The organism is Virgibacillus proomii (assembly GCF_018916875.1).
GTDB lineage: Bacteria > Bacillota > Bacilli > Bacillales > Amphibacillaceae > Virgibacillus > Virgibacillus proomii_B.
On the sequence record NZ_JAHLNO010000010.1, the window covers coordinates 1 to 54154 of the forward strand.

The 54154-nt window shown below is 36.3% G+C and carries 45 protein-coding genes and 1 pseudogene; 31 read left to right on the forward strand and 15 right to left on the reverse strand.

Annotation, left to right across the window (positions count from 1 at the left end):
• Positions 1-156 precede the first annotated feature (156 nt).
• The 3 genes from KQI21_RS04805 to KQI21_RS04815 all read right to left on the reverse strand — a co-directional run bounded on the left by KQI21_RS04805 (position 157) and on the right by KQI21_RS04815 (position 1840).
• Positions 157-516, reverse strand: coding sequence for a YtxH domain-containing protein (locus KQI21_RS04805; protein ID WP_216482892.1), 360 nt, complete (start codon positions 514-516; stop codon positions 157-159).
• Positions 517-636: 120 nt separating this feature from the next.
• Entirely contained in the window at positions 637-1158 is a 522-nt protein-coding gene (locus KQI21_RS04810) for a tryptophan transporter (RefSeq protein WP_216482893.1), read from the reverse strand.
• 250 nt (positions 1159-1408) lie between these two features.
• Entirely contained in the window at positions 1409-1840 is a 432-nt protein-coding gene (locus KQI21_RS04815; protein WP_216482894.1) for an HIT family protein, read from the reverse strand.
• A 1829-nt stretch (positions 1841-3669) separates the two neighbouring features.
• On the opposite strand from KQI21_RS04815, the gene KQI21_RS04820 reads away from it, so the two are divergent.
• A complete protein-coding gene (locus KQI21_RS04820; RefSeq protein ID WP_216482895.1) occupies positions 3670-4416 on the forward strand; it encodes an ABC transporter ATP-binding protein in 747 nt (248 codons plus the stop codon).
• Positions 4409-5620, forward strand: coding sequence for an ABC transporter permease (locus tag KQI21_RS04825; protein WP_216482896.1), 1212 nt, complete (start codon positions 4409-4411; stop codon positions 5618-5620). The genes KQI21_RS04820 and KQI21_RS04825 overlap by 8 nt, the downstream gene beginning before the upstream one ends.
• Positions 5621-6194: 574 nt before the next feature.
• Here KQI21_RS04825 and KQI21_RS04830 read toward each other — a convergent pair.
• Entirely contained in the window at positions 6195-6629 is a 435-nt protein-coding gene (locus tag KQI21_RS04830) for a ferritin-like domain-containing protein (RefSeq protein ID WP_216482897.1), read from the reverse strand.
• Positions 6630-6734: 105 nt separating this feature from the next.
• Between KQI21_RS04830 and KQI21_RS04835 the strand changes: the two genes are divergently transcribed.
• From KQI21_RS04835 to KQI21_RS04870, 8 genes are all read left to right on the forward strand, one after another.
• A complete protein-coding gene (locus KQI21_RS04835; RefSeq protein WP_216482898.1) occupies positions 6735-7370 on the forward strand; it encodes a phosphatase PAP2 family protein in 636 nt (211 codons plus the stop codon).
• Positions 7371-7452: 82 nt separating this feature from the next.
• Positions 7453-8688, forward strand: a complete 1236-nt coding sequence (locus KQI21_RS04840; protein ID WP_216482899.1) for an MFS transporter — start codon at positions 7453-7455, stop codon at positions 8686-8688.
• A gap of 13 nt (positions 8689-8701) precedes the next feature.
• Positions 8702-9457 (forward strand): cell wall-active antibiotics response protein LiaF, encoded by a 756-nt coding sequence (gene liaF / locus KQI21_RS04845; RefSeq protein ID WP_216482900.1) that lies wholly within the window; start codon positions 8702-8704, stop codon positions 9455-9457.
• Between the two features lie 13 nt (positions 9458-9470).
• A complete protein-coding gene (locus KQI21_RS04850; RefSeq protein ID WP_216482901.1) occupies positions 9471-10502 on the forward strand; it encodes a sensor histidine kinase in 1032 nt (343 codons plus the stop codon).
• Positions 10503-10517: 15 nt separating this feature from the next.
• Positions 10518-11144, forward strand: coding sequence for a response regulator transcription factor (locus KQI21_RS04855; protein WP_216482902.1), 627 nt, complete (start codon positions 10518-10520; stop codon positions 11142-11144).
• Positions 11145-11826: 682 nt separating this feature from the next.
• Positions 11827-12258 (forward strand): disulfide oxidoreductase, encoded by a 432-nt coding sequence (locus tag KQI21_RS04860; protein WP_216482903.1) that lies wholly within the window; start codon positions 11827-11829, stop codon positions 12256-12258.
• 37 nt (positions 12259-12295) lie between these two features.
• Positions 12296-12775, forward strand: coding sequence for a thioredoxin family protein (locus tag KQI21_RS04865; protein WP_216482904.1), 480 nt, complete (start codon positions 12296-12298; stop codon positions 12773-12775).
• 249 nt (positions 12776-13024) lie between these two features.
• Entirely contained in the window at positions 13025-14236 is a 1212-nt protein-coding gene (locus tag KQI21_RS04870; protein WP_309245503.1) for an iron-containing alcohol dehydrogenase, read from the forward strand.
• A 93-nt stretch (positions 14237-14329) separates the two neighbouring features.
• On the opposite strand, the gene KQI21_RS04875 is transcribed toward KQI21_RS04870, so the two are convergent.
• A complete protein-coding gene (locus KQI21_RS04875) occupies positions 14330-14827 on the reverse strand; it encodes an antibiotic biosynthesis monooxygenase family protein (RefSeq protein WP_216482905.1) in 498 nt (165 codons plus the stop codon).
• A 1424-nt stretch (positions 14828-16251) separates the two neighbouring features.
• Between KQI21_RS04875 and KQI21_RS04880 the strand changes: the two genes are divergently transcribed.
• The 4 genes from KQI21_RS04880 (at position 16252) to hemY (ending at position 21965) form a co-directional block, all read left to right on the forward strand.
• Positions 16252-18417 (forward strand): transglycosylase domain-containing protein, encoded by a 2166-nt coding sequence (locus tag KQI21_RS04880; protein WP_216482906.1) that lies wholly within the window; start codon positions 16252-16254, stop codon positions 18415-18417.
• Positions 18418-18528: 111 nt separating this feature from the next.
• Positions 18529-19569, forward strand: coding sequence for a uroporphyrinogen decarboxylase (gene hemE / locus KQI21_RS04885; RefSeq protein ID WP_216482907.1), 1041 nt, complete (start codon positions 18529-18531; stop codon positions 19567-19569).
• Between the two features lie 37 nt (positions 19570-19606).
• The gene (gene hemH, locus KQI21_RS04890; RefSeq protein WP_216482944.1) at positions 19607-20554 is read left to right on the forward strand and encodes a ferrochelatase; all 948 of its coding nucleotides are present in this window, start codon (positions 19607-19609) and stop codon (positions 20552-20554) included.
• On the forward strand, positions 20547-21965 hold the full coding sequence (gene hemY, locus KQI21_RS04895) for a protoporphyrinogen oxidase (protein WP_216482908.1): 1419 nt from the start codon (positions 20547-20549) through the stop codon (positions 21963-21965). The genes hemH and hemY overlap by 8 nt, the downstream gene beginning before the upstream one ends.
• Before the next feature lie 883 nt (positions 21966-22848).
• On the opposite strand, the gene pepF is transcribed toward hemY, so the two are convergent.
• Together pepF and yhfH are read right to left on the reverse strand one after the other, a co-directional pair.
• Positions 22849-24657 (reverse strand): oligoendopeptidase F, encoded by a 1809-nt coding sequence (gene pepF, locus KQI21_RS04900; RefSeq protein ID WP_216482909.1) that lies wholly within the window; start codon positions 24655-24657, stop codon positions 22849-22851.
• A 238-nt stretch (positions 24658-24895) separates the two neighbouring features.
• Positions 24896-25024, reverse strand: a complete 129-nt coding sequence (yhfH, locus tag KQI21_RS04905; protein ID WP_216482910.1) for a protein YhfH — start codon at positions 25022-25024, stop codon at positions 24896-24898.
• A 738-nt stretch (positions 25025-25762) separates the two neighbouring features.
• Between yhfH and lplA the strand changes: the two genes are divergently transcribed.
• The 3 genes from lplA (at position 25763) to KQI21_RS04920 (ending at position 29430) form a co-directional block, all read left to right on the forward strand.
• The gene (gene lplA, locus KQI21_RS04910; protein WP_216482911.1) at positions 25763-26758 is read left to right on the forward strand and encodes a lipoate--protein ligase; all 996 of its coding nucleotides are present in this window, start codon (positions 25763-25765) and stop codon (positions 26756-26758) included.
• 309 nt (positions 26759-27067) lie between these two features.
• Positions 27068-28603, forward strand: coding sequence for a fatty acid--CoA ligase family protein (locus KQI21_RS04915; protein WP_373687627.1), 1536 nt, complete (start codon positions 27068-27070; stop codon positions 28601-28603).
• Between the two features lie 293 nt (positions 28604-28896).
• Entirely contained in the window at positions 28897-29430 is a 534-nt protein-coding gene (locus tag KQI21_RS04920; protein WP_216482913.1) for a competence protein ComK, read from the forward strand.
• Here the strand turns inward: KQI21_RS04920 and KQI21_RS04925 are convergent.
• The gene (locus KQI21_RS04925) at positions 29366-29755 is read right to left on the reverse strand and encodes a YhjD family protein (protein WP_309245504.1); all 390 of its coding nucleotides are present in this window, start codon (positions 29753-29755) and stop codon (positions 29366-29368) included. The two genes, KQI21_RS04920 and KQI21_RS04925, sit on opposite strands and share 65 nt — an antisense overlap.
• 415 nt (positions 29756-30170) lie before the next feature.
• Between KQI21_RS04925 and KQI21_RS04930 the strand changes: the two genes are divergently transcribed.
• The 4 genes from KQI21_RS04930 to addA all read left to right on the forward strand — a co-directional run bounded on the left by KQI21_RS04930 (position 30171) and on the right by addA (position 40323).
• Positions 30171-30827, forward strand: coding sequence for a TVP38/TMEM64 family protein (locus KQI21_RS04930; protein ID WP_216482914.1), 657 nt, complete (start codon positions 30171-30173; stop codon positions 30825-30827).
• Positions 30828-30883: 56 nt separating this feature from the next.
• Positions 30884-31435, forward strand: coding sequence for a signal peptidase I (gene lepB / locus KQI21_RS04935; RefSeq protein ID WP_216482915.1), 552 nt, complete (start codon positions 30884-30886; stop codon positions 31433-31435).
• A 1683-nt stretch (positions 31436-33118) separates the two neighbouring features.
• Positions 33119-36616 (forward strand): helicase-exonuclease AddAB subunit AddB, encoded by a 3498-nt coding sequence (gene addB, locus KQI21_RS04940; RefSeq protein ID WP_216482916.1) that lies wholly within the window; start codon positions 33119-33121, stop codon positions 36614-36616.
• The gene (gene addA / locus KQI21_RS04945) at positions 36610-40323 is read left to right on the forward strand and encodes a helicase-exonuclease AddAB subunit AddA (protein ID WP_216482917.1); all 3714 of its coding nucleotides are present in this window, start codon (positions 36610-36612) and stop codon (positions 40321-40323) included. The genes addB and addA overlap by 7 nt, the downstream gene beginning before the upstream one ends.
• A 328-nt stretch (positions 40324-40651) precedes the next feature.
• Here addA and KQI21_RS04950 read toward each other — a convergent pair whose 3' ends face one another.
• The 6 genes from KQI21_RS04950 to KQI21_RS04975 form a co-directional block, all read right to left on the reverse strand.
• Complete coding sequence (locus KQI21_RS04950; protein ID WP_216482922.1) at positions 40652-40870, reverse strand: spore germination protein; 219 nt, start codon at positions 40868-40870, stop codon at positions 40652-40654.
• Positions 40871-41100: 230 nt separating this feature from the next.
• A complete protein-coding gene (locus KQI21_RS04955; RefSeq protein ID WP_216482923.1) occupies positions 41101-41466 on the reverse strand; it encodes a spore germination protein GerPE in 366 nt (121 codons plus the stop codon).
• Between the two features lie 9 nt (positions 41467-41475).
• Positions 41476-41652 carry a spore germination protein GerPD gene (locus KQI21_RS04960; RefSeq protein ID WP_077317822.1) on the reverse strand — a complete coding sequence of 59 codons (177 nt, stop codon included), beginning with the start codon at positions 41650-41652 and terminating at the stop codon, positions 41476-41478.
• 2 nt (positions 41653-41654) lie between these two features.
• Positions 41655-42242: a spore germination protein GerPC gene (gerPC, locus tag KQI21_RS04965; protein ID WP_216482924.1), complete on the reverse strand. Its 588-nt coding sequence runs from the start codon at positions 42240-42242 to the stop codon at positions 41655-41657.
• A 72-nt stretch (positions 42243-42314) separates the two neighbouring features.
• Positions 42315-42518: a spore germination protein GerPB gene (locus KQI21_RS04970; RefSeq protein ID WP_216482926.1), complete on the reverse strand. Its 204-nt coding sequence runs from the start codon at positions 42516-42518 to the stop codon at positions 42315-42317.
• A gap of 19 nt (positions 42519-42537) precedes the next feature.
• Positions 42538-42750 carry a spore germination protein gene (locus KQI21_RS04975; protein WP_077317819.1) on the reverse strand — a complete coding sequence of 71 codons (213 nt, stop codon included), beginning with the start codon at positions 42748-42750 and terminating at the stop codon, positions 42538-42540.
• 303 nt (positions 42751-43053) lie between these two features.
• Here KQI21_RS04975 and KQI21_RS04980 point away from each other — a divergent pair, with 303 nt between their 5' ends.
• The 8 genes and pseudogenes from KQI21_RS04980 to KQI21_RS05015 form a co-directional block, all read left to right on the forward strand.
• On the forward strand, positions 43054-43236 hold the full coding sequence (locus KQI21_RS04980; RefSeq protein WP_216482928.1) for a hypothetical protein: 183 nt from the start codon (positions 43054-43056) through the stop codon (positions 43234-43236).
• A gap of 65 nt (positions 43237-43301) precedes the next feature.
• Positions 43302-43547: a DUF418 domain-containing protein gene (locus tag KQI21_RS04985; protein WP_216482930.1), complete on the forward strand. Its 246-nt coding sequence runs from the start codon at positions 43302-43304 to the stop codon at positions 43545-43547.
• A 289-nt stretch (positions 43548-43836) separates the two neighbouring features.
• Positions 43837-44538 carry a lantibiotic protection ABC transporter ATP-binding protein gene (locus tag KQI21_RS04990; RefSeq protein ID WP_216482931.1) on the forward strand — a complete coding sequence of 234 codons (702 nt, stop codon included), beginning with the start codon at positions 43837-43839 and terminating at the stop codon, positions 44536-44538.
• A gap of 14 nt (positions 44539-44552) precedes the next feature.
• Positions 44553-45311, forward strand: a complete 759-nt coding sequence (locus KQI21_RS04995) for a lantibiotic immunity ABC transporter MutE/EpiE family permease subunit (RefSeq protein WP_216482932.1) — start codon at positions 44553-44555, stop codon at positions 45309-45311.
• 2 nt (positions 45312-45313) lie between these two features.
• Complete coding sequence (locus tag KQI21_RS05000) at positions 45314-46078, forward strand: lantibiotic immunity ABC transporter MutG family permease subunit (protein WP_216482934.1); 765 nt, start codon at positions 45314-45316, stop codon at positions 46076-46078.
• 25 nt (positions 46079-46103) lie between these two features.
• Complete coding sequence (locus tag KQI21_RS05005; RefSeq protein ID WP_216482936.1) at positions 46104-46772, forward strand: response regulator transcription factor; 669 nt, start codon at positions 46104-46106, stop codon at positions 46770-46772.
• Positions 46763-48145: a sensor histidine kinase gene (locus KQI21_RS05010; protein WP_216482938.1), complete on the forward strand. Its 1383-nt coding sequence runs from the start codon at positions 46763-46765 to the stop codon at positions 48143-48145. Before KQI21_RS05005 ends, KQI21_RS05010 begins: the two co-directional genes overlap by 10 nt.
• A 295-nt stretch (positions 48146-48440) precedes the next feature.
• Positions 48441-48659: pseudogene (locus tag KQI21_RS05015) on the forward strand (recombinase family protein); the annotation flags it as partial.
• A 150-nt stretch (positions 48660-48809) separates the two neighbouring features.
• Here the strand turns inward: KQI21_RS05015 and KQI21_RS05020 are convergent.
• Positions 48810-50006: an ornithine--oxo-acid transaminase gene (locus KQI21_RS05020; protein WP_216482939.1), complete on the reverse strand. Its 1197-nt coding sequence runs from the start codon at positions 50004-50006 to the stop codon at positions 48810-48812.
• A gap of 1149 nt (positions 50007-51155) precedes the next feature.
• Between KQI21_RS05020 and KQI21_RS05025 the strand changes: the two genes are divergently transcribed.
• Both KQI21_RS05025 and KQI21_RS05030 read left to right on the forward strand, forming a co-directional pair.
• Positions 51156-51521: a YisL family protein gene (locus KQI21_RS05025; protein WP_216482940.1), complete on the forward strand. Its 366-nt coding sequence runs from the start codon at positions 51156-51158 to the stop codon at positions 51519-51521.
• Between the two features lie 869 nt (positions 51522-52390).
• The gene (locus KQI21_RS05030) at positions 52391-53878 is read left to right on the forward strand and encodes an alpha-amylase family glycosyl hydrolase (protein WP_216482941.1); all 1488 of its coding nucleotides are present in this window, start codon (positions 52391-52393) and stop codon (positions 53876-53878) included.
• The last annotated feature ends 276 nt before the right edge of the window (positions 53879-54154 follow it).

Below are 54154 nucleotides of genomic sequence, written 5' to 3' on the forward strand. Positions count from 1 at the left end.
TACAGTACGACATTCTTTTACCAAATCTTTAATGGTTTTGTCATGAAAAAAGTCTTGCATAAATGATCATCTCCTTATTGGAAAGTATATCCATTTACACAAAACTTTTTACACTCTCATTAAAAAGCTTTCCCAATTGAGAAAGCTTCCCATCTCTTATTGCTTTTTAACTTTATCTTCTAAATCCTTTAAACTTGATTCAATTTGTTCCAAATACTGATGAATGTTTTTTTGGTGGGGTTCGACAGTTTTTTTCCACTCTGTTACTGATTTCTTCATATCTTGAGTAAGCTCTTTAATTAATGCAACGCCTTCTTGAGAGGTTTCTTGAATTTGTTGTTTTAAGCGCAACCCATCCTGTTTTAAACTTAGAAGCATTTTTTTCAATTCTAAGGTTCTATCCTTCATTTGATTTCGAAATTTTTTTCCGGAAGAAGGGGTGCTAAGTAAAGTAACTGTCGCACTAACGACACCTCCAACTGCCATTCCCAAAAATAGAGATTTTGCATTAGCCATTTAAATTCGCTCCTTTCTTACTTATTATCATATACCTTTATAGCAAGTATTATTGATGGCGTGGCAACTGTATGACTGTAAAAAATCCTCCGACAAACTTTGTGCCAGAGGATTTTATCATCACGTACTAATTAGCTGTGGTGCTCTTTTTAAAATCCTTTGTGTAATAGGAAAGGCAACAGCTATAATAAGCGTGTTCAGCAGTGCAGCTGGTAATACAGCCATGCTAAACATAGCTAAGAATGAGCCATCCATAATGCCGATTAAAAATAAGACAACACTTAAAAAGATTGCTCCTGAAATCAATGTTCCGATTGTAGTTAGAACCGCGGCACGAATAGTAGGGCGCATTGTTTTCTTAATGATCATAGCTAAAATTAGAAAAAGCATTGCTGTAATCGGCTTATCAATAAGATTAGCTATTTGTCCTCCTGGAGCTGAAGTGGTTAAAGCCGATATGATACCAGTAGCAATAGAAAGTATTACTACATATTTCACTTTAGGAAATAAAAGAATTCCCAAAAACATCATCGAAAGCAGCATATCAGGTTTAACTCCAAATATGACCGGTGGTACAATAGCGTGCAACACAGCCCCAATTCCTACGAATAGCGACAAAATAACTAATACTCTTATATTCATTTGTATACTCTCCTCTACTCAAGCTTTTCTCAGGCTTATTCATCCCAACTGTACACTTGTTGTCAGTTGCAGATATATATTCTCATTATAACAAACATAGGTTTAAATAAAAAGTTTCATTTAAGAAAAGTTCAAAAAACTACGGTAAAATTGTCGACATTTCATTTAACTTCCCTATTCAAAATGAAACTGTTTTAACCCCTTTTTACTCTTTTTTAAACATAAACTTTAACTGGTTTTGTTTATTCTTTTAATTGCTGATCGCTTGGTTAATGGTACGTGCAATTTTTTGCAAATCTTCAGCAGTGTAGTCATCCGTATGAACTTTCCAATTGGAAGAAAAGCCGTCATTTTTCCCGTATCGTGGAAGCAGATGGATATGTAAGTGAAATACAGATTGATCTGCAGGCTTTTCGTTATTATTAAGTAGATTCATTCCAATCGGTTCGTAGGCTACTTTAATTGCATTTGCAATTTTAGGTATTCTTTCAAATAACGAGGCAGCAACTTCAGGCGGAGTTTCATAAATGTTTTTTACATGTGTTTTAGGGATAACTAACGTATGACCTTTCGTTACTTGACTAATATCTAAAAAAGCATATACGTGTTCATCCTCATACACTTTTGCTGAAGGAATTTCCTGATTAATAATTTTACAAAAAATGCAATCTTCATGACTCATAACCTTTCACCATTCCTCTCTTCAAGTTAGTTACTATTGTATCTATATTTAGCATGGATTGTAAAGGATTCTGAGATTATTATCAGAATTTTTATATTACGGCTAATGAAAGATTTAATTCTAATTATAGCCGGTCCCAGCCGAAACTTCTAGGTGAAAAGAACTAGTCATCTTTTATCCCGCATGTAAGGTTCCGTAAGACTCCCACTTCAAAACTTGAGTTGATACAAAAGGGTTTAAGTGGGATAAACGGCACCTAAATGCCCGATTCGTTCAACTAACATTCCGTGTAAAAAGCGTTCTACGGAATGAAGTTTCACTTTATCCCGCATGTAAGGTTCCGTAAGACTCCCACTTCAAGACTTGAGTTGATACAAAGGGTTTAAGTGGGATAAAACGGCATCTAAATGCCCGATTCGTTCAACTAACATTCCGTGTAAAATGCGTTCTACGGAATGAAGTTTCACTTTATCCCGCATGTAAGGTTCCGTAAGACTCCCACTTCAAAACTTGAGTTGATACAAAAGGGTTTAAGTGGGATAAACGGCACCTAAATGCCCGATTCGTTCAACTAACATTCCGTGTAAAAAGCGTTCTACGGAATGAAGTTTCACTTTATCCCGCATGTAAGGTTCCGTAAGACTCCCACTTCAAGACCTAAGTTGATACAAAAGGGTCTAAGTGGGATAAAACGGCACCTAAATGCCCGATTCGTTTAGGGTATAGGACAGGAAAAACGATTTTGTTTTTTAAAGTTGTCGATCTAGAAATTCGTTGCAAAGGATAAGAAAGACTTCCTGATTAAGGCTCGCATGCAGAAAAGTGTTTTTTCCTTTTTCAAAAATAAGAAAAAACTTCGACAGCAACGCATCGAGATTTTTTAACGACAACGAAAGCTAACCAACACATAGCAATTCAAAGTAACAAACATAAGGATCAGTCACTGATGATAAATTCATCACTTATTGCTTTTACTCTATTTCTAACAATTAATTCAGGTTGAAAACATATTTCCTTTTCTGTGCTAATAAATGTTTCAGTGATTTTTGTAATTACCATTCAGACCTATTTACATATAAATAGGAAGATGTTTTTAACACGCTTGTTTTCTTAACGTGTTAAGTGAAAAGAGCCAGCCCCATGTTATATGAAGCTAGCTCTTTCTGAAGGCTATTGGAATGCCATTCTAACGTGGGGACATTGTAAACATGTTCAATAGAGCATCACTGCTTGATTGAATCGTTTACAATAACCTTTGACAGTTTCCGTGAAAGGAAATGGTTGTAAGGTTAAAGCATTAGATTATCGTTCACCAACACTTCCATTTTTGTGCTTTTTACCAAAATGCAGTTTGTATTCATCACCAACACCTCATTTGTGCCTAAGTTAAACGAATCTTACTTCATTTTGAATGACACGAAAAATTTATTGGTTAAAGTGAACTGTTTTGCATCCTGTTGCCTTCAAACATTATTCTTTACAGAAGTTATGTAATTATACACGTTTTTAAAGAAATTTTTGAGGATTTCTAAGAAGTTTGGTTTAAAAAGAGAAGAGAGGGATCAGGCCGGAAAAGGTCGCAGACGCCTTTGCTGCAACGCTACACCAGCACGTCCTGTCGAGTCCAAGTCATGTCTGTAATAGAGTTAAGAGGCGCGAGAAACAGACCAATGAAAAAAATCGATGTCTCTTGCCCGACTTTTTGAACATCCTCTATAAAATGAAATCGTATTTGGCGTCTATCTTTGTCGAAAAAAAACGTACAGTTTGTTTTGGTTTTCTTTTGGACAAATGATAAAATATAAACAATATGAAGAGGAGGATCGGATGTGGAAGCATTGTTACATATAGATGATCTTTATGGAGGATATACTCATAAAAATGTATTACACGGCATTTCTTTTGCTGTTCAACCAGGAGAAATTGTTGGATTAATCGGCTTAAACGGAGCCGGTAAAAGTACTACAATTAAACATGTCATTGGTCTCATGCAAGCTAAAAAAGGAAAAGTTATGGTAAATGGAAAAACATTTCAAGAAAATCCGGAAAAGTATCGCAGCCAAATGGCTTATATTCCTGAAATGCCGATTCTTTATGATGAATTAACCCTTTACGAACATCTCCGCTTAACAGCAATGGCTTATGATATACCAGAGGATGTTTTTGAAAAAAGATTGCCTCCGCTATTAAAAGAGTTTCGAATGGAAAAAAAGCTAAACTGGTTTCCTGTTCATTTTTCAAAGGGGATGCGGCAAAAGGTTATGATCATGTGTGCGTTTATAATTGAACCGCCATTATATATAGTGGACGAGCCATTTGTAGGTTTAGATCCGCTTGGGATTCAGTCCTATCTCCAGCTGATGGAAGAGATGAGACAGAAAGGATCTGGCGTGCTCATGTCGACTCATATTCTAGCTACAGCTGAGCGGTATTGTGATCGGTTTATTATTTTACACGACGGCAAAATTCGTGCTAACGGAACTTTACAAGCATTACAAGATAGTTTTAAAATGCCAGATGCAACGTTAGATGATTTATATGTACAACTAACAAAGGAAGAAGATAGTCATGTTTGATTCGCATGCTTTCTTTAAACAACGTTTTGCAGCACATCTAAAGGAAACTAGTCGTTATTTACGCTATATTTTTAATGGTCATATAGCGGTTGCAATGCTTTTTTTTATCTCTGCCATTGCGTTTTATTATCAAAAATGGCTATTGCAAATCCCGGAAAATTTTCCTGCTGCTTGGGTTATTGGAATTGTATTTGGTCTGATCGCAAGTTACAGCCCTGTTCGAACGTTATTAAAAGAACCTGATCTTGTTTTTCTTATTCCGGCAGAGCATAAGATGAAAGCTTATTTCCGTAATGCATTATTCTATAGCTATATGATTCAGTTATATCTTGTATTACTTGCAGCAGCTGCGCTTGGTCCATTATATACGACGGTCTTTTCGGAGCGTGAAGGCAGCACATATTTGGTCACCATTGCTCTATTGCTATTGTTTAAACTAGCTAATTTAATTGCCAATTGGTGGATGCTTCGAGTAAGAGAACCTGCGTTAAGACGTTTGGATTTAATTGTAAGAATAGGATTAAATATAGCTGTCTTTTCCTTTATTATTGCTTCAGATATGGTATTAGCTGGTATTACCACGATATTATTTGTAATCATATTTTTGTATGATTTTCAAATAGCTAATAGGCGAACTGGGATCCTTTGGGACATATTAGTAGAAAAAGATCGTAATCGAATGCAAGCCTTTTACCGCCTAGCAAATATGTTTACAGATGTTCCACATTTGAAAAGCCGTGTGAAGAAGCGATATTTGCTTGTTCAAATGGCAAATCGTGTTCCTTTTTTTAAAAAACATACATACGACTATTTATACCGTATTACATTTATTCGCAGTGGTGATTATTTGGGAATGTATGTACGGTTGTTAGTGATAGGCGGAATAATCATCTATTTTATTCCACCAATCTGGTTGAAAGTTGTATTTGCGATTTTGTTTATTTATTTAAACAGCTTCCAAATGATGGCACTATACCAGCATCATCGGACGATTATGTGGATTGATCTGTACCCGATCGTTCAGAAGATTCGCCAGCAGTCACTGTTAAAGTTACTATTACAATTAAGTTTATTGCAAACTGGATTATTCTCCATTGTATTTTTAATAATTGGTGAGTATTTAGGAGCAATTGCTGCTTTCATCGGTGGCTCATTGTTTGCTGTTTTATTTATACAAGGGTATGTAAAACAGAAATTAGCTTAAATATAAAGTGAAACTTCATTTCTTGGAATGCTTTTCCCAAGAAATGTTAGTTGAACGAATCGGGCATTTAGGTGCCGTTATCTCCCACTTAGCCCCTTTTGTATCAACTCAGGTTTTGAAGTGAGAGTCTTACGGCACCTTACATGCGGGATAAACGAACGAAAAAAGAGGCTGGGACATAACTAAAACAGCTGATTAAAAAACGAACAATAAATCGCCCTTGTGTATATGCAAGTTTTTAGCGTAGTCAAAATATGTAGACTCCTGCGGGAATAGCTCGAGCTGAAGATCCCGCAGGAAAGCGATCTTTGCTTTCCGAGGAAGCTGAGGCCGTGCCCGCGGAAAGCGAAATAGTTTGACGTAGCGATGATAGGAATTTTTTTAACACAAACAAACCGAACAATTATAAATGAATTGTTCGGTTTTTGCTATTTAGTATTTGCTTATGTCCCAGCCTCTTATATTTTTCTAACGTGATATAAGTTATTCTTCAAATCCTGTTTCCGCTAAGAAAAGGTGCACAGGCAAGAGACCATAGCACTTAATTAACAATTTGATTGCACTTTTATTTATCTTATGCTAAACGAGGATCATTTAAGAGACGTTCAATTTCTTCTTTATGATGTGTTTCATCTGCAATAAGATCTTCTAGCTTTACAACAAGCTCAGTGTAGCCTAGTGCCTCTGCCTGTTTTTTACGTTGTTCATAACGTTTAATTGTATCTGTTTCTGCTTGCAGTGTAGCTTTTAATAAATCTTTTATTTCTGTAGGTTGTGGTACTTCAGCTGCTTTAGTAGTAGGTGTTCCACCTAGTGACTTGATTTTTTCCGATAAGTAAAGTGCATGTCCTAATTCATCACTGATTTCGGCTTCAAAGAATGGCTTAAGTGCGGAACGATATAAACCGCTAACGACAGAAGCGCTGTACGTATATTGAATCGCTGCTCCGTATTCATTAGCAAGGTCTTCATTTAGTCCATCAATTAATTCTTGTAGTTTTTTTTCCATATGTTATCCATCCTTTCATAAAATAACTAGTATACATATTATTTCCCTATCCTAGTTTTTTTGAAACATAAATTTGGGTATGATGAACAAATAGGAGGGATCACTATGAATAAAAAAATGTTCTTTATTGCTTTAGTAAGTACTATTATTGGAATCTGGATGTATCAATTGTTTCATAATAGAATTCCTTATATTGACAAGTGGACACGTAGTCCTGTCGAGCAACTGGAAAATACAATGGTTTATACCATCTTTCGTTGGATTACAGAGCTAGGTTCATCTACTTTTACGACTCCTTTTGTAATTATGATGTCTTTTGTAATCTGGTGGCTATACCGCAATATTTTGCCAGCACTGGTTATTAGCTTTGGTACGCTGTTTACACATTATTTCAATGTTGCAATTAAGCAGCTAGTGGAACGTGAGCGCCCTAGTATTTTAGCAGCTGCTAATGCAGAAGGACATAGTTTTCCATCTGGACATGCAATGATTTCAATAGTTTGCTATGGCTTAACAGCCTACTTTCTTAGTCAGAAAGTTAACACTACGAAGAAGAAACGATGGATTGTAACTTTCTTTTCCTTACTTATTTTCTTGATTGGTATGAGCAGATATATTATTAATGTTCATTATTTAACAGACGTTATCGCCGGATTTTTTATCGGATTTTTATGTTTAAATGGTTTGATATATCTTTATAAGCAGTTGAGAAAGAAACAGTTATTTCAGTCTCGAGGCTGATTGAATAACATTCTAAGGAACGTTTCTCCTCAAGGAAGATAGAGGTAAGCTTAATCTATATTATTGGAGGGAGTCCTTACGAATGACTATCATTGTCCAAGAAAATCAGGCATTGCCTATTTTTAAAAATCGAAATTTTTTATTGTTATTTATAAGCTCTTTGTTTTCAGCACCTGGATATTATGTATACTTAATCGGTGCAGAGTGGTTAATGTTAACATTGAGTGAAAATCGTTTTTATTTTGGTATGTTATTTTTCGCTGCTTCTGTACCACGCTTATTATTATTAGCACTTGGTGGAATTGTTGCAGATCGTTTTAATAAACGAACCATTCTATTTTGCTCTGATTTGTTAAGGGCTTTATTAATTGGTGCACTACTTTTATTCCTCTATTTTGATGTCGTTACTGCTTGGCATTTAATTGTATTAGCTGCGTTATTTGGGATAGCTGATGCGTTTAGCTACCCGGTTACTAATTCATTAACTCCTTTATTATTAGAAGGAGATCAGCTACAAAGAGGGAATTCACTAATTCAAATGACGTTGCAAATAAGCCCAATTTTAGGTCCGGCAGTTGGTGGGACATTAATTGCTGTACTTGGATTTATGGGGGTTTTCACTGTTGGATGCATCATGCTTCTCATTGCTTCTATTACTGTACTATTTATTCAACTATCGAAAACAGAAGAGACAGAAAACGAAAAAAATTCAGCTTGGGAGGATTTAAAGGAAGGATTTATTTATGCACGGAAAAGTCAATTGATTATGTCAATTGTTTTTATCGCCTTTTTCATTAACTTTTTCTTTGCCGGTCCTTTTTCAATTGGTATGCCTATAATTGTTAAAGACGTATTTGCCGGAAATTCTATCAGTTTGGCTGTTATCCAGACGTCTATGGGAGCAGGTGCAATGTTAGGCGCAATATTTTTATCGATAAAAAATATTAAAAAGCCTGGAATGATATTATTATATAGTATAATGTCGATAGGGTGTTTATATTTTTTAACTGGGATGTCCCACTATTTGTGGTTAAGTGCAGGCTTTGTATTATTAATGGCTTTCTTATCACAGCTAGTTAATATACCGGTATTTACGATTTTACAAAAAACGACAGATAAACGAATGTTAGGAAGAATGATGAGCTTACTTGTAACCGTATCTACCGGCTTAATTCCGGTATCTTATATAGCCACTTCCCTATTAATTGCTATTGGAGTAAGTGTTCAGCAAATCATGATGACTAGTGGTATCTTTATCATTATCATTGCGCTATTTAGTTTAAAGAATAAGCGGCTTCGTACGCTTGGTTCTTCATAGAGGTGAAAAAATATTGAAAGGTATTACTCGTTTGTTTATTGCAGTTTCTTTCATTGTGATTGGGATCCTGCTCGTTCTGTTCAATTTAGGTTTCCTTACGTTTGATTTTTACTATCTTTGGCTATATATTTATCCTATTTTCTTTGTCATTGTTGGAGGAAAATGGCTCATTGCTTACTTCAAAAAAGAAGGAGGAAGCTGGGCAGCAGGTTCGCTTTTTCTTCTCTTCGGATTATTACTACTATTGGATCGATTTGAAATGATTCATTTTACGTTTAAAGATATTTTTAAATTATGGCCATTACTCATTATTTATACAGGTATCACTTTATTAAAAGAGAGCAAAATAATCGGCGTGCATTCATGGGGAAATATGGATAAACCGAAAACGCATAACCCCCGTTCATCTATGTTTTCAGTAGGAAGCCATGAATATTCAAGCCCAAATTGGAAGGTGGAGCCGTTGCATCTATATAATATGGCTGGAGATTTTTATTTTGACTTTTCCAAAGCATTTATGCCGGAGAAAGAGATTCCCATTAGCATCCGTTGTTTAGCTGGGGATGTGACGATATTAATGACGGAAAATATCGCATTTCGCGTAGATGCAACTGTACAAGCAGGTGAGATTAATGTACTCGGTCAGCAAGTAGAGGGAATTATTAACCGGACCATCACTTATGAAAGTGAAGATTATGACTCTACTATTCGAAAGATTGACTTTACCATAAAGTTAAAAGCAGGGTCTATCAGGATAGCTTATGTGTAGGGGGAAACTCTAAATGAATCGCCGCTTTGTTAGTCTTCGCTACAGCTATATACGTTCTCATTTGTATGGAATGTTTATTACTTTCATTTTATTGTTATCGATCACACTATCCATTTACGTTTTACTTAAACCAACATGGTTAACAGTGGAAAGTATTTTTCTAAGTATTGCTTTATATTTTGGGATTGCTTTTATTGTCTCTGTTTATGCTGGATTTAAAGCTGGGGGAAATTTAAAGTATCGATTTGATTACTTATCTACACAAATTACTCAATTTGCCAATGGCAATTACCAATCACGACTATTTTTCAATGAAGGAGATGAAATGACAAGAGTTGCTGGTGAGTTAAACGAATTAGGAGAGAATTTGCAAAATCAAGTCAAATCATTACAACGAATGGCCGATGAAAAGGCCGATATGGCAAAAGCTTCCTATAAAACGGCAGTTATTGAAGAAAGACAAAGAATAGCAAGAGATTTACATGATGCAGTAAGTCAGCAGTTATTTGCGCTATCGATGCTATCAGAAGCAGCAGTCAAGCAATTTGATCACTCACCAGAATTAGCTAAGTCACAAATACTAGATGTGTCAAAAATTGCCCTGCAATCACAGGCAGAAATGCGTGCTCTGTTATTACATTTACGTCCAGTCCATCTCTCAGGAGAGCCATTAGCTGAGGGCATTAAAAAACTAGTAAACGAATTGCAACAAAAGTGTCGGATTGATTTTCAACTATCTATTTCAGAAAACCTTGATTTAACAGAAACAATCGAGGAGCATGTATTTCGAATCGTCCAAGAAGCAATGTCTAATATTTTACGTCACTCTAATGCCACGAAAGTAATTACCCATATATTACGGAAATCGAATGAATTATTTATCCATATTAGTGATAATGGAAGTGGATTTGATGTTCATCAAGAAAGAAAAGCCTCTTATGGACTAAAAACAATGAAGGAGCGTACTGAAGAGCTCGGAGGAACCTTTGCTATTCGTTCTAATGATGCTGCAGGAACCTATATCGATATTCGCATACCTTGTTAGAAATGAGGGAAGAAAATGATTCGAGTTGTAGTGGTAGACGATCATGAAATTGTAAGAAAAGGTATTATTGCTTATTTGCAAACGGATAAAGAAATAGAAGTGGTTGGAGAGGCGGCAAATGGGCAAGATGGTATGAAAATAATCATGAATACACGACCGAATGTTGTGTTAATGGATTTAATCATGGATAATGGAAACGGCATTGAAGCGACCAAAGAGGTGATGCAAGAGCTGCCTGATTGTCGGATAATTATTCTTACAAGCTATTATGATGATGGGCAAGTTTTCCCAGCATTACAGGCAGGTGCCTTTAGCTATATGTTAAAAACTTCCTCAGCTGTTGAGATCACAGATGCAATAAAAAAAGCGTATAAAGGAGTGAACGTTATTGAACCAAAGGTTGCTGGAAAATTAGTGTCCAATTTTCAGAACGGGGAAAAGAAGCGACATGATAGTTTAACAGAACGCGAATTGGAGGTCCTGTTGTGTATTGGAAATGGCATGACGAATCAGGAAATAAGCAATCATTTATATATTGGGGTTAAGACTGTTAAAACACATGTTAGTAATATTTTAGCCAAGCTTGAAGTCAATGACCGTACACAGGCCGCTGTTTATGTACACAGAAATCATCTATTATAGAAAATGGCTTTGGCCCGTTATCTAAAAACGTAAAAATCGGAGAATCAACTATTAGTAAATTTTCTTAACGTAACAGATGGATCAAACATTAAAAGAACTGGAGAAATGATATAATACTAGATGAGGATTAAGCTGAAAAAAATAGTGGAGATCAACGGGTTTACAAAGTACAATAATTTTAAAAAAGTATATTGTAAATTTGACTGGAAGTTCGCTGTTAAAAAATCAAGCTAACTTTCAGTAAGGAAGTGTGAATAGTTAAAGATACATAAGCTTTTTAGGGGAAACAACTAGTTTTGAAGATTCGATGCGGTATTTTTCCAGGCTTTTGATTCGTTTCTTTAACTAATAATGAATTTTATCCCGCCATGTAAGGTTCCGTAAGACCCCCACTTCAAGACCTGAGTTGATACAAAAGGGTCTAAGTGGGAGAAAACGGCGCTTAAATGCCCGATTCGTTCAAGGGCCTTTAGGTCATACCATTAAGGTACTAACATTCAGTAGGAGATGGAAGAAAACTCCTACTGAATGAAGTTTCACTTTATATTATCATATTCATTAAATTATCTATCTTAATAAAACAAGGAAAGCAAAATAAGGTCTATGTCGTTCTATACGTGAGAATTACGTAATGAACACATTACTTCTTTACGTGACATCTTTAAAAAGAAAGGAATATTCTATGGCAACATTATCAAAAAAAGCAGAAAATATATTGCTGCTTATCTGGGGTCAAGCTTTTATTGCGATGTTAGGGAGTTTGTTTTTTTCTGAAGTCATGGGATATCCGCCTTGTGAGCTTTGCTGGGTTCAGCGGATTCTTATGTATCCGTTAGTAGTTATTTATGGGGTAGCTGCCTATAAAAAAGATATTTCGATTGCTTTACCCGGTCTTATTTTAAGCGGAATAGGTATGTTTGTTTCCACCTATCATTATTTAGTTCAAAAACTTCCTGTTTTACAAGAAGCAGGCAAAGCATGCGGATTAGTACCTTGTAATGCGACATATATCAACTTTTTAGGTTTCATTACGATCCCTTTTTTAGCTGGAACAGCATTTATTATTATTTTTGTCTTACATTTGATATTAATTCGCTTTAACTCAAAATCATAAATAACTAGAAAGTGCTTCGGTGAAAGGAGAAAAAGAGATGAAGAAAAAGCTACTTATTTTTGCTGGTGTGATCCTCGTATTATTCGCTGGCTTATATTTTGTTGTGCAATACAAAAATAATCAAGTAGTAGAGAAAAATGAAAATCCGTATGGAGATAAACAGCTTGAACAAGCCACGATTGATCAATTGGATGATCCAAATTATAAAAATCAAATGATGCCAGATGAATTGAAAGAAAAAGTGGAGAGCGGTGAGCCGGTGACTGTTTATTTTTATAGCCCTACATGTACACATTGTCAGTCGACTACTCCATATCTTGTTCCGCTGGCAGAGGATAATGATATTGATCTGAAAAAGATGAATCTTCTAGAATTTAAAGATCAATGGGATGTCTATGGAATTGAGTCCACACCGACACTCGTTCATTTTGATAAAGGAAAAGAAGTGTCAAGAATCGAAGGAGATCAAGGAAAAGAAAACTTTCAAGCTTTCTTTGACAAGTATGTAAATAAATAGTAAAGAACATAAATAATATATTAGGTGAAAGAGTTAAAAGCCAGCTACTTATTAGTTGGCTTTTATACTATGGAAAATGAAAGATATAAACAAGTACTTTAGGTTATAGCGTTTTTTCATCTATGCTAAGACATAGCAAATTTATTAGCGTGTCGGTGCGTAATCAAAGGACTAAGAAGTACGTAGCAACATGGCGTTGTCAGTGGAAGATACATTACGATACAAGAAACAAAAGAGGGAGGGAATTTATTGTTTTATACATTATATTGTCGGGTTTACCAGCACATCATGAAAATTGGAAGTAAGTTTGTAAAGTGGCGTACCCCCGTATTGATTACGGGGGAAAATAGTTTGCAACAGCTTCCGGATGTGTTGCTGCAAAAAGCTCAAAAGCGAATTTTAATTGTTACAGATAAAGGGATACGTGCAACAGAGCTACTGGATAAATTATGTACTTATTTACAATCAGCAAGTATTAATTACGTCCTATATGATGAAACAGTTCCAAATCCTACCATTGAAAACATAGAGGGAGCGCTTACTATGTTTCAGCAACAGCAATGTGAGGCAATTATTGCTTTAGGAGGAGGTTCAGTCATTGATTGCGCAAAGGTGGTTGGAGCCAGGTATGCTTGTCCAGATAAACCAATTTCCAAGATGAAGGGGCAGTTAAAGGTTCGGGTGGAAACACCACCATTATATGCGATTCCAACTACTTCCGGTTCAGGAAGTGAAGCAACACTGGCAGCAGTTGTTAGTGACCCTAACACTTCTGAAAAGTATGCCATCAATGATCCAGTACTTATTCCTAACTACGCTTTGCATGATCCAAAATTAATCGCAATTCTTCCCCCCTTTATGACTGCAACAACAGGTATGGATGCATTAACCCATGCAATTGAAGCATTTATTGGAAAAAGCAATACGAAGGAAACAAAGGCTTGGAGTAAGCAAGCGGTCAAATTGATTTTTGAAAATTTAGAACAAAGCTATTTAGATGGAAAAAATATGAAAGCCAGAGAAAATATGCAGCATGCCGCCTATTTAGCTGGGATGGCTTTTACCCGTGCATATGTCGGCTATGTTCACGCTATTGCTCATACATTTGGCGGATTTTATCATGTACCTCATGGACTGGCAAATGCTATTATTTTACCATATGTACTGGAACATTATGATGAAGCTGTTTATGATACGTTAGCTGAACTTGCAGATGTGGTTAATCCAGTTCATCAAACAGACAGTAACAAGGAAAAAGCGCTATGGTTTATTAAAGAGATAAAACGGATGAGTCGAGTAATGAATATTCCAGAGAAGTTGGGCGAAATCGAGCAAGAAGCTATTCCTAAGATGATTGAGAGGGCTTTGCAGGAAGCAAACCCATTATATCCGGTTCCGAAAATATTTACAAAACAGGATATGTATCAACTTTATTATCAAATTGTCGATTTTAAAACATAACAGCTTCTGTACGGTGCAGAAGCTGTAAACAACTTTCTATAGAGTAAAAAGAAAAACAATTACTAGCTAAATGGCATGTTAGCAAAGCTATATTTACTCCTCTTCGACAAACATCTGATAGGTTGTTAAAAATGGGCGTTCTGCGAAATAATCAGGTGGTTTGGCGGATTGATTTTTATGAGACTGCTTGAATTGATCAGAATTCTTCCAGTTCTCAAAGTCTTTGACACTTTGCCATTGGGTAAAGACAATATAGGTATTTCCTTTTTTCGGTTTTAACAAACGAAAAGCTTGAAATCCTGGCATGTTCTCGACATCATGTTTGCGCTTTCGAAATTGATCTTCAAAGACAGGTTGTCCTTCTTCGGTTACGGGAATGTTATTCATAACAACATAACCTTCTTCTTGTATTTCTCCACTTTTTAGAAGAATGTCATAGTCGCGACCAGATACAAAAATACTTTTTTCGTTATCTTCATAATAAGCAAGAGAATTTGTATCGGAATGCATTAGCCAAATCTGTTTATTTGGATATTTATCAGCTAATTTTTTCAAAAAATCTGCCGTTCCATTCGTCATATGAACAATCATTTATTTGACCTCCTTTCTACATAGTATGAAAATTAATAGGTTTAAAATAGAAGTTGATTCTACGTCGTAAAACTTTTAGGTTTTACGTATTAATATGGGGTAAGGATTTACTAGAGCTAAAACACTGACCAAATTATCATTAATAGAACATGTGCAAAAAGTCTGGTAAAGTTTATACTAAATGAAGCTTTACTTTCTTAACATACACTATGCCATAATTCTATGTTACCCTAAGCAGCCTGTTATTTGTCAAACAAATTACTCTCATTTCTTATTTTAATTGATAACCCTATTTTACCTAAAGGAACTAGTACTAGTCCTAGCATTATTTCAAGTTTGAAGCCATTCTCTATAGGAGAGAGGGGTGTTTATCCCGCATGTAAGGTGCCGTAAGACTCTCACTTGAAAACCTGAGTTGATACAAAAGGGTCTAAGTGGTAGAAAACGGCACCTAAATGCCCGATTCGTTTAACTAACATTTCTTGGGAAAAGCATTCCAAGAAATGAAGTTTCACTTTATCCCGCATGTAAGGTACCGTAAGACTCTCACTTGAAAACCTGAGTTGATACAAAAGGGGCTAAGTGGTAGAAAACGGCACCTAAATGCCCGATTCGTTCAACTAACATTTCTTGGGAAAAGCATTCCAAGAAATGAAGTTTCACTTTATCCCGCATGTAAGGTGCCGTAAGACTCCCACTTCAAAGATCCTGAGTTGATACAAAAGGGTCTAAGTGGTAGAAAACGGCACCTAAATGCCCGATTCGTTCAACTAACATTTCTTGAGAAAAGCATTCCAAGAAATGAAGTTTCACTTTATCCCGCATGTAAGGTGCCGTAAGACTCCCACTTCAAAAGCCTCGAGTTGATACAAAAGGGTCTAAGTGGTAGAAAACGGCACCTAAATGCCCGATTCGTTCAACTAACATTTCTTGGGAAAAGCATTCCAAGAAATGAAGTTTCACTTTATCCCGCATGTAAGGTGCCGTAAGACTCTCACTTGAAAACCTGAGTTGATACAAAAGGATCTAAGTGGTAGAAAACGACACCTAAATGCCCGATTCGTTCAACTAACATTTCTTGGTAAAAGCATTCCAAGAAATGAAGTTTCACTTTATCCCGCATGTAAGGTACCGTAAGACTCTCACTTCAAAACCTGACTTGATACAAAAGGGTCTAAGTGGTAGAAAACGGCACCTAAATGCCCGATTCGTTCAACTAACAGTCCGTGTTCCACGGACTGAAGTTTCACTTTATAACACTAATGGAATAAATTTCCGTTGACTGCCTATTCATTAAAAGTATACAAAGGTGATGCCTATTGACATTATTTTGAAACGATTATTAATTAATATCGAGTATAAATACTTTAAGATTGTATCATTGTGTCGTATAATGTTATGGGCGATTACATAGAGGTGAACCAATGAACAGAATAGAAAGAAGGAACCAGAAGCGTTCACGCCTTATTAAAAAAGTAAAAGTAATTTTATATAGTTTTTTATTCATCATTTTGTTAATTTTGACTTCCTATGCTGCCATTGTTTTTGGAGGGCGTTTCGTTGTGGATGATGAAAAACTACTATTGGATACAACAACGACAATAGAAACAAAAGATGGAAAAGTTATAGGTAGACTGTACAATGAAAATCGTATGTTAACAACATTAGAAGAAGTTCCCCAGCATGTAAAAGATGCATTTATCGCCATTGAAGACCGAAGATATTATGAACATTCGGGTGTCGATGTCCGCTCTGTATTTCGAGCAGTTTATAAAGATATTTTAGCGATGAGTAAGGTCGAAGGAGCCAGTACGATTACGCAACAATTAGCCAAAAATTTATTTCTTACTCATGAAAAAACATGGCTTCGCAAGACGAAGGAAATAATGGCAGCTATTTACTTGGAAAATACGCTGTCTAAGGATCGAATATTGGAATTATATTTAAATGAAATCTACTTTGGTCATGGAATTTACGGAATCGATACAGCAGCTGACTATTATTTTTCTAAGGATGTGAAAGATTTATCCATAAGTGAAGGTGCTTTACTTGCCGGACTTGTTAAAGCTCCTAATGGTTATTCCCCAATAAAACATCCGGAAAAAGCGAAAAGCAGGAGAAATACCGTACTTCGTGCTATGGATGAAGTAGGTGCAATTTCTGCTAAACAGCGTGCTCAATTAGAAGGCAAAGATTTAGCACTGAATGTGAATAAGTGGAAGCCTGATCCATCATGGTCTAGTTATACAGATTTTGTTATGAAAGAAGCAGCTGCCACTCATCATCTGTCAATTGATGAATTAAAGCGAGGTGGCTATCGGTTAATTGTCAATATGGATACAGAAACTCAACGAATTGCTTATGAGCAGTTTCAAAATGATGCCTTTTTTCCTGGAAGTACAGAAATACAGGGTGCGTTTGCTATGATGGAACAGAAAACAGGGCAAATTGTATCCATTATTGGTGGGAGAAATTTTGAATTTGGCGACATTAATCAGGCAACGGTAGCAAGACAACCTGGTTCCACCTTTAAGCCTTTAGCGGTTTATGGGCCAGCCTTAATGGGAAAAAAGTATCAACCTTATTCACTGATACCTGATAAAAAGATAGAATATGATGGATATACTGCAAAAAATTATGACGATTCCTATGAGGGAGCTGTGTCCATTTATGAAGCCATCATCCATTCCAAAAATGCTCCGGCAGTGTGGCTGTTGAATGAAATTGGCGTGAAGCAAGCAAAGGAATATCTATTTAAACTACATCTTCCCATTGATGATAAAGGATTAGCGATAGCTTTAGGTGGTCTAAAAACTGGTGTATCTCCTGTAGAATTGATGGAAAGCTATAGTAGCTTTGCCCATCAAGGAAAGATTGTTACAGCTACTTCCATCCACCGTATTCTTGATCAAAGTGGAGATGAGCTGTATAAGGCGAAGGTAAAAACTGAGAAAGTGTTTACCCCACAGGTAGCATGGGATATGACAGAAATGCTTCAAGAAACAGTAAAAAATGGAACAGCAAGCGCTGGTAATTATGAAAAGGCACTCGCTGGTAAGACTGGTTCAACACAGCATCCGAAAGTAGAAGGAAAAGTAAAGGATGCTTGGTTTGCCGGATATACACCACAATATGTAATGGCGTCTTGGATGGGCTATGATACAGTCGATAAGAACAGTTATTTAACCGGGGGAAGTGCCTATCCTACAAAGCTAGTGAAAGCTATTTTAACGGAAATGGATCAGTTACATCCATTAGAAGAGGCGTTTAGTAAACCAAAAGAGGTTACGGCTTTACCGGAGCCGATTATCTTACCTGAAATAAAAAATGTAGAAGCAGCTTATGCATTTGGCAATATTTCAATTTTAGGAGGAAAATTGACCTGGGAAGGCTCGAAGGATGATCGCGTTATTTATCGGATTTACCGTGAAGAAGAAGGTGTTGACAAACGAATTGGTGAAGTAGAAGGAGAAAAAGAATTTATCATTGAGGATGTCATGTTTAATACGAATGAATACTATGTTGTTCCTTATGACCCATTAACCAAAACAGAAGGAACACCTTCAGAAACTGTTAGACTCGCATGGTAAATTTGAAATTTAAGACAAAATAATGACAATCAATCAGCTTTACTATACACTGTCCCATGAAATCGCTATATTAATAATGGGAACGTAGTACGTAAAAAAAGGATGGATGGCATGACAAACAAATTTAATGATACGATAATTCAAGCTTACAAAGGGGAAAAAACGAGGTATACGCCTGCATGGTTTATGCGACAGGCGGGCAGATCACAGCCGGAATACCGTAAATTGAAGGAAAAATATTCCTTATTTGAAATTACCCATCAACCGGAATTATGTGCTTATGTAACAAGATTACCCGTTGAAAATTATGGTGTTGATGCAGCAATTTTATATAAGGACATTATGTCCCCTTTACCTTCTATGGGGGTTGAAGTAGAAATAAAGGCTGGAGTTGGCCCGGTTATTTACAATCCGATCAATTCTATTTATGATGTTGAAAAACTGGGGATGATTAACCCGCAATCTGATGTACCCTATGTGTTAGAGACGATTCGTTTATTAACAGAAGAACAACTAACAGTCCCTTTAATTGGGTTTAGTGGGGCACCATTTACATTGGCAAGTTATATGATTGAGGGAGGCCCATCAAAGAATTATAGTAAAACCAAAGCGTTTATGTATAAGCAATCAGACGCATGGTTTTTATTAATGGATAAGCTTGGTGATATGATAATTGCATATGTTGATGCCCAAATTGAAGCTGGGGTGAAAGCAATTCAAATTTTTGATTCATGGGTAGGGAGCTTGAACACTCAAGATTATCGTATTTTTATTAAACCGGTTATGACACGAATTTTTTCTGAACTTCGTAGACATCAAGTTCCACTAATCATTTTTGGTGTGGGAGCAAGACACTTATTGTTAGAGTGGAATGATCTTTCAGTTGATGTCATTGGTTTAGATTGGCGTACCTCTATTCAAGAAGCAAGAGAACTGGGTGTAACGAAAGTGTTACAAGGGAATTTGGATCCAGCTGTTTTATTGGCTGAATGGGAAACGATTGAAAGTCGAACGAAAGCAATTTTAGAGCAAGGACTTGCTGATGAAAAGCACGTGTTCAATCTCGGGCATGGCGTAACACCTGATATTAAACCAGAGACATTAAAAAAATTAACTGATTTTATCCATGCTTACACGGGCAAAGATGAATAATTGAAAGTAAAATTTTAACATGAAGAGGTGTTTGATGATGGTAAAGAAAGAATGGGGACTATTAGTAATGGCTTATGGGACACCGTACAAAGAGGAAGATATTGAACGGTACTACACTCATATTCGTCACGGACGAAAGCCTGATGAAGCTTCGCTGCAAGATTTAACAGATCGTTATAAAGCGATTGGCGGAATCTCACCACTGGCTAAAATCACGAATCAGCAAGTGGAGCAACTGGAAACAAGGCTAAACGAAGTTCAAGATGAATATGAGTTTAAAGCATATACTGGGCTAAAACATATTGAACCATTCATTGAAGATGCCGTAGAGCAAATGGCAAAAGATGGAATTGAACAAGCTGTATCTATTGTTTTAGCACCTCATTATTCTACATTTAGTGTAAAAACCTATAATCAACGCGCAAATGATGCAGCTAAAAAACATGGAGTAACAACAATTACTTCTGTGGAAAGCTGGTACAAAGAGCCAGGGTTCATTAAGTATTGGGCAGATCAAATAACCGATGTTTATGAAAAAATGACCGATCAGGAACGGGAAAAAGCTGTACTCATCGTTTCTGCACATAGTTTGCCTGAAAAAATATTACAACATCGTGATCCTTATCCACAGCAACTAGAGGAAACGGCAAAATTAATTTCAGAAGCAACCGGGATTACAAATTATGAAATCGGCTGGCAAAGTGAAGGAAACACACCGGATCCATGGATAGGCCCCGATGTGCAAGATCTTACTAGAGATCTATATGAACAAAAAGGGTACCGCACATTTGTTTATGCTCCTGTCGGCTTTATTGCTGATCATTTGGAAGTATTATATGACAATGATTATGAATGTCGAGTTGTTTGTGAGGAGTTAGGTGCATCATACTATCGTCCAGAAATGCCAAATGTTCATCCACAGTTTATTAATACATTGAGTGATGTAGTATTAAAACAAGTAGAAAAGCGTGGAAAAAATGAATAACACAAAAAAACAAATCGTCATTATTGGTGGAGGAATAACCGGTTTATCAACTGCTTATTATTTACAAAAGGAAATAACTAGAAAACAACTCCCATTTAACATCAAACTAGTAGAAGCAAGCAACCGATTAGGTGGTAAGATTAGAACATTAAAGCGTGATGGCTTCACAATTGAACAAGGTGCAGATTCGATGTTAATCAGAAAAAAAACTGCGGTAAAGTTGGTTAAGGAGCTGGGGCTTGAAAATGAAATTGTTCGAAATGCAACTGGAAAATCATATATTTTAGCAAATCATAAATTTCATCGAATCCCAAAGGATACATTTATGGGAGTTCCGAAAAATGTTCGCTCAGTACTTCGTTCTACATTGATTTCACCCACAGGAAAAATCCGTGCTTTAGCCGATCTGGTTAAAGCAAAGGGTAAAGGAGACAAAGATGAATCCTTAGGTTCGTTTTTTGAACGGCGTTTTGGGAAAGAATTGCTTACTAACCAAATTGAAACCTTGTTATCAGGTATACATTCTGGTGATATTTACAATATGAGCTTACAAGCATCATACCCAAATTTTTACCAGTTGGAGCAGAAATATGGGAGTTTGATTAAGGGTTTGAGCAAAACGATGCCGAAAACAACAAAACAAATCGAAAAACAATCTGCTCCTGGTATGTTTTTTTCTTTTAAAAATGGGTTGGAAACATTGGTGCATGAATTAAAGAAGACATTAGATCCAGAAACGATCACACTTGGTACAGCAGTCGACCATATCGAAAAAAAAGAGCATTTTTATCATCTGTTATTAAGTAATGGAGACGTCTACAGAGCAGATGCTATTATTGTCACTTCACCGAGCTTTACGTTACCAAAAATGTTCAGTCAGTATGATTTCTTTAAACCATTTAAAGAAATCCCAGCGACATCTACAGCAAATATTGTGCTGGCCTTTGATCAAGTAAAAATAAAGAAAGATATAGATGGAACTGGTTTTCTGGTTCGAAAAAACAGCGGATATCAAATCACTGCATGTACATGGACACATAAAAAATGGCCTTTAACTACTCCAGAGGGAAAAGTATTATTACGTTGTTATGTAGGACGACCTGGTGAGGAATCTGTCGTTGATTTATCGGATGAAGATTTAACCGAAGTGGTACTAAAAGATTTAAGAAAAGCAATGAAGCTAAAAGGGGATCCAGCCTTTAGTGTCGTTACTCGATGGAGACAAGGGCGCCCTCAATATACAGTGGGACATCTAGTGAGACTTTCGGAAATCCGTAAACAAGCAGCAGGACAAGTACCGGGGGTGTTTCTAACCGGCAGTTCTTATGAAGGACAAGGTATTCCGGATTGCATCGAACAAGGAGAGAAAACTGCTCAAGAGGCATTACGGTTCTTACTAGCACGTTATTAACCAAAAAATTATTAGCTGGAAGTTGCTTTGATGTAAGTATAATTGCAATTTTTTCAAATGTTTCGTGCTCGAGAAGTTTTTATAAATTTATATAGTATCATTAAGAGCAGTCAGTTATGTTCAAAGTTAGAAAAGAGACTGGGGCAAAACTAAAAAGATCAACTCTAAATACGAATTTTTACTGGGATAAGTAAGCTAACAAAGAGAGAAATCCAAACTAATTCGAATTCTAACTAAAGAATTTCGAATCATCGTTCGGATTTTTCTTTGACTAAAACGCTTTTGTCCCAGCCCCTCGTTCTTTGTACTATAGGAAAGTATAAAATTTTAGGGTTTATAGTATAAGAAAAACTATAACTTTCGCTAAAGACTTGGCGACAAGCCAAGTTTTTCTAATCTAGAAGGATACACGTTTTATATGACAGATAATTTGGAAAGTAGCTTCGTCCAGCTCAGGTGCTTAACAAACTTTGCTCTTCTTCCTGCGATAAATCAATGTTCATTCCTCGTGTCACCATATTTCTCCCATTAGAAAATCAGCTTATTATTTTACGGACTTTAAGAGAGAAACGGCTCTTAAATCCCCGATTCATTCGGGTCGACAGAACAGAGTTTGCTTCGGCAGCGACGCATCGCGATTTTTCAAGGATGCCTGCAAAGGTAGTCTTTGATCTACTGTTTCACTTTATCCCGCATGTAAGGTGCCGTAAGACTACCACTTCAAGAATGAAAGGAACACGAAGAAGTCAAAGTGAGAGAAAACGGCACCTAACTGCCCGATTCGTTTAACTAACATTCAAGGAGAAAAACACTCCTTGAATGAAGTTTCACTTTATCTCGGCCGAAGTGTTGCCAAGCGAGACTTTTAACTTTTAGTTCTGACTTATTTATACGATCGTTCCAATTCATCGACAAGCGAACCAACGAAAGCCACCGCCTGTTTAATTGCATCCGGCTTTGACATATCTATCCCCACTTTACGAATAAGCTCAAGCGGTTTTAGTGTTCCGCCAGATTTTAATACCTCTATCCAGCGATCAACTGCAGGTTTTCCTTCATGTTTTATTGTCTGTGCTACAGTAGTTGAAACAGTTAAGCCAGCTGAATACGTATATGGATATAGCCCCATGTAATAATGTGGCTGACGCATCCAGGTAAGTCCCGCCCCTTCATCCAAGCTAACCGTATCTTGCCAAAAACCTGATAATGCAGCTAGTTTTTGCTCTGACAAAACCGTTGCTGTTAACGGCGTACCTTGCTCTGCTAAATCATAAACTCGACGCTGAAATTCGGCTTCTAACAGATGGGTAACAAAATTATGGTAATACGTTCCGAGTAACTGAGTAATGATCCAACGTCTCATTTGGTTATCATTGGTTTGATTTAACAAATAATCAGCTAACAATAGTTCATTTAACGTTGAAGGAGCTTCTACAAAGTATGTAGAAGAACGAGTGTTAAACAAGGTTTGGTGTTTACCAGCAAAATAAAAATGTCCGGCATGTCCTAATTCATGCGCAAGCACAAACGCACCACGCATGGTGTCTGTCCAGGTAATAAGAATATACGGATGTACACCATAAGGATTTGAGCAAAAAGCACCTGTTGCTTTCCCAACGTTATCTGCAAGGTCAATCCAACGGTGTTCAATTGCTTGTTTTATGATATGTTGATATTCTTCTCCCATAACCCCCATTGCATCAATAATGAGCGCTGTTGCATCCTCGTAGGTGGTAACAGGATTAAAGTTTGGATCAAGCGGTGCTTTTAAATCACAAATATACATTTCTTTTAGATGTAATTTTTCTTTTTTAAAACGGGCATATCGTTGCATATGCGGAGCTAATTCTTCCTGAATGACATGTAATTGGTTTAAATACATATCTTTAGTCACTTGTTGTGGGTGGAGTAACATATCGGTTACAGATTGATATTTTCGTTGTTTAGCTAAAGTCACTTGCTTCTTGACTTCTGTAGCATAGACCGCAGCATATGTATTTTTATATTGGTTCAATGTTTTAACGAAAGATTGATAGGCTTTTCTCCGAATGGAGGTTTCTGCTGTAAGTTCATAACGATCTTCATATAAAGCAGCTGACATTGGTAACTTTTTACCGGTTTCATCAGTAATCGGTTCAAAAGACATATCGGAGGATTTACTTCGTTGATAAATCATGTATGGTGAATCATGTACTTCAGAAAGTGATGCAAGTAATTCTTCCATCTTGGGGGATAGTGTATGTGATTTTTTATCTATTAAATCTGTAAGCATTTTTCGATAGGTTGATAAAGGCGGCCATTCACGAATAAAATTGTCAATTGTTTCAGATGGTATTTCCAATATCTCTAAATTGATAAAAGTAAGCTTTGCATCAATACTAGCCATTGCTTGAGCCACTTTTGCTGAATCCTGTTGACATTCTGGGTCTGTACCGTCCGCACTACTGCGCAAATTAGCGTAAGTAGCTACTTTAATAATGCGTTGTTGAAAAACTTCAAGCTCTTTGATGCATTCATGCAAGATAAAGGCATTGTCAGCTAAATTTCCTTTAAATCTATTAAATTGTTCCATATCTTGCTGAATCGCTGCTAGTTCCTGTTTCCATGCTTGACGAGTTGAAAATAAGTCTGTTAAGTCCCATTTCTGCTCATTTGGAACCTGTGATCGAGTTAGCCTTTCTACCAAGAACATCTGCTCCCTTCTTAATTAAATTATTTCTAAACTCTAAATAATTATAATATAAAAACATCAATATAGATAGTTCTTCCCAAAAAAAAACAACTGCAACATATAAGCTGACAGTTGTTCAAAATAAAACCATTAAAACAATACCAAAGGATTTAATGGAGAAAAAATGTTGAGAAACAAACAGGTTGAAACCGAGCATTTGATTTACTCCTGTAAGTTTGTTGCAATGAAAAAACAGTGCTTATCTTGCTGGATGATCACATTCATCACATAAATTTCCATAGCAGTCTGCTTTTTCAAGCATATCATTTCCACATTTGCTGCATTTTTTCTTAGGCAAATTCCTAAAAAATTCAATGACGTTAATCAAGAAGATTCCTCCTCTAAATGGATTAATTACATTGTACTATAACAGAAATACTCATGTCAATACTGTTTCATAACAAAAATAAAAATTTTATCCCGCATGTAAGGTGTCGTAAGACTACCACTTCAAGAGCCTGAGTTGATATAAAAGGGTCTAAGTGGGAGAAAACGGCACCTAAATGCCCGATTCGTTCGGGAGGCCTTTAGGTCATACCCTTATGGTACTAACATTCAGTAGGAGATGGAAGAAAACTCCTACTGAATGAAGTTTCACTTTATATCTAGGAAATGATAGCTTTTTTACATGATGGATATTTTTTTGAAAAGTACTGTCGTCTAGCTTAAGCACTCAAGCGACTAGCAAACTTCGATCTTCTTCCTACGATAAGTCAACATCGGCTCGAATCAAAAGGAAGGCCGACTAAAAGCGGGCTTGCCGCCCACCGTCGGCATACCCCTGTTACAGGGGCATGTTTTCTTTATCTCGTCAGAAGTTCTCCAGTTTGTACATTGCTAGATAAGAGCTTGCACTTTTGTGGTTTATGAACAAAAGCTGCTCCAATTTAATTTGCAGTGAATACCTAATTTTTTAGCTTACGAGGTATAAGTTTAAAATCTTAGTTTTTGCATTACTAACCGATGATTTTCGTATCATTAGAGGTATTTTTTTGCTTCATCTGTTTTTTTTTATTAAACTAGAATTAACTAGATTTTTAACGATCTATGAAAAGGGGAATTATATATGAAATTTATTGATAATAAAGGAGTTACAGATCCAACCGTTAACCTTGCTCTAGAACAATATATTGTAGAAAATTTTGGAGAATCAGATACATTTTTACTGTTTTATGTAAACCAGCCTTCTATCATTATTGGACGAAATCAAAATACAATTGAAGAAATCAATACACAATATGTGGAGGAAAATAATATTAAGGTTGTTCGTCGCTTATCTGGCGGTGGGGCAGTATATCATGATGAAGGAAACTTGAATTTCAGCTTTATTACGAAAGATGACGGCAACAGCTTCCAAAATTTTGCCAAATTTACCAAACCAGTAGTTGAAGCTTTGAATAAGTTAGGCGTTCCTGCCGAATTACATGGCCGTAATGATCTAGTGGTAGAAGGACGGAAAATTTCAGGAAATGCGATGTACGCGACAAAAGGAAAAATGTTTAGTCATGGAACACTCATGCTGGATTCAGAAATTGAAAATGTGGTAGCTGCATTAAAGGTACGTAAAGAAAAGATTGCCTCAAAGGGAATAAAATCGATTCGTAGCCGTGTTGCTAACATATCCGAATTCTTAGATGAAAAAATTACGATGGATGAGTTTAAAGAAACCATTTTACGCCATATATTTGATGTGGATGATACAGCGGAAATTCCACGCTATGAATTGACGGATGAAGATTGGAAAAATGTTAAACAAATCTCCCGCGAACGCTATCGAAATTGGGATTGGAATTATGGAAAGTCACCGTCCTTTAATATTCAAGTTTCGCATAAATTTCCTGCTGGTTTAGTGGATGTGCGCTTGGATGTAAAGAAAGGAATTATCGAGAATTGTAAAATTTATGGAGATTTTTTTGGTGTAGGAGAAATTAATGACTTGGAAAATAAATTAATTGGTGTTCGTCATCAACGACAAGCATTAGAAGAAGCTCTTGCTGATATGGATGTTTCTCGTTACTTAGGTAAGATCTCCAAAGAAGAATTTATTCATTTAATTTACTAAAAGGAAAAAATAGCTTCCACTATGGGGGCTATTTTTCTTTTTAAGCTAACTCCTTTATAGACAGTAAAAATTTAAAGATAAGCTGTTATTGCAACCCCTTATAAAGGGATAGAGAAGCTCCTTTAACTGTAAGTTTTGTATAATATTGCGAACGCTTCCACTTGAAATGATCAGGTGTCTGATTTATACTGAAATCGTAAAATAATTCGCATGGTTCCGAAAGATATAGATGCTTTAAATGAGTATCTGTATTTTATCGGAAAAATTATGAATGATTATTCATTCATAATTACGCAAAGGGGGATGAATGTGAATATAAGTGAGCAATTAGCGATTACGGCAAAGGAATATGTGGATAAACCAGCTTTCATTTTTGCAAATCAGGAGACAAGTTATTATGAGTTAGATCGGTCTGTTTCTTTATTTGCTGCTGGCTTGGCGGCTTTAGGGTACCAAAAAGGAGATCATGTTGCACTGGTGATGGGAAATAGCCCTTATTATATTATTGGGCTATATGGGGCATTACGACTTGGTATGGTTGTTATTCCTATCAACCCATTATACACACCAAACGAAATGAGTTATATGTTAAAAAATGGTGATGTAACTGCCGTCATTACCATGGATAGATTTTTGGAGAAGTTTCAGACATTGGATTCTGAATTACAAGTATCACATTATATTATTTGTGATTCCGGAGTAGAAGCAGAAACAGATTCAATTCCACAGCAAAAAATAACTTCCTTTTACGAGTTACTTCAGTTAGGAGATTACAATTTTTTTAGACCAGCATTACATAAAGATGATTTGGCCATTGTGTTATATACATCTGGAACAACTGGTACACCAAAAGGGGCCATGTTATCTCATCATAATCTGTATTCTAACGCAAAGGATGTTGCAGATTATTTAAACATTAATGGCGATGATAGGGTGATAGCGGCACTACCGATGTTTCATGTCTTTTGTTTAACTGTTTCCCTAAATGCACCGTTAATGAATGGGGGGACGATTATTATTTTGCCTAAATTTTCTCCTTCGGCTGTGTTTGCCTTAAGCAAAAACTATCAAGCGACTATATTTGCTGGGGTGCCGACAATGTATAATTATTTGCTGCAAGCTAAAAGCGGGGAAGAAAACCCTTTTTCTGCTATTCGCTTTTGTATCTCTGGCGGAGCGTCCATGCCGGTTGCTTTATTGAAAAACTTCGAACGAGTCTTTGATGTTAAAATTTCTGAAGGTTATGGATTGTCTGAAGCCTCACCAGTAACTTGCTTCAATCCATTAGATCGACCACGTAAGCCCGGATCCATTGGTCGCAGCATCTGGCACGTTGAAAATAAAGTAGTAGATGAGTGGGGAGAAGAAGTGGCTGTTGGTGAAGTCGGTGAATTAGTAGTACGTGGCCCTAATGTGATGCTTGGGTATTATAAACTTCCTGAAGAGACAGCAATAGCTTTAAAGGATGGCTGGTTGCATACAGGTGATATGGCAAGAATGGATGAGGAAGGTTATTTTTATATTGTGGACCGAAAAAAAGATATGATCCTTGTAGGTGGTTATAATGTTTATCCACGTGAAGTGGAAGAAGTATTATACATGCATCCAAATATAATTGAGGTAGCTGTCATTGGTGTTCCTGATCCCCAAACTGGAGAGGCAGTTCAATGTTTTGTTGTTACAGATGATTCTAATTTGACAGCTGAAGCATTAACAGCGTTTTGCGAAAAGCATCTAGTAAAGTATAAAGTTCCCACAACCATTGAATTTTTAGATGAACTACCAAAAAATACAACCGGGAAGATTTTAAGAAAAAAGCTTCAGGAGCATGTACAACAATTATAAACATAAACTTCATTCCATGGGTGAATTTTTCATCCATGGAATGTCTGTTGTACATTTGGTACCGGGCACTATTATCTTTTGCTTAGCCTGCTAGATTTACACTATGTTTTAATGGAGAATTAAACAGAAGTTTTTATATAAAAACAGCTATTACGAGAAGTGATGAAGTATAAAAACAACAGTTATAGTAAAATATTCAAAAGAATAACTCTTTTCATTTCATTTTGAATAGAGATTTGGTAAATTAGTATATAGCCACTTTCTTTTCTATAATTTAGAAAGGATGAAAGAGATTGATTTTTAATTTATATACAGATACCCCGGAAATTACCCCTTTAACGATAGCACTTATCGCACGACGAGATGCCAATAACAAGCCAATTACTGTAGTATTAGAGGAACAAGGCGAATATACTGTTTCGTCTCCTCCAAGTAAAATGATGGACCTTGCTTGTAAATACTTTGGCGCAAGTCTAAAAGGCAGACAAGAAGGGACTAGAGATGTCTGTGGCATCACACATAAAGCTCCAATCACAATTGATCCCATTAGTGGTATGTATTTCTTCCCAACCATTTCTCCGTCCAGCCCCGAATGCTCCTGGATTGCTCACTCTCATATTGATCAAATTCAGAAAAATAATGATTATGGTACAGAAATTATCTTTCGCAATGGAAAACGAATGGTATTTGAAATCTCCTATGGATCTATGCTAAATCAAATACAAAGAACCGCTCAATTTCGTTACTTGTTGAATAACCGACTTAAATTCCTGCAGAATCATCTTGATCAGGTAGCAGAGATTTTTGCATCAACTCCAGAAAAATAGCTTTTACTTTTTGGCGGATAGCAGGATTGAAATAATTACGCTTTTCTTCCCGTCCTTGACAAAGAAACAAATACGAAGAGAATGAATCATTTCTATCTAGTTTCATTACTTTTATTTGTTTTTGCAGCATCACTTTGCGAAGCTGTCTACGTTCTTGGAGTGCTTTTTCTTCCATGTTTTTTAATACTCCAATATAAGCATCTTTTAATTTTAGTTCGCTGTTTTGAAAACGGTGAATATCTTGCTGGATAACAATAATGGTCATGGACAGAAATAGGAAACGTGAAGCAATTGTCAGCTCTTCCTTATTCAAATAACGCATCATCGTTTCCCTCCTTATGTAAGAACGCTTGTTCCTGTGTAGTATATCCTATCTACCTTAGAAAATTCAATAGATTTTTATTAAATGAAAAGAAAGTGGCAATTATAATAGTATGGACTATGCATATTTACTGATTTACTTTAAAATAGAAATAGTTTAAATTTTAATAGAGAATGTTATAAAGAGGTATAGCAAGAAACTTTTGATAACTATAGCCCGGTATAATGAGTAAGTTCAAAGTCTGATTATCTTTATAGAGGTGATTCAAAAGTCGGGTAAAATTGAAACTTTATCGTCGTTCGAAGGGACGTTTGTGATCTTAGCTGATCTCAAGGCCACTTATCCTCTTTTGAACACCTACTTATAAAAGAAATCAAGTTTGGGAAAACGATATTTACATATTGAGGAGATTTACTACATGGTTCTATTAGACATCCAACTAACTGATTGGGAAATGCTACTTGATAGTGAAACATTTAATGAATATATTATGCATTTGCTGAAAAAATATGAGAGCCTAGGTCCGTTACCTGGGATTTTATTACCATTTATTGAAGCATTCTTGCCATTCTTACCCCTAGTCGTATTTGTTTTTGCTAATGCTGCTGCTTACGGTTTATTTGAGGGGTTTATTTTATCCTGGACTGGTGCAGCACTCGGTGCGATTATGGTTTTTTTGATCATTCGTAAACTGGGCAATCGACGGATTTTTACAGTGATCCGAAAAAATAAACAAGTGAAAAAAGTGATGGCGTGGCTTGAGCGGCATGGATTTGGACCATTATTTTTATTAATGTGTTTTCCGTTTTCCCCATCCTCAGTCATCAATGTCGTTTCAGGATTATCTAAAATTAGCTCACAACAGTTTATCTTAGCGGTCATTATGGGAAAATCAGTGATGATCTTTTCTATTGCTTTTGTAGGTTCCAGTATTATGGAATTTGCAAAAAATCCAGTGAAAACGATTGTTGTTGGTATATGTATCGTATTATTTTGGATGATTGGTAAATATATTGAGAAACGATTACAAAAAAAGGCGCAGTTGCGGGAAACATTCGATTCTAAAGAAGATTAAGATATTTCTTTCTTGGGTAAGCTGTAAGTAGAACTTACTCTGGAGGAAGATAAGATATGAAAAGAAAATATCGCAAAGTGGTCACAACGATTTTACTTGGGGCCATGATTATATTTTTATGTCGATCCACCTTTTTCGCAAGCTATGTAGTGGAAGGAGAATCGATGGAACCAACATTAAATGATGGTAACTTATTAATGGTTAATACGTTTGTCTATGATTTAACAGAGGTTGATCGTTTTGATGTGATTGTATTCCATGCCAATCAAAAAGAAGACTACGTTAAAAGAGTTATTGGCATACCTGGAGATAAAATTAGTTATAGAGATGATAAGTTATATATAAATGGGGAGTATGTTGAAGAAGCGTTTCTGGATAATTATACTCACGCTAGGATAAGTGATAAACCACGTACAGAAAGCTTTACCTTAAAAGAAATTACAGGGGAGGAAACGGTTCCAGAAGGGAAGCTGTTTGTGATGGGAGACAATCGTCAAGAAAGCTTGGATAGCAGATCATTTGGGTTTATTTCGGAAACACAGCTTGTTGGTAAAGTAGATGTGAAATATTGGCCACTTTCTCAGGCTAGTCTGAGTCTTGGAAAATAGGCCCAGACTACTACCATTGCTTTTGTTTTACTAAAAATGAAATGATATACTTATAGTACATGTTCAAAAAGGATCAAGATCGGCTAAGTTCGCAGGCATTCTTGAAAAAGCAGTGTACTTTTTCTGCGTGCGATGTATCGCTGATGTAGCTTTCCTTGTTCTGCTGCAGTATCGATACCCGTCCTTCGAATCGAAGTTCAATATAGCGTAGTCTCAAGTAGCCCACTTGTACAGGATGTACTGACTTCTACGTTGCCCACAGGACGTGAGCGCTTTTAGTAGAAGATCCTTGAATAGATACATGAGCATTAGAAGGGATTGCTCGAAATCCATCCCCTTTTTCTAATGAGCGGAGAAATAAGCCCATAAACATTGGCTGACGGTAAACGGAGCGCAGACGAGCTTCATCTATTTAGAACTTAAAATTTTTATTACGTTACATCAACTTTAGTGATAAAATTTTTGCGTTCTAATGTACAAACAAATTCGTTGTCTCATTTTTACCGGGCTTTTTGTACATTCTCTTATAGCGTGGATATCTTAAAGTTTTGTGATCTGTAAGTATTCGCGGGCAGTTGATTCCCAAATCTTCTTTGTTACATAAAAGGGAGTTCATCTGTCCGCTTCTATGTTTCTTGTCTTGGAACCTATATCCGTTTTATACTTTGAAAGTAGCTTCGTTTAGCTCATACGCTCAAGCTGTAGCAGACTTCAAGCTTTTTCCTGCGATAAGTCAACATCGGCTCAAATTTAAAGGAAAGCCGACTAAAAGCGGGCTTACCGCTCAAGGCTGGGCATACCCCTGTTAGAGGGGGATGTTCCTTTTATCCCGCATGTAAGGTGCCGTAAGTCTCCCTCAAGGGATAGAGATATGGAGAAAGTGTAAGAGGGGGAAAACGGCACCTAAATGCCCGATTCGTTCAACTAACATTCCGTGTGAAAAGCATTCCACGGAATGAAGTTTCACTTTATCCCGCATGTAAGGTGCCGTAAGTCTCCCTCAAAGGGATAGAGATATGGAGAAAGTGTAAGAGGGGGAAAACGGCACCTAAATGCCCGATTCGTTCAACTAACATTCCGTGTGAAAAGCATTCCACGGAATGAAGTTTCACTTTATCCCGCATGTAAGGTGCCGTAAGTCTCCCTCAAAGGGATAGAGATATGGAGAAAGTGTAAGAGGGGGAAAACGGCACCTAAATGCCCGATTCGTTCAACTAACATTCCGTGTGAAAAGCATTCCACGGAATGAAGTTTCACTTTATCCCGCATGTAAGGTGCCGTAAGTCTCCCTCAAGGGATAGAGATATGGAGAAAGTGTAAGAGGGAGAAAACAGCACCTAAATGCCCGATTGATTCATCTGACATTTCTTGGGAAAAGCATTCCAAGAAATGAAGTTTCCTTTTTATCTCGTCAGGGCTCTGCCGTTCGTACGTTGCTAACCGAGCGTTTTTAGCTTTTGTTCTACTATAGGAAAGTATAAAATTTTAGGGTTTATAGTATAAGAAAAACTACAGCTTTCGCTAAAGACTTGGCGACAAGCCAAGTTTTTCTAATATCCAAGTGCACTAGGATAATCAGTTGTTGGAACGATTCTTTATCTCATTACTCTAAATTAGGATCAATGAGGATAGTCGATGCAATGTTTTAACCATATACTTATTTTTAAGGGAAGGAGAAGTGTTATGGGACTACGATTTATAACAGGTCGTTCAGGAACGGGAAAAAGTGGTCGTATCTTCGATGAAATAAAGGAAAAATTGCAGGGGGATCCACAAGGTCCTGCTATTTTTTATATCGTTCCAGATCAAATGACATTTCAGCAGGAGTATAATTTGTTTAAGGATCAGGATATACAAGGCAGTATCCGAGCTCAAGTAGTCAGCTTTTCCCGGCTTGCTTGGAGGGTTTTACAAGAGACTGGTGGGGGAACAAAGCAATTTATCAGTATAGTGGGCATTCAAATGATGCTTCGAAAAATTATGGAAGAAAAGCAGGGAGAGTGGCATGTATTCCAAAAAGCAATGGAAAAGCAAGGTTTTCTTGAGCAACTGGAAGGCATGATTACGGAATTTAAACGCTATGCTGTTACCCCTGAATTATTACATGCACAAATTGAGCAAATTAATAGTTATGTACATAAAGAGCCGGAGGAAGAGGGCTTGGTAAACAAACTGAAGGATTTGTTTTATATTTATGAGCGACTTATATTCTCCTTGCAAGGCAAGTATATGGATGGTGAAGATCAATTAAAGCTGCTTGCAGATAAAATTGCTAACGCCACTGTCTTAATCGATGCAGAAGTTTATTTGGATGGGTTTCATCGATTTACACCAATAGAGCTGATGGTTGTAGAAGCATTGCTAAAAAAATGTAAGACCGTTACAGTAGCTTTAACAGTTGATAAACTAGAGGATGATACCATCACTGAAATAGATTTATTTTATCAAACAACAGAAACATATCATTTATTAAAGGAAATTGCAGAAGCGAACAATGTAGTGATTGAAGAAACAATCGAACTTGACTCGGCAGATGGGCGTTTTCGTGATCGGCCGTATTTTGCTCATTTGGAACGCTATTTTGATGAGCGACCGGCACCTTTCTACAATGGCGATGTTCCATTACAAATTGCAGAAGCCGTACATCCGCGTGCGGAAGTGGAAGGAGCCGCTCAAGAGATTATTCGGCTTGTCCGTGATGAAGGTTACCGTTATCAGGATATTGCTTTATTTATTAGACAAACTGAAGTATATCATGATCTGATTGCGACTATTTTCCGTGATTATGGTATCCCAGTGTTTATTGATGAGAAGAAAACCATGTTAAACCATGCACTGATTGAATTTATTCGTTCTGTATTAGAAGTGGTAGAAGGTAATTGGCGTTATGATGCAGTATTTCGAGTATTAAAGACGGGGTTTGTCCCTGCCTCCGATTCAGCGTATCCGCTCACACCTGATGCGATTGATGAGTTGGAAAATTACGTGTTGGAATATGGGATTCTTTCTAGACAAAGCTGGTTATCGAAAGAGGAATGGGTCTTCCAACGGTTTCGCGGCTTTGATCAAATAGCACAAACAGATAAGGAGCTTGATATTCAAAAGCGGATTAATTGTTATCGCAGACAAGTGGTTCAAGCATTAAAGGAATTTGATACCACCATGAGACAAGCTCAAACGGTACAAGAACAATGCGAATGCCTATATAATTTGCTGGAAAATCTGGAGGTTCCTTATCGTTTAGAACAAATGAGAACAGCATATGATGAGCGTGCCGAACTGGAAAAAGGGAGCGAGCAGGAGCAAGTATGGGATGCTGTTATTCAATTATTTGATGAAATGGTTGAGATAGCTAGCGAAGAGAAGATGTCATTAGATACATTTCGTAAGATGCTGGAGGCGGGATTTCAAACATTAAAGTTTGCCCATGTCCCTCCAAGTATTGACCATGTTATTGTGGGAACAATCGATCGTTCGCGAATCAGTGGAATTCGTTGTGCTTTTTTACTAGGAGTAAATGAAGGTGTATGGCCGATGAAGCCACAAGCTGATGGGTTGATTAGTGAACGGGAAAGAGAGTTACTAGCAAGTCATGGATTACAGCTTGCAGAAACGAGTAAGCGTCAATTATTAGACGATTGGTTTTATATATACATTGCCTTTACGATAGCTAGTGACCGGTTATGGATAAGCTATTCTTTAAGTGATGAAGAAGGTAACACGAAAATCCCATCACAGCTAATTAAGCGAATAGAGGCACTGTTTCCAAATTGCTGTGATCACGTATTACTCCAAGAGCCAGATGAGTTGTTAGAAGCAGATCGTTTTATTACCACGCCGGTAAAAACGAGATCTGCCTTAACAGCTCAACTAGCAAGAAACCTTAAAGGGTATCCTGTGAAAGAGATTTGGTGGTATGTTCTTAATTGGTATATAGAAAATGAACGGAAACATGATACGACTTATCGTATTTTACAAAGTTTATATTACCAAAACACCCCTCTTGATCTATCAGAAGAAACGGTGAAACAACTTTACCCCAAACAGGTAAATGCCAGTGTGTCACGTTTGGAGACTTATTATCGATGTTCATACCAGCATTTTGCTAAGTATAGTCTAGGTTTAGAGGAGCGGCGAACTTACAAATTAGATGCACCGGACATTGGACAACTATTCCATGAAGCATTAAAAACGGTCACCGAATGGATTCAAACAGAGGGAAAGGAATTTTCACAATTAAGTAAGGAAGATGCCAAGGCATATGCACATCAAGCAGTTACACAGTTAGCACCAATTTTACAACATCAAATCTTGCATAGCTCGAATCGTTATCAATATATTCAGCAAAAGTTAGAAGAAGTAATTGCCAGAGCAACATATGTACTTAGTGAACAAGCAAGACAAAGTTATTTTTCACCAGTAGGGTTAGAAGTAGGTTTTGGACAAAATCAAGAACTGCCACCATTAAAAATCCCATTAAATAATGGATTTGAGTTAATGCTTCGCGGCAGGATTGACCGTGTCGATAAGGCGATGAAGGATGATTCATTATTCTTAAGGATTATCGATTATAAATCAAGTGAAAAAACGTTGAATTTACTGGAGGTCTATTATGGTTTAGCGCTACAAATGCTCACTTATCTGGATGTTGTTTTAACATATTCAGAAAGATGGTTAGGCATTGAGGCGACACCAGCAGGAGTATTGTACTTTCATGTGCATAACCCAATAATTTCAGAAAAAGGTAAGCTAGATGATGAAAAGATAGCAAAAGAACTATTCAAGCAATATAAAATGCAAGGTTTATTATTATCCGATGAAGAGACCATTAAATTAATGGATAAAACATTAGAATCTGGAACAAGTCAAATCATTCCTGCATCGATAAAGAAAAACGGCGAGTTTGGAAGTCACTCCAAAGTAGCTGATGAACAAATTTTTGCTAGTTTAAGACAATATATCCATCAATTGATGATAAAGGCAGGTATGGATATAACAAGCGGTGGTATCCATTTAAACCCGTTCCAGCATAAGCAACAGGTTGCTTGTAAATATTGTCCGTTCCAACCTGTTTGTCAATTTGATCCAACAATGCCAATGAATCATTATCGTAAGTTGACTGATATGTCCGATGAAGAGATAATTAAACATATTCGACAGAAGGAGGAAACCTCATGGTAAACTGGACAAAAGAACAAGAGGCTGCAATCTATACCGAGGGAAGTGATGTATTAGTTGCCGCAGCTGCCGGTTCAGGGAAAACAGCAGTATTAGTAGAACGAATTATTCAAAAGCTGCTTGATAAAGATAATCCTGTTGATATTGATTCTTTGCTTGTCGTTACGTTTACCAATGCGGCAGCTCAGGAAATGCGTAATCGAGTTGGTGCAGCTTTAGAAAAGGCGCTTGCTGAAAATCCCTCTTCTATCCATTTAAAAAAACAATTATCCCTATTACAACGGGCATCGATCTCAACCTTGCATGCTTTTTGTCTTGACGTTGTGAAGCAATATGCATACTTACTGGATATCGATCCATCATTTCGCATCGCGAATGATATAGAAGCAGAAATGATTAAACAAGAGGTGTTAGACGATTTAATGGAAGACTGGTATGGCTCTGATGCAGTCAACCAAGATATGTTCTTTCAGGTTGTTGACCGTTTCTCTAATGACCGAAGTGATACAGATGTCGAAACGTTAATCTTGCAGTTGTATGATTTTGCGGTAAAAAACCCATGGCCAATTAAATGGCTGGATCAACTCGCTAGCACGTATGAAGTACCTGATGATGTGCAGGAAGAAAAATTAACATGGCTAACGATATTAAAACGGGAAATAACCGATCAACTGCTGGCAATGGAACAAGAAATAATGAAAGCAATGAATCTAACAAAAGAAAGTGATGGACCTTATCATTACGCTGAAACGATAGAGCAGGATTTCATGCTAGTTCAAGAGGCGAAGTGTTGTGTGAATGATTGGCAACAGCTGCATGAGTTGTTCCATACTAGTAAATTCCGTACATTGTCTCGTAAAAAGCCAGAAGTAAACGAGGATAAAAAGAAACAAGTTAGGAAAATACGCGATAGCTATAAAAAGCGTTGGACGGATATGAAAGAAAACTGGTTTAGTAGAAATTTAGCTAGTCATTTACAGGATATGCGCGAAATGGCTCCGGTTATTAAACATGTAGCCTATTTAGTAAAAACATTTAAAACCCGATTCGATGAAGAAAAAAGAGAACGAGCTTTGGTTGACTTTTCGGATTTAGAACATTTATGTTTACAAGTATTAATGGACGATGATGAAACAAATCGACCAGTTCCATCTAGAGTAGCATTAGGTTTTCAAAAGAATTTCTCTGAGATACTTATCGATGAGTACCAAGATACAAACCTTGTACAAGAGACGATCTTAGAATTAATCAGTGATGTGAATGGTACAGGAAATCGTTTTATGGTTGGCGATGTAAAGCAAAGCATTTATCGTTTCCGTCATGCAGAACCATCCTTGTTTATTAACAAATATAATCGTTTTGCAGATAAAGAGAACTCTGGAATCCGAATTGATTTATCGCGTAATTTTCGAAGCAGAGAACGGGTGTTAACCGGAACGAACTATTTATTTCGCCAAATTATTGATCAACCGCTAGGGGAAATAAATTACGATGAAAAAGCAATGCTTATCTATGGCAATAAAATGTATGATGCGTTTCCCCATCAAACACCTAATCCGGAATTAATTATCATTGATCGTAAAGCAGCTGATCAAGAAAGAACTGCAAATGAGGAAATAATTGATTTGGAAAAAGCAGAATTAGAAGCACGTATGTATGCAAAAAAAATTAAAGAATGGATTGGTAATGAAGATACTCCGCCTTTACAAGTAGTTGATAAAGGAACACAAACACAGCGTGATTTGCAATATCGAGATATTGTCATTCTACTGCGTTCGATGACTGATGCACCAATTATCGTTGATGAATTAAAACAACAAGGTATTCCTGTTTATGCAGAGCTATCGACAGGCTATTTTGAAGCGATGGAGGTTAAAATTATCATCAGCTTACTAAAAGTCGTTGATAATCCTCGGCAAGATATTCCGCTAGCTGCTGTGTTGCGCTCACCAATTGTTGGCTTAAACGAAGAAGAACTGGCAGCGATTCGTTTGGCCGGTAAGAACGTAACCTATTATGATGCATTAGTTTCCTATGTTAACGAGCACTCCAACAGTACTGCTAGGAAGGCAGAACAGTTTTTGGAAAAACGGGAACTCTATCGAAATGCTGCCAGACAGGATTCCTTATCAGATCTCATATGGAAGATTTATCGAGAGACCGGTTACTATGATTTTGTCGGCGGTATGCCGGGAGGAAGGCAGCGCCAAGCGAACCTCCGTGCCTTGTATGATCGGGCACGTACGTATGAAACAACATCGTTCCGTGGATTATTTCGCTTTTTGCGTTTTATTGAACGAATGGAGGAGCGGGGCGATGATTTAGGTGCAGCAAGGGCATTAAGCGAGCAAGAAGATGTAGTCCGTGTTATGACAATCCATAAAAGTAAAGGATTGGAATTTCCAGTTGTCCTTTTGGGAGGCATGGAAAAGCAATTTAATCTTAACGATTTAAATAAGAAATATTTGTTGCATAAGGATTATGGGTTTGCAAGTAAATATATTGATCCAGTAAAACGAATTACGTATCCTACGCTATATTATCATGCATTAAAACGGGAAATGTTAAGAGAACAATTGGCTGAAGAAATGCGTGTGCTATATGTGGCATTAACCCGAGCTAAAGAAAAGCTTGTCATGATTGGTAACGTGACTTCATTTGAAAAAAAACAGGAGAAATGGGAAAAAATATGTGATCATCAAGAATGGGTACTTCCTGTATATTTTCGTATCGAAGCAAAATCGTATTTGGATTGGGTTGCGCCTGCTTTACTTCGTCACCGTGACAGTAATATACTACGAACGGAAGAGTTGGAGAAAAATATGGACACAAGTATCAAGAACGATATATCTACTTGGGATATTCAAGTTCTTCATGCGAGTGAGCTGGCAGCATTAGAAAAAACGGAAGATGAAAAGGATAAGCAGCTTTATAAACATATTACGAAATGGGAAACCCTATCATTATCAGATCAACGATTAAAGCAGCAAGTCGATAGCCGATTAGATTTTGCTTATCCATACAACGATGCCGCTATTTCTAGAGCCAAACAGACTGTGACAGAATTAAAACGCCAGCAGGAATTAAAGGATGAATATAGTGGAGATCAGTTGATTGCTCCCTTTAAGAAACCGATCATCAAACGTCCTGCCTTTATACAGCGACAAAAAACGATGACTTCTGCTGAACGTGGGACTGCCATGCATACAGCTATGCAACATTTACCATTTAATAGAGCTTTAACGAAGATGGAAATTAGAGAAGAGCTGGAAAAAATGGTAGAAAAAGAGATATTAAGTAAAGAGGCAGCTTCGCAAATTGATCTGTCGGCCGTTGAACAGTTCTATCAAACCGATATTGCTGCATATATGATAAATGCTTCATATGTATATCGAGAAGTCCCGTTCAGTCTTACGCTTCCTGCAAATGAAGTATATTCGAACTGGAAAGATGAACAAGCTGAGCGTGTATTAATTCAAGGTGTCATTGACGCTATTATTGAACAAGACAACGGTGTAATCATTATTGATTATAAAACAGATGCCATTTATGAGGAATGGACAGAGGAAACGAAAGAAAAAATGATGAACCGCTATAAGACACAAATGAAGTTATATCGCTATGCAGTTGAAACGATCTGGAAACAGCCGGTGTTACAGACCTACTTATACTTCTTTACTAAACATGAGGTTGCTCTTATGCAAGCATGAAAAAAATACAGATGCCGTGGATCAGTTTTCCACGGCATGTTTGACAGATTATGTTGTAATTAATATACTTCCCGAGGTAGTTAGTAGCTCGTCGTGAAGTTTTAGCGCTTGAGCTTAGAAAACCCTCTTATTTTCACGGTAAGTTAACTGTTGCCGAATTCTCCTTTTCAAGGACAGAGGAAACTACGGCAGCAATGTATCCGTTTTTCCAAGAGCGCCTGAGAATTTAGACTTTGCTTTACTTTTTTTAGAAAAAAAGCAAGCCTTTGAACAAAGTTTGACTTTCCGCCTTTAGGTTTTACGGCCACTAAGCTAAGCGCCTCTAGCTTTATGCATTTGCAGTTTGGGTTTGGTCGTTTATATCCGGATCAAATGGATTGGTTGAACTAAGGCCATTATTGGTACGTGTAAAATCTCCTGTATTTAATGAGCCGGAACCGGCATTTGTTTTGGAAGAACTTTTAGGTGATACATAAAAGGAATCTCCAAAATTGACAACTCCTCCACCTACATTAACAATTTTGATTGGTCCAACGATTGAGGGCATGTGATACCACCTTTTAAAAAATCTATTTCTATAGATTATGAAATTTAATGAGAATGGTGTGTACATTTGTCACCCATTAATAGGAAGCAATATGGCGATTTTACCCAAAAAGAAGTTATTTATTATGGATAGAAGTTTTACTTTATTTGTAATGGACTCGCCTCAATATACAAATTACTTTGTAGTATTTAGCAGTACAGAGGAAAAATGATGCCATGGGAACTTAAATACTATTGCCTTAGTTTGCGAAAATGCTTTATCCTTGCTTCTGCTCTTCCTTTACTTAAGCTGCCGACTTGCATTAAAGAAGAACTGCTAACTCCAATAACACTTATTGCTGTTATATTTATCGTCCCGGTCTGATTTAAGGTTGTCTTTTTCACTGTGAGCTTTGGCTTAGGCCAGTTTGCTTGCCGATTGAAAAGGGGATAGGCAAACGTTTCTTCATCAGCCTCAGTAAAAATGGGGCACTCTTTTTGCACGGCAATTCCGTTGGAGTTTAACTGAGCATATTCCGTATCGCCAATGGAAAGAGTACTGCTAAATGAGAAGGAATTCGTATAGATGTTTCCGACATTTACTAATCGCTTATACATATAATCACCTTATGTTAATGCCAATGGAACAATATTCCCCACAGTAAATGCTTCCGGTGGAGTATCAAAAAAGGATGATAAAATAAATTCATCATTATCACCAATTAAAAAAACAGATGAAGCAGAAACATTATCAACTTGAATGTTTCCAACGTTAAGACCCCAATTATGGACTTCCATGATCATACTTATTCTCCTTTATGCTGATTATTTTGCATGTAATTTTTTAAGGATTGATGAATTTCAGCTTTGATTTTATCCGTGATAAAAGCATGCAATTCTTCTTGTGTATGAATCTTCTTTTGATAGGCTTCATTTTCATAAAAGGCAATTCGTCCAGGCAGTTGCTTTTCTATATCTTGAATGAGGATGGAAGGATAACCGTCATCTAAACGTGTATTATGTTCAACAGCTAATTGATGGATAATGGATGGACCGGATTGTTGCAAGTAAGCACTTAATTCTGCTTGAATCGTTTGTTTTAAGGGTGGTGGATAATTAGGTGAATTTGTATTCGTCGTTGGATTAATAAAATTAGTATCTTCTAAGTTAGCTAAATCCTGTGGTGAAAGGCCAATATGCAGTGTCCCATCCAAGCGTTCAATTTTAAGTTGATCAAAGTGATATTCAATTTTTTCAATTTTATTTGACTTTGCATTCTGTAGATTTTCTTCTAGTTGGTTTACTCTCCTCATTAATGTCTCAATAACGGTTTCTTGTTGTCTTATATATTCATGTATATCGTACATATATTTCGTCCAATTTGGATAATTCATGAAAATAAACCCCCTTGACGATAATAGACGAATGCCTATACTAATTTATTCATTTTGTTAAAAAATGTGCAGTTATGGTGCTAGCGGAACAAGGGGAATTGCTTCACTCATTGATTCAACTACTTCTTGAGCCGGTTGAGTAAAACCACCAGTATTGTAAATATCTGATTGTGCTTGAACGCTTCCAGTGCTGCCGATTTGTAATACAGAAGAATTCGTAATTGCGCTAACTTTGATCATATAAATACTAATCGTTTGATGTACAGTAATATTCATCCTTGTGGTCCTCCAATAGTTAAGTTATTGGCTGATCAATTTTATCTTGATCATTGATAAATGTTTTTGCATAGCCAAGATTAATCCGAATTCCATGTCCTGTATTGAATGAGCCCCCACCAGCATATGTTTTGGCGTTACTATTAGGAGATATGGAATATACATCGCCAATGTTAAAAATACTGGATGAAGACAGATTAATTACTTTTACTGCTCCAACTTTTGCTGGCATATAAATTCCTCCCTTAGTGTAAGTTTATGTTAAAGGGAAAATTTGTTGAAAGCTTTAGGAGGAAATTTGCTTTTTTTCTCGTACTATAGGAAAGTATAAAATTTTAGGGTTTATAGTATAAGAAAAACTACAGCTTTCGTTAAAGACTTGGCGATAAGCCAAGTTTTTCTAACACTATAGGAAAGTATAGAACTTTATGGTTTATAGTATAAGAAAAACTATAGCTTTCGCCATAAAGACTTGGCGATAAGCCAAGTTTTTCTAAAATATTAATTGATGGAGTAAATAGAAAGGAAGGGTGTCATGCATAAGTTACCTGCACCAGTACAAGAAAAGGAGCGTCTGCATTGGATAGACGCAGCCGGAGGATTCAATATATTTGGTATTCTTATGGTGAATATCGGAGTATTCAGTGCGCCTTATTTCATCTATGGTGGTGGAGAAATTATTTGGAATGCTTCTGTTGATAGGATAACTCAGTCATAGATATATTTTTTCAAGCTAGTTTTTATACCATATTTTCATTTTTGTTTGGTTTTGGTTTGCAAGTAATGATTGACCGCTTATCTATAAAAGGCGTCCCTTATATGGCTATTTTGACAAGAAGACTATTACTCTTGTTAGGAATTGGTTTTATTCATGCCTTTTTCATCTGGTATGGAGACATTTTACTTATTTACGCTGTTGTTGGGCTTACAGCACTTTTGTTTATTCAGGTCAAGGATGAAACGATATTAATATGGGTAATTAGCTTGCTAACAGCTTTTGTTGGTATATTTACACTTATATTAGGGTAGTACCAGCGAAGCTGTCACCAACCGCAATAAGAAAATGTCAAAATTACCATAAGCTATTAATTTTAATGCTTCAACCACGTATATCCCCACCTCCCTGCCACGCTTATACATATATTTATCTTTGCACTTGTTTTAAGTGCTATTTTACACATCTTTAGACAGATGATTGAGCAGGATTCTAACTGACCAATTATCTGTTTTTTTATTTATATATCTTCTTCAATGTTGATAGAGTCTTGATTTTTTGTTGTTAAACTCCATTTATAAAGATGAAAAGGAGTTATCAAATATGAATGATAAGTATATCTTGCAAACTAAACAGCTAACCAAGAAATACAGAAGGTCGACTATTTTAAATGCTGTATCAATCAATGTAAGGAAGAACACCGTTTATGGTCTCTTGGGGCCAAATGGAGCCGGAAAATCCACAATGCTAAAGATCATATCGGGTCTGCTCAAGCCAACATCCGGAGAAGTAATTTTTAATGGAAATCAGTGGAATAGAAAGGATTTAGCTCATATTGGTTCTTTAATTGAGAGCCCCCCACTTTATGGGAATTTAACAGCTAAAGAAAATCTGGAGGTCATAAATACAATTCTTGGGTTGCCAAAAGAGCGAATCCAAGAGGTTCTTCAAATTGTGGGCTTAACAAATACGGGAAGTAAAAGAGTAATGAACTTTTCAATGGGAATGAAACAGCGTCTTGGCATTGCTCTTGCTATCTTGAATCGTCCGAAGCTATTAATCCTAGATGAACCCACTAATGGATTAGATCCTATTGGGATTCAAGAATTAAGGGAATTGATTGCTTCTTTTCCGCAGCAGGGCATGACAGTCCTTTTATCGAGCCACTTGTTATCGGAAGCTGAACATATAGCTGACGATATAGGAATTATCAGTAATGGGATACTCGGTTATGAAGGGAAATACCATTCGTATGAAAATTTAGAAAAGCTTTTTACCGATGTTGTACGAAAGCACAGAGCATAGTAGGAGGATTTAGTATGTATTTATATTTGAAATCAGAAATCTTAAAAACAAAACGAACAAAGATAAGAAAAATGTTAATGGTTATTCCCTTAATATGTTCCCTCCTTGCACTTGGCTTTAATTTTCTCGGTGGCCCAGAGATTGTACGCTTGAGTGCAGAAACAATCATCAATCATTGGGGGATATTATGGCTCTCCGTATTGATTGCTCTTACTACAGGACTTCTAAATAATCTAGAAAAAAAATCAACGAATTTTAAGACCATCATTGGCTTACCGATAAATTTTCAAAAAAAGGAAATGAGCAGAGTTTTATTAGTAATTGGATTTGTGGCACTTGGGTCTCTTCTATTAGTTACTGCTATAAGCCTAACTAGTTTGCTGATTCAGACAAGTCCATATTTAGTTTCACTCTCCTCTTGTATTTTGGCAGTTATCTTAATGTTAGTTACTTCGCTTTGGCAGGTTCCATTTTGTTTATGGCTTTCGAGAAAAACGAACTTCTTTATCACATTATTATTAAATAGCATGCTTAATTTAAATTTAGGTACACTATTTGCCCCTGCAGAAGATTGGTGGTTCGTTCCGTATAGCTGGCATTTAAGAGTGCAAATGCCTTTAACCAAACTGCACTCTAATGGAATACCCTTGCCACAAAACGATGAACTGCTGAGTTATTCAGCCATTCCAATTACTCTTGTCCTGAGCATTTTATTCTTTCTTTTACTTACTTGGATCACCGTTAGGTCGTTTAATAAAATAGAGGTGAAGTAATGATGCAACTTTACAGATGTTTACTAGGTGAGTTTAAAAAAAGAAAGAGAAGTTTATTCCTGCTATTACACTTGGCTATTCCCTTTATTTTATCTGGTACTTTGGCGATGTACTTCTTATCTAGGAATGACACGATAAGTTCAGAAGCGAGCTACGTTATTTTCTTTGAGTTAATTGGAGTCGGAACTCCGGTTATCATTTCTATCATTTGTGGAATGGTGGCTGATTCTGAAAATGAAGCAAGTCATTTTCGGAATATGCTCGGAGTGATTCAGAGCAAAACCATCTCATTCATAAGTCAAACAACAATGATGATTTTCTCTTATAGTGCTGCTATATTTTTAACGATATTAACCTATACTTTGGCTCTGAAGTTTCTAGTTGGCGTGAATGAAGTTCATTTCACTCTCTACTATTTAACAGGTATAATCTTCATTGGAACTTCAACATTTCAATATTTCTTCTATCAAGTCATTGGTTATAAGTATGGGATCGGGATTAGTAGCATATGTGGGTTCGGAGGATTGATCATCGCTGCTCTTTCTTTAACTACAATTGGAGATAAAGTATGGGGATTCCTACCTTGGGCATGGGCAAACCGATTCAGTGAATATTTAAGGAATTTTTTGAAAATAACTGATATAAAGTTAGTTACTAATTCCATGCTAATAACGGGAGTTTATTATTTCTTTATTTTAACAATAGGAATGATTATAATGAGTATTGTTTGGTTTAATCATTGGGCCGGAAGAAAAACAAATGATTAAATAGGGAAAAAAGGATGATTTAAACATGGCAAATATCTTAGCGATTGATGATGATGCTGCAATTCTAAGACTAATCAGGAAAATGTTAGAGATGAAAAATCATAAAGTTACTACTCTTCTAAGTATAAAAGATATCACAATAGAAGAAATAAATAAATATAATCTTATTTTACTGGATGTCATGATGCCAAGTGAAGATGGCTTTGAAATTTGTAAGAAAATTAGACCTCTGATTGATATACCGATCATCTTTATGACAGCCAAAAGTGATGAATCTTCTATTATTAAAGGTTTATCAATTGGTGGGGATGATTATATCGTCAAGCCTTTTAGTATACATGAAGTGAATGCGAGAATCGAGGCCCATTTAAGACGGGAATCCAGACCGAAAAGAGGAAGTAAAAGTGTGTTTATCGACGGCGACATTCTTATTGATTTGGAAGCAAAAAAGGTGATCATCCAAGGGGATGAAGTAAGTTTTACTAGGACCCAATACAGAATCTGTGAGCTACTTGCTTTGCATAAAGGGAAAATTTTTTCCAAAGAAGATATTTATGAATCTGTTTATTCAATGGAAAGTGATTCTCAAATTTCAACTATTGTTGAACATATCAGGGTAGTAAGAAAAAAGTATGCGCAATTTAACTTAGCCCCCATCAATACAGTCTGGGGTGTGGGGTATATATGGGAATAAAGAATACATTTTCGGCTTATTTTGTTAAATCAATTATAAAATTAGGATTTGCTGGTTTACTTGTATTAATGATAAATATCGGGTTCGCGATATGGGGAATCAATCAACACCTTTTGCTTCCGGCAAATGAGCCGATAAAAAAGGCAGAAAAAATCCAAAGTGAAGTTGTAAATGCGGATTATATCGATTCCAGCATCATCCCTCCTGAACTGGATTACGCCATTTTTAATAAGAAAACAAGCGAAATGATAAAGAGTAATTTGAGCCCAAGGAATAAAGAAAAAGCAAAAGAAGCTTTTCAGAATTATAGTAAGGAAAAAATGAGTTCTTTTATAAGGTATGATAGTAAAAATGAAACGATTTTGATTTATTATAACTTAAAAGTTCAGTTCGCAAACGTTGAATTGAGAAAGGTATTTCCTAACCCTGGTGTGTGGTTATCCATTTTTTCGATATTAATTTATTGTATTTATTTAGTCTGGAGTATTAGAAGTTTCTCGCAAATTATTATACAAGAAAATCAAAAGCTTATTAAAGTAGCACGAAAAATAGAAGAAAAGGATCTGAATATCGAGTTTCCACAAGTTCGATTTAATGAGTATAAAGATGTAATGGGCGCAATGGAAAGTTTATCAGAAGCACTGGTTAAATCTATTCAAAGGGAAATTGAGGTTACTAACTCGAAGGCAGAACAAATCAGTTATTTAATACATGATATAAAAATTCCGCTGACAGTGATAAAAGGGAATATAGAACTGTTGGAAGTAATGACAACCGATGACATGAAGGAAAATTTTAGTGACATTATGAATTCCATACAACAGGTTGAACGATACATTCAGGAAGTTATCGATATCAATCTGAATAACAAGCAAATAAATACAAATAAAGAAGAAGTAGCTGTCAATGATTTCTTATGCAAGCTAGAAACCGAAATAAGGAGCCTAAGTAATAATTTAATCGTCGAAGATTTTACAGAGAAAGAGACAAGCCTTTTTATAGATACAAGCCTGTTCATTCGAGCGATAAATAATATCGTACTAAACGGAATTGAAAGAACACCACAGGATGGAAAAGTACAATTGATTGTCAAGCAAGATAAAGATTTTATTCAATTCATTATCATTGATCAGGGATCTGGTTTTTCAGAGGAAGCTCTAAAAAAAGGATCTGAACTTTTCTATACCGAAAACTATGGACGGACTAATAACAGCCATTATGGATTGGGATTAACGTTCACTGAAAAAGTAATCAAGCAGCACAATGGAAAGATGAAACTGAGCAATAATGCAAGTCACTCTGGGGAGGTACTAGTAGAATTGCCGATAATAAACCGGGATTCGGAAAAAGGGTTAATAGATTGCTTGGATTAATACAAAGATAGCAAACATAATTAATTTTCTTAAATTTACACAATACGATACTCAAGGATCTGGCTCGATTGCGAAATAGAGTAACTGGAGCTTTTAACTTTATTACTCTTTTATAAAGTAGATTTTTTATCATCACCGTAACAAAAACGACCATTTCTGTACATAGTGTGAAAAATAATATTTTGTCTGCCAATCTAGCATAAATCACGTAACAAAAATGTGTAACAAAATATTTTGTAACAATATTTATTATCTGATAGTTTTGATACAATCATGTTGAAAGGTGAGGACGAAAATGAAATTTGGTAATATGCGCGTTTCAACCATTGATCAAAATTTGGATCGCCAAAAGAAGCAGCTTGAAGAATTTGGGTGCGAACGTATCTTTTTTGAAAAAGTAACAGGAACGAAACGGGATCGGCAAGAGCTAAACCGTATGTTAGAGTTTCTTCGACCAGAAGACACCGTTGTTGTAACGGATTTAACTCGTTTATCTCGCTCCGACTATAGCTTACAAATCGTGTGGAGCATTTGCTGGCTACGGTATTTCAAATTTGGATCATTAGAGTAGATATGGAGAAGTCTTACGTATAATAAAAAGCAGCTTAAGGAGAAAAACAGCCTAAATGAAAGCAGCTTGGTACATTTCAAGCTGCTTTCATTTTTATCCTTTTAATACTTCTTTGATTTTGGCAATTGCCCAGTCTAAATCATCTTTATCAATGATCAATGGTGGTGCAAATCGAATCACATTCTCATGTGTTTCCTTACAAAGTAATCCTTTTTCTTTTAAGGCTTCACAATACGGGCGAGCAGCTTCGGTCAGCTCAACACCAATAAACAATCCTTTACCCCGAACTTCTTTAATTTTAGGATTAGAAATGGTTTTAAGCTCAGCTATCATATAGTTTCCAAGTTCTAAGGATCGTTCTGATAATTTTTCTTCCTCAATTACTTCCAATGCTGCCATGGATACGGCACAAGCTAAAGGGTTACCTCCAAATGTGGAACCATGTGACCCTGGATTGAAAACACCTAAAATATCCTTGTTAGCTACTACACAAGAAATAGGAAATACTCCCCCGCCTAGAGCCTTTCCAAGAATTTGTACATCTGGTGTGACCTCTTCCCAGTCACAGGCAAACAATTTTCCAGTCCGGGCAAGCCCAGATTGAATTTCGTCAGCAATATAAAGTACATTATGTTCTTTACATACATCATAAGCTTCTTTCAAAAAGCCCTCAGGCGGAATAATAATCCCAGCTTCTCCTTGGATTGGTTCGAAAAGAAAGGCTGCTGTGTTTTCATTAATAGCGGCTTTCAATGCTTCTATATCACCATAAGGAATAATTCTAATTCCCGGAAGCATTGGACCAAAGCCACGTTTATATTCTTCTTCAGAGGATAGTGAAACAGCGGTCATGGTCCGCCCATGAAAATTACCTTCACATGCAATAATTTCTGCTTTATTTTCTGCTACGCCTTTTACATCATAAGCCCAGCGTCTTGCCGCTTTAACAGCTGTTTCAACTGCTTCAGCTCCGGTATTCATTGGAAGAACCATTTCTTTATTTGTTAGTTTACAAACCTTTTCAAACCAAGAACCTAACTGATCATTGTGAAAAGCCCGTGATGTTAAGGTTAAACGATCTGCCTGGTCCTTTAAAGCATGAATAATTTTCGGGTGACGATGTCCTTGATTGACAGCAGAGTATGCACTTAGCATGTCCATATATCGATTCCCTTCAGGATCTTCCACCCAAACACCCTCTGCTTTGGAAATAACTACAGGGAGTGGATGATAGTTTTTCGCACCGTAACTTTCTGTCTGATCAATGATTTTTTGACTTGTGAGTACCATTTGATCCCTCCGAATGTTAAAAATAGTCTACAAAATATAGTATACCAGTTTTTTAGAAAGTTCTATATAGAAAAGTGCGAACATTTTTATTTATCCCGCATGTAAGGTGCCGTAAGCCTCCCACTTCAAGACCTAAGTTGATACAAAAGGGTCTAAGTGAGGGAAAACGGCACCTAAATGCCCGATTCGTTCAACTAACATTCCGTGTAAAAAGCGTTCCACGGAATGAAGTTTCACTTTATAGAGCATGTTCAAAAGATTGGATAAAAGGAAATTTCAACGTTAGCTTGTTTTTTCGTTGCACATGTTTAAGTGTATACACTCTGTTAATTAATACTGTGTAGCGTTCGTTTTTATTATACAGAACCGCGGCTCTCTCTTCTCATTGGTGGTAACGAGGATTTGCTGAAGTCCTTCTTTCATTAATAGTATAAAGATGTCTCCGGCTTAAATACCATATCTAGCTTTGGCGGTTTAATTGTGTATAGGGTAACAAGAAAGAGACTTATACTTGTAATTAAGATAATATAAATGATAAGGAAACAGAGTTTAATAGCAATGCAATTCATTTAAAATAATTAATTAAGATGCTAATAAGAATAATTGCTAATATGGCTATTATCATAAATCCAGAGTTACCAAAAAAAAACCTGTCGAATAAATCATCATTATTCTTATTTGCGTTATGTTTACCCCTTTTTTTCATATAACTCACCTCTAATTTCGTGAAATTTGCAATAGAATAAATTCATTTAATTATACTAAATAAACAATATTTTTAAATTAATTGGAAAAATTTTGTGTTTTTTTGATTGTCATGTCTTTTTTAATATTTTAATTTTGGACCACATCTTTTTGCAAAAATAAAATCATCTTTTCAAACGGAACCGGACAGCAAATTTATGGTAGATTGCAAGTGTTTAAAATGAAATCTTTTTATAATCATGGTAAGATATTTGTAGTTGTTGAATTTATCCCGCATGTAAGGTGCCGTAAGCCTCCCACTTCAAGACCTGATTTGATACCAAAGGATCTAAGTGGGAGAAAACGGCACCTAAATGCCCGATTCGTTCAACTAACATTCAGTAGGAGATGGAAGAAAACTCCTACTGAATGAAGTTTCAATTTATACAGGGGGTATGTTTGTTAATGAATACACATTTGCATATAACTGCATGGGCACTAGGGCTGATCTTATTTGTAATTGCCTATGTGATGTACAAGCAAGGAAAAGAAAAACCTGGTAAAATAATCCATATGATTTTACGATTAGATTATCTATTAATCCTATATTCTGGTGGAGAATTAATTACTCCTTATCTTAATGGCTCACCATTATTACCGGAAGTTATTGTAAAAGGGGTTGCCGGATTGTGGGTTATTACTGCTATGGAAATGTTACTTGTTCGTCTACCAAAACAAAAGCCGCTTAAGGGCTTATGGATTCAATTTATTATCGCTTTCATTATCGTCATAGTGTTAGGGTTTTTTCGCTTACCCATGGGGATTAACTAAGCTTACCCGGCAACAAAAGGTTGTCCTTGAATAATAAGGACAGCTTTTTTTCATGTATGCTTAGAAAATATAATTAATTGATTTCTTGTCGTTCAGGAAACTATATCTGTTCGTACATGTGGATAATTTTTTTGAACTGTATCTTCATCTAGCTTAAATGCTAAAAATTGAAGCAAACTTTGAACTTTTTACGATGATAAGTCAGCATGGCTCGAATCTAAAGGAAGGCGACTAAAAGCAGGCTTGTCGCCCAATGTCGGCATACCCCTGTTTGAGAGGCATGTTTCCTTTTATCTCGTCAGGGCTCTGCCGGTTGTACGTCGCTACCAAGCACATACGCTTTTATTCACACAATATTGTCTTTTATGTTAAACGCCTTAGCAAAAATTTGAATATGAATATAGAGTGATATTTTAAAAGTGGAGCTTTAGTCTTTAAAGGACGTAAAGAAAAAGAAAGTTCACAAAAAACGATAATGCATACATTTATAATGAAAACTTCCAAAAACAATCCGACAAATAGATTCAACGTCGTCAATTAAACTCTACTTTTTGAACATCCTCGATGTATAGCTTTTATTTTGACCAACGAAGTTTTTTATCCCGTATGTAAGGTGCCGTAAGACTCCAACTTCAAGAGCCTGAGTTGGTACAAAAGGGTTTAAGTGGGAGAAAACGGCACCTAAATGCCCGATTCGTTCAAGGGCCTTTAGGTCATACCCTTCTAGGTACTAACATTCAGTAGGAGATGGAAGAAAACTCCTACTGAATGAAGTTTCACTTTATATGGGTTGATTAAGTTAATTATGTTCAAAAAAGCTTCATAATTCATAGGAAAAAAATAATGATGTTGGATGGGGGAAACGATAGATGAAACGAATTACAAGTGTAATAATAGCTGGTTTCATTCTCTTTGGTATACCAGTAATTGCTATAGCCGAGAAAAATCCAGTACAAGAAGAGATTTTTTACCGAATCCTTGTAGATCGTTATAATAATGGTAACTTTGAACAAAACAAACAAACTGATGTAGAAGATCCAAAAGCTTATCATGGTGGGGATTTGAAGGGAATTACAGATAAGCTTGATTCATTTGAAGAATTGGGTTATACAACTTTAGTGCTTTCCCCTATTATGGCAAATGCGCCAAATGGGTATCACGGATATTGGATTGAGGATTTTTATAAAATTGAAGAGCAAATTGGTGATATGAAAAATTTTAATCAACTTGTTGATGAGGCTCATAAACGAAATATAAAAGTAGTTGTTGAACTTGTTGTAAATTATATAGCTGACAGTCATCCAATAGCAAAAGATCCGACGAAAGAAGAATGGCTCGAACGTGAGGAGATAGTAGACACTCCATGGGGAGATAAGGCTGTTAAATTGAATCAGGAAAATAAGGCAGTACAAAAGTATTTATTTGATGTTACTACTTACTGGATGAAGGAGACAGATATCGATGGCTACTTATTGCATGCAGCTGATCAATCCAATCCGGAATTTATGGAACAGCTTACAGGCAAGATAAAGAAGCAGGATCCGAATTTTTATCTGTTAGCTGATGTATTAGAACCAGATAGTGACATAACTTTTTTACTGCAAAATAATAATTTGGATGCTATAGATAACCATGAGGCGCAACAAGCTATGAAGGAAGTTTTCTCTCAATTAGGAAAATCGCCGGAAGCCATATATGAAAATACAATGGCTGATCGTGAAAAGAATATGCTTTTTTTAGATGATGAAACAATGGAACGATTTACACAAGCTGTTGTAGAAAATGGCAGAAATTCGCTTACAGCCTGGAGAATGGCTTTAACGTATTTATATTCTATGCCTGGAGTACCAGTTATGTTTCAAGGATCAGAACTACCTATGGATGGAACAACGATCGAAGAAGTTCAGCGATTAGTTGAGTTTAATAGTGGTAATAAAGATTTAGTGGAGTTTTATAATCGAATTTCCTCTTTACGTAATCAGTTTCCTTCGTTACGTCAAGGTGATTATGAGTTGGTTGGGTCCGATGGTGCCATGAGTGTTTTTAAACGGACTTATGATGGACAAACAATGTTTATTGCAATCAACAATGATGAAACGACACGATCCATTTCAATCACCGATTTAGCACCAGGTAAACAATTACGTGGCTATTTAGGAGATCATACGGTTCGTGAAAATGGTAATGGAGAATATAAAATTGGTTTAGATCGTGAAACAGTTGAAGTTTTTTCTGTAACCGAGGACATTGGTCTTAACTGGCTATTTATTGGCTTTATAGTAACAGTTTTCTTTTTGTTTATAATTTCAGTCATTGTCATTTCCATGAAACAAAAGAAAAACAATTCATCCTTGTAAATAAAACGTAGATTACCAATGATGCAGTCAGAAAAGTGAAGGGTGTCTTAGATGTTAGCCTGAAAAATACTGTTTTGGTAAAAGCTAAAGAATAATTAAGCTATAGCTAGTAAAAATGTTAGCTATAGCTTAAAAAAGCATTATCATTTAATATAGGTAGGAAAGCATTCCTGTAATAAAGCAAAATGAGGATTGTACAAAAAAAGCCCTCTTGGTATGATACGAGGTGTCCAAAGCTAATCAGCAAAAAGGACCCTTAATTTAAACCAAGGAGGA

Bases quoted from the DNA above. Each gene is read 5' to 3' on its own strand.
- KQI21_RS04805 (WP_216482892.1), bottom strand. From the start codon at position 516: ATGGCTAATGCAAAATCTCTATTTTTGGGAATGGCAGTTGGAGGTGTC.
- KQI21_RS04810 (WP_216482893.1), bottom strand. From the start codon at position 1,158: ATGAATATAAGAGTATTAGTTATTTTGTCGCTATTCGTAGGAATTGGG.
- KQI21_RS04815 (WP_216482894.1), bottom strand. From the start codon at position 1,840: ATGAGTCATGAAGATTGCATTTTTTGTAAAATTATTAATCAGGAAATT.
- KQI21_RS04825 (WP_216482896.1), top strand. From the start codon at position 4,409: ATGTTTGATTCGCATGCTTTCTTTAAACAACGTTTTGCAGCACATCTA.
- KQI21_RS04830 (WP_216482897.1), bottom strand. From the start codon at position 6,629: ATGGAAAAAAAACTACAAGAATTAATTGATGGACTAAATGAAGACCTT.
- KQI21_RS04835 (WP_216482898.1), top strand. From the start codon at position 6,735: ATGAATAAAAAAATGTTCTTTATTGCTTTAGTAAGTACTATTATTGGA.
- KQI21_RS04840 (WP_216482899.1), top strand. From the start codon at position 7,453: ATGACTATCATTGTCCAAGAAAATCAGGCATTGCCTATTTTTAAAAAT.
- KQI21_RS04850 (WP_216482901.1), top strand. From the start codon at position 9,471: ATGAATCGCCGCTTTGTTAGTCTTCGCTACAGCTATATACGTTCTCAT.
- KQI21_RS04855 (WP_216482902.1), top strand. From the start codon at position 10,518: ATGATTCGAGTTGTAGTGGTAGACGATCATGAAATTGTAAGAAAAGGT.
- KQI21_RS04860 (WP_216482903.1), top strand. From the start codon at position 11,827: ATGGCAACATTATCAAAAAAAGCAGAAAATATATTGCTGCTTATCTGG.
- KQI21_RS04865 (WP_216482904.1), top strand. From the start codon at position 12,296: ATGAAGAAAAAGCTACTTATTTTTGCTGGTGTGATCCTCGTATTATTC.
- KQI21_RS04875 (WP_216482905.1), bottom strand. From the start codon at position 14,827: ATGATTGTTCATATGACGAATGGAACGGCAGATTTTTTGAAAAAATTA.
- KQI21_RS04880 (WP_216482906.1), top strand. From the start codon at position 16,252: ATGAACAGAATAGAAAGAAGGAACCAGAAGCGTTCACGCCTTATTAAA.
- hemE (WP_216482907.1), top strand. From the start codon at position 18,529: ATGACAAACAAATTTAATGATACGATAATTCAAGCTTACAAAGGGGAA.
- hemH (WP_216482944.1), top strand. From the start codon at position 19,607: ATGGTAAAGAAAGAATGGGGACTATTAGTAATGGCTTATGGGACACCG.
- hemY (WP_216482908.1), top strand. From the start codon at position 20,547: ATGAATAACACAAAAAAACAAATCGTCATTATTGGTGGAGGAATAACC.
- pepF (WP_216482909.1), bottom strand. From the start codon at position 24,657: ATGTTCTTGGTAGAAAGGCTAACTCGATCACAGGTTCCAAATGAGCAG.
- lplA (WP_216482911.1), top strand. From the start codon at position 25,763: ATGAAATTTATTGATAATAAAGGAGTTACAGATCCAACCGTTAACCTT.
- KQI21_RS04925 (WP_309245504.1), bottom strand. From the start codon at position 29,755: ATGATGCGTTATTTGAATAAGGAAGAGCTGACAATTGCTTCACGTTTC.
- KQI21_RS04930 (WP_216482914.1), top strand. From the start codon at position 30,171: ATGGTTCTATTAGACATCCAACTAACTGATTGGGAAATGCTACTTGAT.
- lepB (WP_216482915.1), top strand. From the start codon at position 30,884: ATGAAAAGAAAATATCGCAAAGTGGTCACAACGATTTTACTTGGGGCC.
- addB (WP_216482916.1), top strand. From the start codon at position 33,119: ATGGGACTACGATTTATAACAGGTCGTTCAGGAACGGGAAAAAGTGGT.
- addA (WP_216482917.1), top strand. From the start codon at position 36,610: ATGGTAAACTGGACAAAAGAACAAGAGGCTGCAATCTATACCGAGGGA.
- KQI21_RS04950 (WP_216482922.1), bottom strand. From the start codon at position 40,870: ATGCCCTCAATCGTTGGACCAATCAAAATTGTTAATGTAGGTGGAGGA.
- KQI21_RS04955 (WP_216482923.1), bottom strand. From the start codon at position 41,466: ATGTATAAGCGATTAGTAAATGTCGGAAACATCTATACGAATTCCTTC.
- KQI21_RS04960 (WP_077317822.1), bottom strand. From the start codon at position 41,652: ATGATCATGGAAGTCCATAATTGGGGTCTTAACGTTGGAAACATTCAA.
- gerPC (WP_216482924.1), bottom strand. From the start codon at position 42,242: ATGAATTATCCAAATTGGACGAAATATATGTACGATATACATGAATAT.
- KQI21_RS04970 (WP_216482926.1), bottom strand. From the start codon at position 42,518: ATGAATATTACTGTACATCAAACGATTAGTATTTATATGATCAAAGTT.
- KQI21_RS04975 (WP_077317819.1), bottom strand. From the start codon at position 42,750: ATGCCAGCAAAAGTTGGAGCAGTAAAAGTAATTAATCTGTCTTCATCC.
- KQI21_RS04980 (WP_216482928.1), top strand. From the start codon at position 43,054: ATGCATAAGTTACCTGCACCAGTACAAGAAAAGGAGCGTCTGCATTGG.
- KQI21_RS04985 (WP_216482930.1), top strand. From the start codon at position 43,302: ATGATTGACCGCTTATCTATAAAAGGCGTCCCTTATATGGCTATTTTG.
- KQI21_RS04990 (WP_216482931.1), top strand. From the start codon at position 43,837: ATGAATGATAAGTATATCTTGCAAACTAAACAGCTAACCAAGAAATAC.
- KQI21_RS04995 (WP_216482932.1), top strand. From the start codon at position 44,553: ATGTATTTATATTTGAAATCAGAAATCTTAAAAACAAAACGAACAAAG.
- KQI21_RS05000 (WP_216482934.1), top strand. From the start codon at position 45,314: ATGCAACTTTACAGATGTTTACTAGGTGAGTTTAAAAAAAGAAAGAGA.
- KQI21_RS05005 (WP_216482936.1), top strand. From the start codon at position 46,104: ATGGCAAATATCTTAGCGATTGATGATGATGCTGCAATTCTAAGACTA.
- KQI21_RS05010 (WP_216482938.1), top strand. From the start codon at position 46,763: ATGGGAATAAAGAATACATTTTCGGCTTATTTTGTTAAATCAATTATA.
- KQI21_RS05020 (WP_216482939.1), bottom strand. From the start codon at position 50,006: ATGGTACTCACAAGTCAAAAAATCATTGATCAGACAGAAAGTTACGGT.
- KQI21_RS05025 (WP_216482940.1), top strand. From the start codon at position 51,156: ATGAATACACATTTGCATATAACTGCATGGGCACTAGGGCTGATCTTA.
- KQI21_RS05030 (WP_216482941.1), top strand. From the start codon at position 52,391: ATGAAACGAATTACAAGTGTAATAATAGCTGGTTTCATTCTCTTTGGT.